The organism is Microbulbifer jejuensis (assembly GCF_047289955.1).
Taxonomy (GTDB): domain Bacteria; phylum Pseudomonadota; class Gammaproteobacteria; order Pseudomonadales; family Cellvibrionaceae; genus Microbulbifer.
Map to the genome: position 1 here is coordinate 1 of NZ_JBLBUB010000004.1, position 57,671 is coordinate 57,671.

Below are 57,671 nucleotides of genomic sequence, written 5' to 3' on the forward strand. Positions count from 1 at the left end.
CAGTTCTGGATCGGGTGCGTCCAGCGCTCGGAGGCTTTCAGTATACCGGCGTAAAGCAGCTTGAGTAAGCTGTTCTCATTGGCAAAGCCGCCCTTGGTTTTAGTCAGCTTGCGGAACTGGCGGTGTACAGCCTCAACGGCGTTGGTGGTGTAAATCGGCGTACGCACGTATTCCGGATACTTGAAGTACGTCGACAGGGTGGGCCACTTGGCTCGCCAGGACTTGATCACCACCGGATATTTGTCTCCCCACTTGGCCTCTAACTCGTCCAGCGCGTTCTCGGCAGCATTGAGTGTTGCCGCTTTGTAGACGCACTTGAGGTCGGCCATAAAGGCCTTCTGGTTCTTCAAGGCCACGTACTTCATCGAGTTGCGAATCTGGTGGATGATGCAGTGCTGAATCTCGGTCTTGGGGTAGATGCTCTCATGGCCTCAGGAAAGCCCTGCAGGCCGTCTATACAGGCAATCAGGATGTCTTTGATTCCACGATTGTAGAGATCGGTCAGAACGCTCAGCCAGTGGTGCGCGCCCTCCTGGTCAGACAGGTAGAGGCCCAACAACTCTTTCTTGCCTTCGATGTTCAGGCCAAGAATGGTGTAAATGGCCTTGCTGGTATAACGGCCATTTTCCTTGATTTTGTAGTGGATAGCATCAAGCCAGACGATAGGATAAACCGCCTCCAGATCGCGCTCACGCCACGCCTGAAGTTCAGGCAGCAGCTTGTCTGTAACGGTGTTGATGGTACCGTTGGAGAGTTCCATACCGTAGATTTCGGCAATGTGTGTGCGGATGTCCTGATAGCTGTTGCCCAGGGCGAACAGGGCGATGATCTTGCGTTCCAACTCGTCGGTAAGCTGGGTTTGATGCTTCTTGACGATCTGTGGCTCGAAGGTGCCGGCGCGGTCCCGTGGTGTCTGCAGCTCGAAGCTGCCCGTCGGGCTTTTCATGGTCTTGGATGTATGGCCATTTTTGCGGTTGGGTTTATCCTCGCCGGCGAGGTGCTCCTCCAGCTCCGCGCTCATAGCTGCTTCGGTAAGCTGCTTGATCAGAGGCGTCAGGATGCCATCTTTGCCGCTGAGGTCTTTGCCCTCACGCAGCGCCTTGACAGCAGCATCCATATTGAAAGTAGGTTTGGTCATGGGTCATCTCTTTTTTGCTAATGATAAAGAAATGACACAGAATTCTGAACACTACCGTTTAATGCCAAGACCAAGAGGTGTTGAGGCGACCCTGGCTGTATGTTCGGCATATATCAACTCTTGATCGGTCCTCCTCATCGATTGTCTGCTGAGCGTCCAATGCATAAGCGGTATTTGATTTTAGGTTGGTGATGCTGATCATGGAGACTTCAATGCCTCGCTGTGATGTACCGGCGCAGCCATTGCAGTACCAGCCAAGGCCCTCTGTTTTACGCCCCGATTTACTGATAAAGCTGGCATCTATGGCGCCTACAGATTCAGGATTACCTGGAAACGCTTGCACAAATAATTCAGTATTGAAATTGAAAAATCGAACTTTCGGCAAAACCAGCGACGAAACCGCTTTTCGCTCGCGCAACTGTATCGCTCCATATTCTGGAATATCGCTTTGCCTTGAAAAACTGTCAGCACGACGAGCAGCGTGAGCATAAACTTCTTTTGTAGCTGTTTAATGTTAGACACCCTGGCAAAAATAGCTTTTACTAAGTCTTTCATGGGCCAGTGTTGCGCCAATTGGATTTGAAAATCTTATTTTCTCAGCTTCTGCCCGTGGTGCCTACCCATTTCTTCCTGAAAACTGCGAAGTGTTGGGTGGATAATAAGTGGAGCAGAAGTACCAACTTGCTCTCCGATTTACGTATAAAGCTGATGCAACCTACTGAAAACTGTCCGAAGTGTTGCGCCAGAATAAAATCATATAAAAGTCATAAAGACGTCAGGTGTTTTAAGTTTTCTTTGCTAAGGTGAGTACTTGTTCAATCAAGTTTAGGAACTTTATCAATGAAAACGACTTCAATATTGAAGTTAAATAATGTTTTGATTTCAAATTAAGGATAAATTATGAATCGTATTTGTATTTCAATTGTTCTACTACTTTCTATTATAGCCATGAGTGGCAATAGTTATAGTCAAGATAAATTTCCAGTTTTAGAAGGTCGCTATTTAGGGCAAAAACCACCAGGCATAATGCCTGTATTGTTTGCTCCTGGTATTGTTTCTACAGAGGAGCATCTTGAAAGTGAAGTATTGTTTTTGCCGGATATGAAGGAGCTCTCTTTCACCAGGTCTGGAGGAAAATATAAATAACCTACATTGTTTGTTATGCAATACAAAAATAAAAAGTGGAGTAGGAAAACTATTTCGCCAACCGATATCAATAAATATAAGGAGAAATTCAGCCCTAGCGTATCAGAAATGAAAAGCCTTGAACCTTTCAAAGACATTCCCATCGTAGGTTTCTCGGCCTCATCTAAAGGAACATATTATTTTTATGTTTTAGATCTTGAGGATGGCAGTGGGCATATGAGTTATTCACGCCTTATAGATGGCAAATATGAAAAACCTCAAAAAATGAGCAAAGCGATTAGCAGAGGGAAATATATTGCCCATCCTTTCATTGCTCCGGATGAGTCCTATTTAATGTGGGATGCCGAGAAAGAAGGTGAAAATACGCCTGATATCTATATTAGTTTTCGAAAGAAAGATGGTTCATGGGGGGAAGCAATTAACATGGGGAATACGATAAACACAGCACTCTATGAGCAGCGCCCGAAAGTAACACCTGATGGAAAATATTTATTTTTTTGGAAGGGAGATGTAAAGGTTAGAGAAGATGGAAGTAGATATGTGGTAGGAAGCCCTTATTGGGTGGATGCGAAGATTATTGAAACACTCAGACCAAAACAATAAATCATATAACAAAGCCAAGCAAAATAGCCCGCTAAAAAATGCGGGCTGGACCGCGCTGTCACTTTGTCTTTGTTAGCGGCGTTATAGAGACTAGCTCAGTGCAAGCGGCAAAACTTACAATTTTCTCGGCTCTGTTCTTTGTGGGAATTTTCTCTGCGATATCTCTAATTTTTTATTTCAGGGATTGGGAGCGCTTAATCTGGGCGGCCTCGTTCGGTCTATTTGTGGGCGTTGTAGCAGCGCCGGAGCTCAATCGTAAAACATTCAAATATCCGACGCTGCTTCAGGCTATGTCGGGTGGTGTGGCTGGCTATATTCTCGCAGTAGCCCTGAGTTTATCTCCTGAGTCTATATTTGCGTGCGTTGGGCTGGGTTTTATGCTGGGAGCAAGTGCAAATATATGGGTAAAATATGTCCAGATCCCTTAGACCCTATAACCAATAAGGATATGTTGCGCTTGCCACAACATATCTGGTTGTTGAACGAGCTCGGCTAGCTCTACTTATGTAAATAAATCGAAGGGGAATTAAGCCCTGAAAGGTTGACGTTATTCTCGGGTCTTTTTACGGGTGAGCAATAGCCTCGCCGGATGGGCAATAAGAAAATTGTTGTCATATAGTGAGTTGGCTCCTTTGCTTAAGGCCCATTAATCCTCGTGGTGGTGGCTTCCGTGTGCTAGCCGCTTTTATCCGGGCTGTGGGTTTTGTGAGGATGAAAACCGGTCACTCGAATGACTCCACGGCAGTGAGGGCAGAGCAGGCTCGCGGCTTTTTTCGTTGGTGGCGTTGACCTTCGTACCTTTAACACCCACTGTAGGAGTTGCACAGAGAGCAGTCGAGACAAAAAAGGCGCAACTCGGTGCTGGCAGCAGGATCAATCACCCCGCCTATGTGGGCGATGCCATCGTGAGGGTGACAGTGAATGTTGGCGCCGGTGGAAGTGGGCAGAGGCGCCACTGTGGGCACGGGTTCTACGATCACCAACACAGCGAGCGCGGATGAGTTGGCCGTGGTGCGGGGCAGACAACGCAATATCATCGGTTGGCAGCACCCGGCCCAAAAGCACCGGCAGTGATAGCTTTCTCCAAAAATTTTCCGGTGGCGTATTAAATTCCGGCGGGTATTCTCTCTTCGCGCGGGTTCAGTTCTCCCTTTTGTCCGTTAAACTTGCGTTTCGGGAACAAAAAGGAATAGCCCGATGCACAAGCCCAGAATGCAGCCACTTGCCAGTTTCGACATCGCCTCGCTGCAGTATCTGGATGAGCGGGGGCAGACAACCCAGACACTGCCGGATTTCGCAACACCGGATGCCCTGGTTGCCCACTACCGGCAAATGACCCTGACCCGGATGGTGGATGGTCGCGCAGTGAAAATGCAGCGTACCGGGCAACTGGGCACCTATCCCTCGAGTCTCGGGCAGGAAGCGATAGGTGTGGGCGTGGGCGCCGCCATGGGCGGGGAGGATGTCTATTGTCCCAATTACCGGGAAACGGGCGCCCTTCTGGAGCGGGGTGTTGCTATTGAGGAGATATACGCCATATGGGGCGGGGATGAACGCGGCCAGAACTTTCGCCATGCCCGCGAGGACCTCCCCCTAAGCGTCCCCATCGCAACACAGATCCTGCATGGCGCGGGCGTTGCCTTTGCCCTCAAATATAAAAATGCACACCTGAACGAACCCGCGCGCGTAGCCGTTGCCAGTGGTGGTGACGGGGCCACCTCCCGGGGGGATTTCTACGAAGCGATCAACCTGGCTGGAGAGTGGAAACTGCCGCTGGTGGTCGTTATTAACAACAACCAGTGGGCCATATCCCTGCCCCGCTCCGAGCAGACCGCCTGTAAAACACTCGCACAAAAAGCCATTGCCGCGGGCATTCCCGGCTTGCAGGTGGATGGCAACGATGTGATCGCGGTGCGCCAGGCGGTGGCAGAAGCGGTCGGGCTGGCACGCAATGGTGGCGGCCCTTCGTTGATTGAGGCGGTCAGCTACCGGCTCTGCGATCACACCACCGCCGACGATGCCAGCCGCTACCAGTCCAAAGAGACTTTGCGCGACGCCTGGTCGCGGGAGCCGCTGGTACGTCTGCGAACCTATTTGGACAGTGCGGGCCTCTGGGGAGATAACCAGGAGGAGGAGCTGCAACGGGAGCTGACCCAGACACTGGAGAAGGGGGTACGCAACTATAAGGAAACCCCGAAAGATGCCGCAACGGCGATGTTCGACCATCTTTATGCGGCCCTGCCCGAGGCCTTCCTGGAGCAGTACCAGCAACTGCAGGGGGGTGGCTGATCATGGCGGAGATTACCTTGGTACAGGCGGTGACCCAGGCCCTTGCCCACGAGATGCAGGCCGATCCGAGGGTGATTGTCTACGGCGAGGATGTCGGGATTAATGGTGGCGTGTTTCGCGCTACTGAAGGCTTGCAGGAGAGGTTTGGCGGCGCCCGTGTGATAGACACACCGCTGGCGGAGACCATGATTGCCGGGATTGCTGTGGGTATGGCTGCGCAGGGGCTGCGCCCGGTGGCGGAGTTCCAGTTTATGGGATTTATCTACCCCGCACTGGACCATATCCTCAGCCACGCGAGCCGCTTTCGCAACCGCACCCGCGGGCGGCTGTCCTGCCCTATCGTTTACCGCGCGCCCTACGGTGGCGGTATTCACGCACCGGAGCACCACTCGGAAAGCACCGAAGCCCTGTTTGCCCATATTCCCGGCCTGCGCTTGGTGGTGCCCTCCTCCCCCGCCCGTGCCTATGGACTGCTGCTGGCGGCGATCCGGGACCCGGACCCAGTGATTTTTCTGGAACCCAAACGCATTTACCGGGCGGTGCGTCAGGAGGTGCCCGACTCCGGCCAGGCACTGCCGCTGGATCGCGCTTTCGTGCTGCGCGAGGGGGGAGATATCACCCTGATTGCCTGGGGCGCAGCCCTCAAGGAAACCCTGGAGGCAGCGGAGCAGCTGGCAGCAGAAGGTATCCAGGCTGAGGTAATAGACCCGGCTACCCTCAAACCCCTGGATATACACACCGTTATCGACTCTCTGGAAAAGACGCACTGCTGCGTTGTGGTACACGAAGCGGCGCGTTTTTGCGGTCTGGGCGCCGAAGTGGTTGCGCAGGTCAATGAGTATGCTTTCGATTTGCTGAAGGCACCGGTACAGCGGGTCACCGGCTACGACACAGTGATGCCCTACTACCAGTTGGAGGACAAGTATCTGCCGGGTGTGACGCGTATTATGACGGCTGTGAAGGAAGTGCGAGACTACGCCAAAGGAAGGGGATTATGAAGATATTCACCCTGCCCGATTTGGGCGAAGGACTGCCCGATGCCGTGGTGCGGGAATGGCACGTAAGCGAGGGAAGCAGCATTGCCGCACACGAGAGTCTGGTGACAGTAGAGACCGCCAAGGCACTGGTAGAGGTGCCCGCGCCCTGGGGCGGCAGGGTGGAAAAACTGTTTGCTGAAGTGGATGAAACCGTCAATGTCGGCGATCCACTGGTGGGGTTTACCGGCACCGACGAAGGGGAAGCGGAAGCGCAGCCGGGCCCCGGCGACAGTGAAGCGGTGCCAGAGCCTGTGCAAGCCGCCGCAGGGGAGGGTGCCCGCGGGGACAGCGGAACCGTGGTGGGCAGCCTGGAACGGGGTGAGGCGGTACTCGAAGCCGAGCCACAACAGGCGCAGGGTCCCCGGCGGCTTGCCACGCCCTCGGTGCGCACCCTGGCCCGGCGTCTGGGAGTGGATTTACAGCGGCTTTCCAAAGATGGTGCAAGGGTGACTGCGGCACAGGTGTGTGATGCCGCCGGCTCCCAGCCCCAGGCACCCGCAGAAACCGCCGTGAAACCAGCCGCGGCGACTGCCGGCGAGTCAGCGACAGCCATGTCCCCGGCGCGGCGCGCCATGGGATTGTCTATGAGCCGCGCACGGGATCAGGTGGCACAGATAACCTTGTGTGATGACGCGGATATCTCCAACTGGTGGGGGAGCGCCCCTGCCCTGTTGCGCCTGATTCGGGCCCTGCAGGCGGCCTGTATCGCCGAGCCGAACCTCAATGCCCTCTACCGGGACGATCAGCTGATCCCCCAAGAGACTATCAATATCGGTTTGGCGGTGGATTCACCAAGAGGGCTGTTTGTCCCTGTGCTCAGGGATGTCGCCGCGCGCTCGGATGACGCGCTGTTGCAACAGGTGGCAGACTTCAAGCACCAGGCCAGGGAAACCGGCATCGCCCAGAGCGATTTACAGGGAGGCTCCATACTGTTGTCCAATTTCGGCGCTATCGCCGGGCGCTACGCGACCCCGCTGGTATTGCCACCGACCGTTGCAATTGTCGGGGCCGGGCGGGTCTGCCAGGGCGTGGTGGTGGTAGACCGCTGGCCCGCCATGCGCCCACTGCTCCCTCTTTCTATCAGTGCCGATCACCGCGCCGTGACCGGGGGTGAGCTGGCGCGTTTTCTCCAGGCTATGTTGCAGGCGCTATCCGGCTGAACCACGCTTTCAGCCCCACGGATCAGTCGCAATATCGCTTACTCACCCTGAAACCTGGCCTTGAAGAAAATTAAGCTGGGAACATATCTTTCGTTTTGCTATCTTTAAGTTTCGAAACGAAATTTATCCAAGCATGTCCAAGCGTAATACACAGCAGCGTCGCCACGGCATTTTGAACCTTCTCAACGAGATGGGAGAGGCCAGTGTTGAACTGCTGGCACGACATTTCGAAACCTCCGAGGTTACGATCCGAAAGGATCTGACCGCGATGGAAAACCACGGACTGCTATTGCGCCGCCGTGGCGGTGCAATCCCGCTGCCTCGGGAACTGGTGGTAGAGGGGGCGCCCTCTGAGGTTAAACGCGCCATTGGCCGCGCAGCAGCGGCACTCATTCCCGACCACCACCGCATAGTGATCGATTACGGTCGCACCACCGCGGCAATGATTCCCGAGCTGGAATGCAAACGCGGCCTGGTGGTGATGACCAACTCCCTGCATGTGGCCAATGCGTTGCGTGAATTGGAAAACGAACCCACCTTGCTCATGACCGGGGGCACCTGGGACCCCCACTTCGAGGCGTTCCAGGGCAGGGTGGCGGAACAGGTGCTGCGGGATTACGACTTTGACCGCGCCTTTATTGGTGCTGATGGAATAGATCTGGAACGTGGCACCTGCACATTCAATGAGCAGATTGGACTGTCGCGTGTGATGGCTGAAGTTGCTCGGGAAGTGGTGGTATTGGCGGAGTCCAGCAAGGTGGGCAGGCGCATTCCGAATCTGGAACTGCCCTGGGAACGGGTGGATACCCTGGTCACTGATGCAGGCTTGAATGACAGTGCCCAGCAACAACTTGAGGTGCTGGGGGTGCAGGTCATTCGTGCAGAGACGACCGGCGGAGCCTAGTCTGGCTTAGCCAAAGAACTGAACATGAGAAAGTGTTTTTTGAGGAGATCAACATGTGTGGAATTGTTGGCGCCCTTGCGCAACGCAATGTCACTGAAATTCTGCTGGAGGGATTGCGGCGCCTAGAATACCGGGGTTACGACTCGGCGGGTGTTTGCCTGCGCAATGGTGATGGCCGGCTGCAATTGCGCAAGAGCCTGGGTAAGGTTGCCGATCTGGAGGCCAAACTGCAGGAGGAGCCTGCCGAGGGCCATCAGGGCATTGCGCACACCCGCTGGGCCACCCACGGGGTTCCCTCCGATGAAAATGCCCATCCGCATATGTCCGGGCCTATCGCCCTGGTGCACAACGGTATTATTGAAAACCATCAGGCATTGCGCTCCGGGCTACAGGAGAAGGGGTATCAATTTGCCTCAGATACCGATACCGAGGTGGTGGCGCACTTGATTCACTCACTGAGCAAAGAGGGGCTCAGCCTGGTGGACGCCGTAGGTAAGGCAACACAGATGCTGGAGGGCGCTTATGCCCTTGCCGTTATCAGCAGTGAGGACCCAGAGGTCCTGGCCTGTGCCCGCTACGGCAGTCCCCTGGTTTTGGGTGCCGGCATTGAGGAAAACTTTATTGCTTCGGACCCCATGGCTCTGCGCCAGGTGACCGATCGCTTTCTTTTCCTCGAAGAGGGCGATGTCGCGGAGGTACGTCGCAGCGGTATCTCTGTGCGCGACAAGCGGGGTGACGCGGTCAGCCGCCCGGTGCACAAACTGGATGGTGGCCATGATGTAGCCGACAAGGGCCATTATCGCCACTATATGCAGAAGGAAATTTTCGAACAGCCACAAGTGGTGGCGGCGACCCTGGCAGGGCGTATTGGTGAACACTCGGTGTTGTCCCAGGCGCTGGGGACCCGCGCCCGGGAGATTCTGCCGCAAGTGGAGCAGGTGCAGATTGTCGCCTGTGGTACCAGCTACCATGCGGGTATGGTGGCCCGCTACTGGCTGGAGGATTGGGCCGGGGTGCCCTGTTCGGTGGAAGTGGCCAGCGAGCTGCGCTATCGCAAAACTGTAGTACGCCCCGGAACCCTGTTTGTCACCATCTCCCAGTCTGGGGAAACGGCGGATACCCTGGCAGCCCTGCGCCAGGCCAAGGCACTCGGCTATCTGGCCTCCATGACCATTTGCAACGTACCCAATAGTTCCCTGGTGCGTGAATCAGAATTATCCCTGATGACTGAGGCCGGCCCGGAAATTGGAGTGGCCTCCACCAAGGCCTTCACCACCCAGCTGGTGGCCCTGCAACTGTTCTGTATCGCGCTGGCCAGGGCCAATGGGCTTTCCAGCGAGCGCGAGGCCGAGCTGGTGGGTGCCCTGCACCAGCTACCGAAGCTGATGGCAGCATTCACCGGCCTGGACAAAATTGTGCGGCACACCAGTGAGGCTTTTGCGGAGAAAAACCATGCGCTCTTCCTAGGACGCGGGGTAGAGTTCCCCATCGCTCTGGAGGGGGCATTGAAGCTCAAGGAAATTTCCTATATCCACGCCGAGGCCTACCCGGCCGGTGAACTCAAACACGGCCCCCTGGCCCTGGTGGATGCGGATATGCCGGTGATTGTTGTGGCACCCAATAATGAGTTATTGGAAAAGCTCAAGTCCAATCTGCAGGAAGTGCGCGCCCGGGGCGGGCAGCTGTTTGTCTTTGCGAGCCCCAAGGCCGGATTTGCCAGTGAGGAAGGGCTTACCCTGATCGAAGTGCCGGATGCCCCCGAGAGCCTGGCGCCAATTCTTTACACGGTGCCCCTGCAATTGCTCAGCTACCATGTGGCGTTACTGAAGGGGACCGATGTGGACCAGCCGAGGAATCTGGCCAAATCGGTTACTGTGGAATGAATCAGGCACTGCCTGTTTACCAGTTGTTGAATTACAAGGAAGCGTAATACTTTCAGCGTTTCTGAGCTTTGCTAGACACTTCCTAACAGAGCTCAGACGCTGATAATGAAAGATTTTCTTTGCCCTATCTCGACCAGACCGCGAACTTCTAGCTCATCAAACTGAGAAAGCTGCCCGCTATGTCGTTTTTCTATCCCTAACAGGTTGTTGAAAAAGGCACCCTGCCTTTTTCAAAACACGAAAAGCGAAAAATGTGATTTTCACTCTTCTCCCAAAATCAACGACTTAGATTTCGCCGATTTTGCCGAAATATCCATATTTCGGTACCAGGCGTAGAAATTCTTCGAATTTCAACAGTCTGCTAATGGCTACCTTCCCCACAAAGGAGAGGGAATCAAAGGAGTATTTTCCAATCCAGAAATAGGCCTGAAGTAAACATGCAGGTTATTGAAGTGATTAAAGCCGGGGCATACTGCTGGGGGATATGGCTATAACAATAGAGCTTGCGAACGACCGAGCCATTTTTATTTTCCACTGACGCATTATCGTTGCTTTGGCGTGACCGCGATTTGGTGAATTCAACCCGCAACTTATCGAGCAGTTCGGCAACGGTGTAATTGATGTTTTCACTGCCATTGTCGGCATGAAAGCCCTGTATTGTAAAGGGAAAGGCAGCAAAGATTTGTTTGATCGCTGGCCAGCAACTGGTTTAGTGCAACCTGCATAGGCAGGCCGTACAGCACATACAACCACCGGGTACCTCTTGAATATATACCGTGCCTTTCCACCAGGACTCAAACAGTGCGCCGCCAGCCCCCACCTCACCAAACTCATGCCCTAACACGGCTCAGCGCTCATCAGCGGGCTTATTGTCGAGAAGATAACGAATTGCCGTTGTTTTACCGACACCGAGAAAAGTCGGTAATCACATTTGCCGGTACTCCGCGTATCGGTTCTTTATCTGCCACTAAGCTGCATTCTGGCCGCACTCATCGCAGACACATTCCAGTTCCAGCTGTGACGTTTGAAAGTGATACCCGGCACGCTCAACCGTATCGCGCAATGCGGCGATGACTTCGGGCCTGATACCTATTTCCCGCACTTTGCTACAGCGATTGCAGATCAAAAATTGCGGGGTTTGATGACTGTGATCACAGGTGATATGAGCACACGCCAAATATTTGTTTTCTGAATTAAGCTTGTGGACCAAGTTCTCTTCAGCCAAAAAATCCAGCATTCGATAAACCGACATAGCCGGGATTGAACTGTCATAATCCCGTTTGTACTGCTCTGCAATCTCATAAGCAGAGAGTGGAGTTTTTGACCGCAGTAATATGGTAAGAATATTCCTGCGTTTCTCAGTCAGACTGGCCCCTGAATTACGGCAAGTCTGCTCTGCCACGCTCAAGGACCGTTTTATTTGGGATGCTTTCATAGCCTATTACATCTGTGGTTCATTGTCTTTTGCAGTGAGCAGGCTGGTGCCCAGACCATTGGGGCAAAGCCACTGCGCTGCAATCTTATGGATACCGGGAAAACTCGTAAACAGCGCCACGATGACACTTTTTGAATTACGCCGGATTCTAACCTTCAAATTTATAACCAGCGTGGAAACCGGTATGCGCCGCCGTTGTATCCACTCTCCCTTTCAGTATGAGGCGCCTCAACATTGGCGCTTGGCAACCGGCTCCAGTGCCGACAAATTTCAGTAAGGAATCAGGTTCGACCACTTTACGTACAACCTGCTCCTGTAGCTGCCTCCGGGCAAAACTACGCGGTGGATGTTCGAACCCCACCAGGTGCGCTGCCAGCGACTTCAGCGCACTGTGGCTCTTTTCTGCCTCGGCCGCAACTTTTGTCATCGCCTTGCTGTGCATATAACCACCGATATTACCAGATACCGTCTCGGTATTGCGCAAAACGAGAAGTATATGCTCCCTCGGTTTCACTGCCTCCCACCTAGTCAGCCGGTGCCATTCGTAGTATCAAGCGCCGGTTTATCCAGTGGGCCATGATCAACAGACCGGCCCCCACGATACTGACCAGTATCTCCCAGATACCCGTAAGGTAAAGCGCAACTATCAGCAACAGCGCCCCGGAAAACCCGACAACCATTATCGCATGACGCTGATGATGCCGGCAGGAGGTGGGGAAACTGGCCAGTGCCAGGATTAATGCCGGCACCAGCAGTGCCAGGTGGAGCAACCCTTCTTCCAAGAACCTGCCCAAAAACCCGAGGCCACCCAGGGCTGGCAACACTGGCGTCAACACACAGTGCACTAGGCATAGGCCAGAAGCGAAGATTCCTACAATATCTCTCACAACAATTCTTCTAATCCTTTCGCGCTCAACCCAGAAAGGCGCTTTATTCAACAGTATAAAGTAATGATACATCATATCATAAACTAGCTTGCCAGAGTAACCCAGGGCAGGGTACTGGGGATCTTGCCTCGTAAACGGGCACACTCGGGCCTCGTACATTGTTTGCTACCTGAATTATTGCAGCAGGCATATGTCGCAATATTTACCGATACTAGGGCCTTTCTAACAACCTGGGTTCGGCCTTGAACTGCTGAACCGAACTCGTATTCACGCGTGCATTCGACAGACGGCTAGATATTGAGCGTCGAACAGGTAAGGACATCAGTAGCAGCAATCCCGCGCAAATACCCGGCAGACCCTCATAAATGGCAGAATGCCACCCCAGATATCGCCAGAAAAGTGCTACTGCCAGGCCGAAAACAACAGCAAGTATGCTCAACCGCTGACTGGGCTGATAACCGAGGCACAGAACAATGAGTAAGGGTGCAAACGCGCTGGCCAACGCCGACCAGGCCATAATCACCAGGCTGAAAACGCTTTGACTGTTGATAAGTGCCAAACCCAGAGCCCCGAGAGTAATCACTACAGTCACCAGTTTAACCAGCACGGTGCGTTTGATCCTGTGGGGGAACAGATCGTGGGTAATGGCTGCCGAACAGCTCAACACCAGAGAGTCGGCAGTGGACATGGTGGCGGCAAATATACCGGCCAAAATCAAGCCGACCAGTGCTGGTGGCAGCAGCTCTAGCGCCATTGTGGGTAAGGCCAACTCCGCATCGAAGCTACCCGTATCGGCCAGGTAAATGCGCGAAAGCATCCCGACACCAGTGGCCATGGAATAAAATGCCAAGAACCACAGGTAATACCAGATCCGCGCCCGACGCATTTTCGTATTGTCGTCTAACGCCATAAACCGGATCATAATGTGTGGCTGGCCTATGACGGAGAGCCCGGCAAACATCCAGCTGATCGCAAACAGCACGCCACCGGCCAGCCCCGGCAAGGCCAGATCCCGGGGAAACCAATCGAGTAAACCGGGCACCATTTGCATCTGAACAAGGGCACTATCCATCCCACCCAACGCCCCCACAGCCACGGCCAACAATAGCCCCATGGCGAAGATCATGATGATGGATTGCGCCGCATCCGTCCAGATTGATGCGCGAATGCCGCCGGCAAAGCAGTAGAGGGTCACCAGCACAGTGCCCATCGCTGCGCCCGCCCAAGCGGGCCAGTCAAAGAGCACATGCAGGGCTTTGCTCCCTGCAACCAGCTGCGCACTGGCGTAAGCCAACAGAAAAACAAGCGAAATAATCCCAATCAGGCGCTGTAGAGCACCATTATTGCCACCGTACCAATTGCTCAGCACTCCCGCATAACTGAATTCATCAGACCTCGATGTGGCGGCACGCAAGCGTGCGTGAACAAATGTGGAAGCCAGAAAATCGCCGCTGATCCAACCAAACATAAGTCAAATCGATGCCAACCCAGTAACATAGGTGTAACCGATAACGCCGATAAACATATAACCGCTGTTGTTGGTCGCAACCGCGGATAAACCCACAAGCCAAGGCTTGATCGCACCGCTGGCAATATAATAATCGTGGCGGGTACCGCGGCTTTTCCACATAGACGATAATCCAATCAGGGTAAACGCCAACAAAAAGCCTATAAAGGAAACGATCATGTTTGCATCCTTAGATGGAGTACCTGCTCGATAATTCTGATCGGAAAAACGTTTTAAAAGCGGTACAAATTCCTGTGTAATTTTCGATGAAAGCAGATATCCACACCGATCAACCTATTAAGCGTGGCCAAATCCTGCTCACAGCGTTCGGCAAGGCCGCCGTGACTTTCGAACCAAACCGCTTTCGTGCAGTAACGAGAGCTAAACCTCAGTTTCACTCCAGTTCTATCACATGCAAGTTTTCAGACAACGCCAAAAGCGATAAATTTTGGATCAACAGGTAGCTTGACAACCCCCAAACTCTAGGTGCAAAACTGCTTCAACGGCCCATGTAGTGAGATCTTACTGCTCGCACCACGTTCCATCATGGTTCTTTCCATGGGCCTTTCCAAATGCGAAATCAGAAGGTACTAGGAGGCCAGAGATATTGCTCTGCCGTGATCATGCACTTCCACCAGACATCTGTGTAAACTCTTTATCGCCAATGGATAATCATCCTCATTAATAATAAATTGTATATCGACTTGACGCATGGACTGGTGGATAGCCAGTACGCTGATTGCCTGATTGGCAAGCGCGGATACGGCTTTGGCCAGAATACCGGTAATTTGCATATCGCTGCCAATGGCAGAAACGACCGCGACCTTTTGCAGGTTGATATCCGCTTCCGGAAAGCGCTCCTCAAGGACGCGGCGAATTCGCTTGATTGTTTTCAGATTAGTCGACAAATAGTGCGTAATGGTATTGGCATTGATATCTTTGGCAACGACACTCGCCCTAAACCGACCAATGACACCAAGAATCTCCCCGTCATAGCCAGACATATTGCCCGCCATATCCTGATCAAACAGCTCCAGCGCATAAACGCCCTTGCACCCGGCGATAATCTCGACCTGCGGGGTGTCGCTGATGTAATCAACCGAAATCAAGGTGCCCGAATGTTCCGGTTCGAAGGTATTTTTCACGCGCAGGGGGATATTGCTTTGACGCAAACCCTTGGCTGCTTTGGGATGTATGGCCTCCATCCCCAGGTTGGCCAGTTGATCAGCAACATCATAATTGGTTCGGCCTATGGGAACCGCATTTTGCTCGCCGACCATGCGGGGGTCGGCGCTACTCAAATGGAACTCCTTGTGAATAATCACTTCCCTGGCTTGGGTTAATACCGCAATACGGCTAAAGGTCATCTCACTGTAACCGCGATCAAAGGTCGACATCAGACCATCTTCGCTATGTGCATAGCCGGTGACAATGGGCAACTGATGCTTGAGGTCAAGATGCTCAAAAGCAGATTCAAGGCGTTGATCCAACGGGATATGGTCCCCGCACTGCCAGCCAGTCAGATCCACAAAGTGAGCATTAACATCATCGCGCTTTAGCAGCATTGTCGTATTCCAGGCGCTGTGTGCCTCACCGATGCTGGCCAACATCTCCCGCACCGTTGCCAGATGCGAACCCAACGCAAAATGTCCGTGCTGACACAGCCGCTGCAGATCACTCAGGCATCGCTCGGCGTCATCGAGTCGTTTTCCTATGAATCGGTTGGCCTGCTCCAGCAGGTACCCTTCGCCAAACAGGCTTTCATTGATAGCGAAGATCTCAGCTTTTAAGTCTGCCAATGCCGATTGCCAGCTACTATCATTGACGCTGCTGGCGAATAGGGCATAAATGCCCGGCTGGCCATTTTTTTTGTGCTCCAGCAGGCGATTAGTAATACCAGCGTAGGCAGAGACCACCAGTATCCGCTGATACAGAGCCTCACCTCCTGCCAGCTTAAAGATAATATTGTCGCGAACGGCGGCATACGCACTCATGGAAGTGCCACCTATCTTTTCTACGGTGTGTAGTGTCATAAGCGTTCTCGTCGTCTTCCTCTGCGCAATTGACGCATCGACGTACAACTAGCCGGTCCTGGGAAATATCACAGCACAGACCTAACAGCAACTGGCATTCTCACTGTCAAGCCATATCCGGTTCGGTATCGACTATTTGAGTTCATTCCGAGCGATCTGAACCAACCGCTCTTCAACTCCCAGGGAAATGGTCAAATCCAGGCTCACTGATTAAGCATCCGCTTGTTTTGGTTTGGCTGCCGGCTTCGACGTTCCGGGGATGCATTCCAGTTCTTTGATCTGTCTGTGAATTATATTGTTAACAGAGATAACTTTTCTGTCATTCATTCAGTTTCTCTGGTTTCAGAGGGGTGATGGGCTCAATACATGCTCTACTACAAATATATTCAGGGCGCGGCGGCTTGTCACAAAAGGGAGCCCCCACCCGATTGCTCAGCGCGTTATAGACAATAAACACATTGGAGCGGGGATAGGGTGAAATATTGCCATTGGAACCGTGCAGGATATTGCAGTCGAATATGATCATGCTGCCCGGTTTTCCTTTTGCCACCACAATGCCTCCCGCCTTCGCCATCTGGCTGAGACAGTCATCACTGGGTACGCCGTACTCCTGCTTTTTCAGCGACGCTTTAAAGTGGTTTTCAGGGGTCTCACCCTCGCAAACCACATAATGCTTGTGTGACCTGGGGATCAGCATCAGCGGGCCGTTGTTGTCTGTGTTTTCTGTAAGTATGATCGACATGCTCAGCGCCCGCATCCGCGGCATTCCATCCTCCACATGCCAGGTTTCAAAATCCGAATGCCAGTAAAACTCCTTGCCGCGAAAGCCGGATTTGTAGTTAAGTCGCGATTGGTGAATATAGACTTGGTCGCCCAACAGGTATTGCGCCATACCGGCCATACGGGTGTCACTTGCCAGTTTGGAGAATACAGGACTGATTGCGTGTACCTTGAACACCGAACGCACATCCCCACTACCAAGCTCTGTAATCGTTTCGCCGGAGGCCTGAATACCCGGATCACGCCTTAAACGATCTGACTCTGCCTGAAAAGCCGTGACTTCTTCGGCACTGAATACACCTTTCAGCAACAAAAAGCCCAGCTTTTTATATCGCCGCACAAGAGTAGGCGCTATGGGACTATCCTCGTCCTTTTTCGCGTAAACCACTGGATCCTGACGCTCTCGGATAGCGGCACTGCGACCTCCGCGGGACGGATAGCGATCCTCGGTGCGATCAGAAGTAGAGGTATAGGCCGTTCTCACCCTAATGTTTCCCTTTCTCAACCCGTCACTGGTTCAGCTTCCAGTTCGTAAGCACCGTCGGTATTGTGTACCTCCTTACCGTTCAGGGGCGGATTAAATACACATGCCATCTTCATCTGTTTAAATGCGCGCAATACGTGTTCGTCATGCTTGTCTAGGATGTAGACGGTACCCGGTTTTATGGGATAGCGTTTGCCATCAACCAGTGTTTCCACTTCCCCTTCGCCCGACATGCAGAACACGGATTCCAGATGATTTTGGTAATGCATCTGGAAGTCCGCCCCTTCATAAATGGTGGTAATGTGGAAGGAGAATCCCATATTGTCATCCTTGAGCAGCAAGCGGGTGCTTTCCCAGTTGCCGTCAGGTGAAACGATTCTGCGATTTGTTTTTTCCGCTTCCGCCAAATCTCTAACAATCATTAATTGCTTTTCTGCTCTTTGATAAATTTCATTGCAATCGCCCTATTGAACGATCCACGGACCGTGCTATTTCTCCGCCCGAGACGCACAATTTAAGGTCTTTTTTGAGCAACAAGTGATTGGAGTGGGACATAATCCACAAATCACCGCACCCACTGAGACAGTGAATCAACTCCCGGGATGGCCCCTTAAACGTCATACTTGTAGTGAGCAACCTGTGTCCCTCCATCAAATACACGGCAGCATGGCTTTTCGCCCGCTGCCTACTGCGCGGCTAGCTTGCCAGACGGCCAAGCTCGAAGTAATTGATCTCTTCAGGGATGGAGCTTTCTTTAGCACACACTTCCATGATAGCCTGCTCAACGATATCGATCCCTTTATTCAGATTGTCGTCACTGATAATCAGCGGACACAGAAACTTGACTACGTGATCGTCGGCACCACTGGTTTCAATAATAAGTCCCAATTGAAACGCCCTTCGGGTGATTTTCCCGGCGATTTCTCCATTGACACAGTTTATTCCCTGGAACATGCCGCGACCACGGGTGGTAAATTGGCCCTCACCATACTTCGCCACAATGGCGCTCAGGCGTTGGGAGATATACTCGCCTTTGCGCTTGATTTCATTGGAAAAGGTATCGTCCGACCAATAGTGATCCAATGCGGCTTTAGCCGTTACGAACGCAAAATTATTACCACGAAAAGTGCCGTTATGTTCGCCGGGCTTCCACTGATCCAATTCGGGTTTGAACAGCACTACGGCAAAGGGCAGTCCATAACCGCCTAGCGATTTAGACAGTGTGACAATATCCGGCTTGATGCCAGCCTCTTCAAAGCTGAAATAAGCGCCTGTGCGACCACAGCCCGCCTGGATATCATCCACGATCAGCAATATGCCATGTCTTCTGCAAACCATCTCAAGGTTTTTCAGCCACTCAACACTGGCAACGTTGATACCGCCCTCGCCTTGAACCGTCTCGATGATCACAGCTGCCGGCTTGTCCACGCCACTGCTGGAGTCCGACAGCACCTTATCCAGATAAGCACTGGTATCAATCTCTTCGCCCAGATAGCCATCGTAGGGCATACGAACAGTACCGTTGAGACTGACTCCCGCCGCACCGCGATGGTGGGAGTTACCGGTCGCCGCAAGCGCACCCAGTGTCACTCCGTGAAAACCGTTGGTAAAAGCAATAATAGTTTCTCGACCCGTTACGTTGCGCGCCAGCTTGATAGCGGCCTCAACAGCGTTGGTACCTGTGGGGCCGGTAAATTGCATCACATAGTCCAGTCCACGTGGCTTCAAAATTTTTTCGTTGAAAGCCTCGAGAAACTCCCCCTTGGCCTTGGTGTGCAAATCCAGGCCATGGGTAATACCGTCACTGACAATGTATTCAAGCAGTTTTTCCTTGAAAAGCGCATTATTGTGACCATAGTTAAGTGTGCCGGCACCCGCCAGGAAATCCAGGTACTCATTTCCTTCTTCGTCGTAGATAAATTCGCCCTTGGCCCGGTTAAACACGCGCGGGAAAGCACGTGCATAACTCTGCACCTCCGACTCTATTTCCTCAAAAATTTTCATTGTGATATTTCCTAATTTATATCAAGCGGAAGCCGAATTTAGTAATTCGGCTTCCGCTATTGGACCTATTCGAACCAGCATTTCTGTTTCATGCTCCCCGGCGAAATGACGGTCCCGGTCAAATTCCACGACTGACTCTATGCCTGCCTGTAGCCTGCCGGCCAAACCGGTAAACAGGGCCCAGGAAGCGGCATTGGCTTCGGTAATGGTGGTTTCAAGGTAGGTAATCTTGCGACATTGCGGACGATTTAAAATATGCATGAGCATCCGGGTTGCCAGCCCCTGGCCGCGTGCCTGCTCACTCGCAGCAACCTGCCAGATAAATAGGGTATCGACCCTCTCCGGCGGCATATAGCCGGAGATAAACCCAACTAGCTCGCCTCCTGAACTGGCGGCTACTGAAGTGCCGGCAAAGTGGCCACATTGCAGCAAATTGCAATAAATGGAGTTGGTATCTAGAGGCGGGCATTGTTGAATCAATTTGAAAACCGACATGCCATCTTCAGCAACCGGGCGACGTAACTCGATCTTTTTTATCAGGGTTTCAGGCATTTTTACATTCAATACTTTAATTTAGATCTCTATATATAAAATACACTATAAGCTACTTAAGTATTGAATTTAAAGATTTTTTAATGAGACTAATTGACTTTTCCAGGTAAAATTCTAGTTTTTTCTGAAATATTATTTAGACCTGTAAGTATCGTACACTAAACATACAAGATAAACAAGTCCGGTTTTTTTGGGATAGTTATTGGAATACTTCAGAATTAACAGCGCAAAACCGGATCTATTTTGCTTAATAGATGAACAGTCTGTTCAATCCGGGGGGCTGGTGAGAGAGATCATTTATTACTCGGCTCTGGCCCCTGTACCGGACTCTACGGAAGCATTTGAAGCCGCCCTGAAGTTCGCATTGAGGTTTTGGCGGTCGCCTCCGACCGGCGGCTGATTCTACTGGTATCGACGATCCCCAGCAAAGACTGGTGGATTATCACCCTGGAAGCTGAAATGAGGCCCTTTGGGCTGACGGTGGATCGGATTGTAGAAATAAAGTGTTTTCGGGCTTCTGATATTGACACCCTGGCACACAAACAGGAGAGTATTCTCATCAGGAGAATCATCCACCACCAGAAGAGCCTGTTAATTTGATACTGGTGGACTTCGCTGCCTGGCTGATTTCCCTGACTTTGGAGGAATACCCCTATCGGCGCAAGGCGCTTTCTGGAATATAATCCTCCCCCTGTTCAACCTCAAAAGAAAGAGTCTAATTTGAATCGCATAGAAGAAGTACTGGTCGCACTGCGACGCGTCATCAGAGCTACCGACCTGCACTCAAAATTCCTGGCCAAAACCTGTGGTTTGACTGCCCCGCAGATTTTGTTATTACAGACGATCAGAGACAAAAATGAGGTCACGATCGGCAAACTGGCCAATGAGGTCAGCCTGAGCCAGGCAACAGTTACCACTATTCTCGATCGACTGGAAAAACGTAATCTGGTTTACCGTGAGCGTTCAGCCCAAGACAAACGAAAAGTTCACGCCCATCTGACGGATGATGCTCTGGAAGTACTAAAGAACGCCCCAATCCCCTTGCAGGAACATTTCACCCGACAATTTTCTGATCTGCAAGAGTGGGAACAAACAATGATCATCGCAGCGTTGCAACGTGTAGCGCATATGATGGACGCGCAACATATTGATGCTTCTCCGGTACTTGATGTTGGTACAATTGACAGGTTAACACCTTCGATAGAAAAAACAGGTGCCTACCCGGAATCAGCGAAGGAATCGGAATAAGCAACAGCTAAGGCCGTAGGTTATATCAACTTGCAAGCAATTTTTGGAGCAGCCTTTTCCTGCAGCTAAAAAATATTTTATAGCTGCGGTGAACTTAAAGAACAAATGTTACTGCGTGACCAACAAAGCTGTGAAGCATAGAAAGAGCACCTCTAAAAATTAAATTTTCTCCGCTTTAATGGGCTAAAAGACCCGGACTATGGTGGAATTTAGCATTCAAAAAGTAATTTTTAGAGATGCCTTTATATCCAACCATTATCTAGTGCTTGCTTAAGAGCCTCCATTCGGCTATTAGCGTTTAATTTCCCCAACGCAATTGATAGGTAGTTTCTTACGGTACCAGTAGAAAGATGTAGCTCATTTGCAATATCTTTATTATTTAAACCAAAAGATATAAGTCGTAATATATCCTTTTCACGCTCGGTTAACGGGTTAGGATTAAGCTGTACTCCTAAATTTAAATTTTTTGAAATAATTGTTTTTCCTTGATATATTGCAATCATTGATTCAATTAATTTATTGATTGGCATGTCTTTGGTTAGATAGCCGTTAACTCCAATATCGAGAGCTTTTTCCAAATAACCAATTTTGGCAAATGTAGTCAACATGATTATTTTTGTTTCAGGTTTAATTTTTGTTATTTCTTCAGCCATTTCTAATCCTGAAAAATTCGGTATTTCTACATCAGAAAGCACCATGTCAACAGTGTGCTCTTTAATCCAGTTTAATGCTTTGTGTGCGTCAGTAAATGTTGCTATTACTTCGAATTCTTGTACGGCATCTAACAATAGCTCGAAAGCATCAAGTATTGTTCTTTGATCCTCAATAATTATTATTTTTATAGTCATGCTTAAGAGGAAACGTGGTTGATATGTTAAAACCATCATCATTGGTAATGGTATAATTACCAGACAAATTTTCAACTCTAGATTTGATATTATTCAATCCATTCGATTTATTCCAATCAATTAGTGAATATCCATTATTTTTTATGATTAATCTAGCCTCATTATTTTCTTTAGTAAATTGGATTTCACATTCATTTGCATTGGAATGCTTAATGATATTGGCTGTGGATTCATTGATAATATACAACACCTGTTGTTTTTGGCTTTCATTTAATTGTATTTCAGCGTCAATGGTAATGTTAGTTTTGATTTGAGCCAGGTTTAAGGTTTCTTGAATCTCAGCTATTTGCTTTGAAAAGTCACAAGTATGAGAGTTAGTGATTACACGCCGAATGCTTTCTAGGGATTGCCTCATTAAAATTTCAAGTTGTTCAAATTTTTGTTTAGAATCCAAGGTTAATTTTTTGTCTTTATAGGCTGCAACTTGCGCGAGTAAAACTCCTTTTGATAATAAAATTCCCAATGAGTCGTGTAAGTCCTGGCTTAGTCGCTCACGTTCTTTATAAGTAGCATACCAAATTTTTTGATATGACAATGTTTTATTTTTTTCATCTCTATATTTTTCTATTCTTTTATTGACAACAACAATAACAGAAACCAAGCCAGCTACTAACCAAAAGTAAGCGGGTAAAGAAAATATGATGGTGATGGATACTATAGAAATAGCAATAGCCGATAACCATAAAACAGCAGTTTTATCGCTTTTAAAACTCTCGGCGGCAACACTACAAAATATAAATAATACACTGGCACTATAATTATAAATTGAAGTAATTATAGAGATAACCAATATTAAAGCTAAGTAAAAATTTTTTGCTTTTTCATATTTAAAACTATTTAAAAATAGGTAGGCAAAGGACGTCAAGATAAATAGATCTAAAATAAACTCTGACAAGATAAATGGTTTGAAGCCATATTTTAAGAAATAGACAGACAGGTAGAGCAAAAAAATATAATTATTATTTTTTAGTGCGTTTATTTTAATTGAATTAAATGTCATGTAGTACATCATATATTGTTAGTTGGCGATCCGAGCTTTAATCCATAAATGCAATAAGCGCCGATGCAGCATACTAGTGTAGAAGCAACTACCGTGGCTAACCAAAAGTACTCTATCGGAAATATATTTTCTAATCTAGGCCATATCGAAGGTAATCTAGTGCCTACTTCAGAAAACGCCGCAGCAACTAAGCCAATATATGACCAAAGCATATACTGATAGTGATTATTTAACCACTTCTTTTTTGGCTTCTTCATTATAACAGGAATAAATCCGGACAATAATGAAAAAGACCCTACAAGCGCAGCCCAATGAAATATGCCCCATGAGCCGAATAGATCATAAATTGAAAAAGCAGATGCCAGGGTAAATACCATGGAAACAATGTAAGTGTAGCCAAGTATTTTGTGATGTGAACTACCTTTCTTTTTAAATAGTATCACGGTACCTGAGAGTAAAGCGGCTAAGGCAGCTAAGGTATGTGCAAAGCCTAATGAGTGATAGAAAATCATGCTAATAGCCCCTTTATGCCGAGAATTTCACAAGGAGTTCTTTAGCCCATGAAAAATTTTCATTATATCTAAGTGCTTGTTTAAGATCATTAATTGCCTCTTCTGTCTGTTTGTTTTTCTTATGTAGTATGCCTCGCCAAACTAGAGTTTCTTCAAGTCCCCAGTAAATACTTCTATCTATATCATGAGAGTATAAGGAAATAGCTTTGCTAAAAAACTGCATTGCTTTTTTATTACTGCCACCGAATATTTTTGGTGTGTGGTGCGCATTAAGTCCTTTTACTAACCAAATTTGCGGATTATTACTGTCAATATTTTGAGCCTTTCTAATAGCGTCTGTTGATTTTTTACCATTAATAGCACCACTAAACGCGTTTAAACCAGCTTTAAGTGCATACACTGAAGCTAGTAAACTATAATTAAGAGAGCTGCTCTCTATCGATTGATTAGTGAGAATGGATTCTGCTTCATCTAACAATAGTTCAGCGTCATCTTTTTTGTCATTAAACATCAATAACAGTCCTAATCGATAATTCATATAAGCCATTTCATAAGATGAAGCGGAGGTTAATTGTGCTTTTATTGTATTCAGTGCCACTAAGTTTCTAGTTAAGTAAGCGTCAGTTATGTCACTAACTTTATTGTTTGTTGCACTTACTGGTATGGTAATAAAAATGGCATATAATAGGCTAATTTTTACCAGTCTTTTTAGTGTTGATTCCATATAAATAACCAAGTTAACTGAAATTCACTATATCATCTAATAAGTTATCGTTTGAAGTAAGTGACAAATGTCATGAATAAATGAAGCCCAAATTCAACTTCTAACTAAGTGCATATCTTGAGCAGTAGAAAAAGCGGTCAGTTGCCAGTAGGCTTCGCACTTTTTCTCCGCAAAGAGATAAACGATATAGCACTACAGGCAACTGACTCAGTGAATAGACACCGGCGAAGCCGGTGGCTTTAAACGTGAAACGTTCAAGGCGGTCTGTACGGAACTAACGTTCCTTGAGCCCCCAAAGGGGGCTGCCTATCTACGATACTTTTGTGATAAAAGTTATATGGTACTTACACTCCCATTTCGTGTGACTTAAACTGTCCACTTGTCTCATGTAGACTCCTTTGTGTGTTGCTTGGCGGCTCACACACTGGAGTTACTGTGCCTCCCCGGCAAAGCCAGGGGTCTCTCTTTTGGACTAGTTCAAGATAATGACACTATTTTCCGGGACCACAAAATGGGGTAGAAAGGGGCAAATCTGTCATGTCACGCCAAAAATGCAAAGCGGTTGTGCTTAGCCGCTTACTACTACCTACAAATTGGTAAATAAGTATCTAGACATTGGCATAATATTCAAGGATTTTCCAAAGGTCCAAATCTATCTCATATCACAGCTTAGCCCACACCCTGTCTGGATACTTTTGATCTTATTAGTACGCTGGTCGATGCGGGGTGTATTGAGGATGAACGCTACCGGCGCGGTGAGACTTTTTGCCAGCAGTTGGCGGTGGCAAACAAGTCTGACTTTTATGACCTTCAAGTTTTGGGAAATCTATGCTGTTTTCTCTCATTTTTGGACAACGATAAAGATAAGTTGCCTCAAATGATAGAACAGGGCCGCATCGGGGTCGATTGACTTCCAGATTACCTCTGGTCACCAGCATGAACAGCCAGCTCTGCCGCGCCGGTGAATGAACAGAAGCCTCTGCCGGAATGTGGTTATATCCGCTTGGAGAACAGTGGCGAGGGTTATCACAGCTGCAGTTGGCGCTTTGCTTCAAGGTATGTGTTTGATTATGAGCGGCTTTTTCTCTGATCCGTGGTGCTGAAGTTGGAAGAAGGAAGGGCATTTTTATCAGCGAGCAGGGTGAATTTGGGTTTAACGAGGCGGACAAGGTCTTGACCGTTCTGGCACTTGATGACACGATGGAAAGCCGGATAGAGATAATAGATTGGAAGAAGCGGGAATGGGATGGAGTCTTCCTGGATCGATGCACTGGGGGGGTGGCTGATAGAGCAGGCCCTATGCTTTTTGCCAACAAGCTGAAAAGCAACAAAGTTTAAAATGTTGGCGGGTTAGAAGCATCACTATTTGGTCTCCTGAGACGGAATCACCTGCGGTAAATTTGACAATAACTTTCTCAAAGATAGTGCATACCTAAACTGCGCTTAGTTGCAACCTGAAGTAAATCAATGAACAGACATCTACTCGGCCGCCTGGGAGCGGCACTACTTGTCATGTCCGGCATTGCCGAGAGCTTTGCCGCGGACCCCCTGAATATCACCGGAGACAAGTTTCGTCAGCTGGAAGCGCTTTTGCCCACGCCAAATGCCTATCGAGCAGCTTCGGGTGCACCAGGGCACGCCTATTGGCAGCAGCAGGCGGATTACGATATCAAGGTTTCCCTGGATGATGATAAGCAACTGATCATCGCTTCTGAGACAGTGACTTACACCAATAATTCTCCGGATACCCTGCGCTATTTGTGGCTGCAGCTGGACCAAAACCGCTTCAAACCGGATTCTGCCGGTAATTTGGCGGCAGCGGTGAATCTGGAATCCATTGCGCCAGATACTATCCCTTTCGGAAGCTTTCGCCGGGCAGTCGTATCTAGTGAGTTTCCTGGAGGATACCAGATTACCAAGGTGGCTGATAATAGGGGCCGCGACCTTCCCTACACAATTGTCGATACAGGTATGCGAATTGACCTGCCGCAACCACTGGCTTCGGGCGCTAATGTGCGCTTTCAGGTTGACTGGGCGTACAACGTGATTGAGCAGAAAGCACTTGGGGGCCGTTCTGGCTATGAGTACTTTGAGCGCGATGATAATTACCTGTACGAAATAGCCCAGTGGTTCCCCCGTATGGCCGCCTATAACGATGTAAGTGGCTGGCAGAATAAGCAGTTTCTCGGACGCGGGGAGTTCGCTTTGGAGTTCGGTAATTATCGCGTAGCCATCGACGTACCGAACGATCACATTGTTGCTGCCACTGGCGTTCTGCAGAATCCAAAGGATGTGCTCACCACGCAACAACGTGAACGCCTGAGGAAGGCGCGCACCGCTTCGAAGCCGGTGATGATCGTCACTAAGGAAGAGGCGCTGGAGAACGAAAAGCGCCGTTCTAGCAAGCGTAAGACCTGGGTTTTTGAGGCAGAAAATGTCCGCGACTTTTCCTGGGCGTCCTCGCGCAAATTCTTGTGGGATGCGCAAGGTTACAAGAAGGGTGGCACCGACACCATAGCGATGTCTTTTTATCCCGAAGAGGGCACGCCGCTGTGGGACAAGTATTCCACCGAGTCCATTATACATACAATCGATGTGTACAATCGCTACAGCTTTGACTATCCCTATCCGGTATCTATTTCAGTCAATGGTCCTGTGGGTGGGATGGAATACCCGATGATCACCTTCAATGGTCCGCGCCCGGAAATCGATGAGGAGGATCGCAGCAAGCGCACCTATTCCCGCCGCACAAAGTATGGACTTATCTCGGTCATCATTCACGAGGTGGGACACAACTACTATCCGATGATCATCAACTCGGATGAGCGCCAGTGGACCTGGATGGATGAAGGGCTCAACACCTTCGTGCAATTTTTGGCTGAGCAGGAATGGGAAGAGAAATATCCGTCCCGTCGTGGTGATGCGAGAAAAATTGTTGAATATATGAAAAGCGAGAATCAGGTTCCGATTATGACCAATTCGGAATCGATTCTTCAATTTGGCAATAACGCCTACGGCAAGCCCGCAACGGCACTGAATATTTTGCGTGAATCCATCATGGGGCGCAAGCTGTTCGATTTTGCATTCCGTGAATATGCCCAGCGCTGGAAATTCAAGCGACCAATGCCAGCAGATTTCTTTCGCACCATGGAGGATGCCTCGGGTATGGATCTGGACTGGTTCTGGCGCGGCTGGTTTTATACCACTGACAATGTGGATATCAGCCTCGACGCGGTGCACCACTACACCGTAGGCACCAAGAATCCTGAAGTAGAAGGACCGTGGAAGCGGGCTCAGCGTGAACGTGAGCCGAAGACAGTGACGGCTATTGAAAACCGTGCGAGAAAATTACCTCGTATTGTTGACGCCAAACCCGAGCTCGAAGACTTCTATAACAAGCACGACGAATTTGATGTTTCCAATGCCGACCGCAATAGTTATCAGGGCAAGCTCGAAGGGTTGGAGGACTGGGAAAAGGACTTACTTAAGGTAGAGAGTAATGTCTATGTGCTGGATTTCAGCAATATCGGTGGCTTGGTGATGCCCTTATTCTTACGCCTGGAGTACGAAGATGGGAGTGTTGAAGACCTGCGCATACCAGCCGAGATCTGGGCGCGCAATGCTAAAAAGACTTCCAAGCTGCTGGTACGCGACAAAAGCAAGAGGCTCAAGCAGGTGATACTGGACCCCTACTGGGAAACCGCGGATGTCAACGTGGAGAATAATTTTTACCCGCGCCGTATTATCAAGTCGCGCCTGGAACTGTTTAAGGATGAAAAGAAGCGCAACCTGATGAAAGACTGGAATGTCGAGTTAAAAGAGGCGGGCTAAGCCCATTAAGAGGGGCGCAGTTTGCCACTATTTTGTGTCGACCCGCCCCCTTTTGACTTTCAAATTCGGATTGGCCACAGTCTACCAAACCCCGGTGATTAACATGAAAAACCCTTTATCCCTGATATTGATTATGGGGATGCTGATGTTTGCGCTGCACACAAAAGCCCACCGCTATCACTTCGGCTTGACTGAAATTTCACTGAATGAACGTGCGCAAACATTAGAGATTTCCCATCGTTTTTTTGTTGCCGATATCGAGAAGGCGCTGTCGCTCAGTGCCAGTAAAACGTTAAAGGATGCAGAAAAACAGATGGAGGGCTATGTAAATGCCCGTTTTCAGGTTAGCGATGGCAATGGTGATGTGCTGCACCCACAGTGGGTGGGTATGGAAGCGGATGTACATGATATCTGGATTTATCAGGAAGTGCCCCTGACCGGTGTCCGCCCTGGAAAATTCGAGTTACGGCAATCCATGCTAATGGAAATAGAGCAGGATCAAATCAATACGATTAATGTAAACTACAATGGAAAAATGCAAAGCTATACCTTAAAGCCGGGGAGTAGCTGGGTTGAAATAACTTTATAAGCAAATCAATTCTTCCTGGGATATGTGCTTATTCCTGATTTACTTGTGGCAGATGATTACTAATCCAATATTGCCGAAGTGGGATTGTTCAATTGACCGGGCGCCGGAAGGGGCTGCAGGTGAATCATAAGAAGGCCTGCCTCCTATACAATGAGGTGACCCGGGATTTGCAGGCGGCGTTGTCACGAGGGTATGCTGGTCGAGTGCCAGCTTCTGATGCCGCCAGAGGCCCAGAGCCACAATTATCCACAGGCTTCCATAGAATAGGTAGCTCTTGTGTCGGCTGAGATGGCTTATAGGCTTAATGTCAATTATGACAGGTTGGCTGACCCTGTTTATCCCTGGCAGCTTTTGCACCAGGTAGTCAGGTTGGAAGTGGCACTGATTCCGCTCCGCTTCTGCTGCTTGTCGCATTAATCTTTCCGGTTATCGATGCATGTTTCTCCTTCAGAGGATCTATCCGGCGGGCGAGGGTACAATGGCATTTTGATACAACGTATCCTAATGCTGTTTTAGCGGATGGCCTGCGGAAATATTGAGTAAGCTCTCAGTCTAAGTCTCCCTTATTTAGGAATTTTAGAGTAATTATGAAAATAAAAACTTCTATCGTTTTCAGCGTCATGACCACTGCATTGCTTGCCGGTGCCAGCCATGCCAATGCTGCCGGGCCGGAAGACAGTATTTCCACCGAGGGTATGTGGCAACCACACCAGTTGCCGGAGTTGTCGCAGGAACTTCGCGGCCATGGTCTCAAGTTAAATCCGGACAGTATGACCAAACTCACCGAGTTCCCAATGAATGCGGTCATCAGCTTGGGAGGGTGTTCTGCCTCCTTTGTTTCTCCTACGGGGCTTGTGATTACAAATCATCACTGTGCCTATGGTTCAATTTCGTATAACTCTACCGAATCCCGGGATTTGCTGGCGGAAGGTTTCCTTGCCAAGGATCTGGCCGAAGAGTTGCCTGCCGCGCCCGGGTCACGCGTCTATGTAACCGTATCAATGAACGAAGTCACTGATAAGGTAAATGCGCGTCTGGACGATAAGATGGATGGCGCTGCACGTTTTGCCGCGATTGAAGAAGCGGAGAAGTCGCTGGTTTCTGAATGTGAGGAAGATCCGGGGCATCGTTGTGAAGTATACAGCTATTACGGTGGGCTTAACTACTACCTGATAAAACAACTGGAAATTCGTGATGTGCGCCTGGTTCATGCGCCTGCGTCCTCAATTGGCAAGTTCGGTGGTGATATCGACAACTGGATGTGGCCGCGTCACACCGGGGATTACGCTTTTTACCGCGCCTATGTTGGTAAAGATGGCAAGCCCGCCGATTACTCTAAGGACAACGTGCCCTACAAGCCCAAGCACTTCCTGCCTGTGGCGGCGAAGGGGCCTATGGAGGGTGAATTTGTGATGGTAGCCGGATATCCCGGACGTACCAATCGCTATCGAACCGCACAGGAGGTACAGAGTAATTTCAGCTGGTACTATCCGACTATGCAGCGGATATTGGCGGAGTGGTCGGAAACTATTGCCGAGGCCACAGCCGAGAATAAAGATGCTGAGTTGAAGTATGCCAGCCGCGTGGCGGGACTGAATAATTATTCTAAAAACTTCACCGGCATGATGGAGGGATACCAGCGCAGTGACCTTTTGCAGCGGAAACACAAGCTGGAAAAAGCGTTACAGGCTTGGGTGGAGTCAGACGAGGCCCGCCAGAAAAAATACCAGTCTACGCTCGATGATCTGAAGGCATTGGTCGTTGAAAAACAATCAGCCCGTGAACAAGACCTGGCTCTCAATTCTATGGGCCGCTCCGCTATGCTGGGTGCAGCGGGACAACTGTACCGTTTGGCAAAAGAAGGGGAAAAGCCTGATGCTGAGCGCAAACCAGGCTATCAGGAACGGGACCTGACACGGTTTACTGAGCGTATGCGGCGTATCGAGCGCAGTTACGACGCATCTGTAGACAAGCAGGTCTGGCTCTATTTTCTGCAGCGCTATCAGGCGCTTCCGAAAGAGCAGCGTATTGCCAGCTTTGATCAGTTCCTGAAGATTGGTACTGGAAGTGGTGACTTGAGCGCGACACTCGATAAAATGTACAAGGATACAAAACTGTCTGACGTACAGGCGCGCGAGGCCTGGATCGGCAAAAAGCCAGGGGATTTCGCTGATAGCAAAGACCCGTTTATCCAGTTGGCAGTGGCGATGTACGATGACATGCTTGCCCGGGAGAGGCAGGAGGAGGCCATGGAGGGGCGTTTCGCGCAATTGCGCCCCCAGTATATGGCGTTACTGATCGATTATTACCATTCCCTAGGTAAGCCGGTTTACCCCGATGCCAATAGTTCTCTGCGTGTAACTTATGGTCTGGTTAAAGGATACCAGCCTCCCGCTGGTACCATCGAAAAGGCTGCGGACGGTAATGATGGAAAGCAGGGATTTGTGCCCTTTACAACATTGCGTGGGATCAAAGCGAAGTACACCGGCGAGACTCCATTTGATGCTCCAAAAGCCTTAATGGAAGCTATCGACGATAAAAAATTCGGCCGTTACTACAAAAAGCAGCTTGACTCAGTCCCGGTCAATTTCCTCAGTACTGTGGATATTACCGGCGGAAATTCCGGATCTCCTACCATGAATGGGCGCGGAGAGTTGGTGGGTGTGGTGTTCGATGGGACCTACGACAGCATCAATGGAGACTGGGATTTTACCGATAACACCCGGGCTATTCATGTGGATATCGCTTATATACTGTGGGTGATGGAGAATATTGATGGTGCTGGTTACCTGGTGCGAGAGATGGGCCAATAATCTTGAGTAGTTAGTCCGTAACACTGCCAGGGAAGGCGAAAAGACGGTAATGGCTTGTAAAGCAGCGCGATATACTGCCGGATCGGAAGGAAAGAATACCCCTCCCCCAGGATGCGCTGTGAATACACCCCTGTACGCTCGTAATCGGCATCTATGCCTCATAAGATTTTTGAAGAGGGGTATGCTCCCCTCTTGCCTTAAAGGTGCCAGAACGAGGCAGAACAACCATTTCGGGGCACATTTCACAGTCCCTCAATACGTCGTCCTATTTAAGAAGTGTAATTTCTGAACCTGCGCCCAGAACTATCGAACTCAAGAATATCGCAATCAGCAACGATAGTATTCTCGAATTACTCCCCAAGAATGACTTGCCACACCTCTAGCGTATTTGTGACCAGGCAGAAAGAGAGGGTTGAAGCCGCTCCAAAAACCTATATCAACTGTAAATTTCAACCCATCTAATCTACAAAATCTATTCTTCGATACGCTGATAATATGAAGTTGCACTCGGCACTGTCAGTGACATTTCTTTGGTTTGACGCCTTGCATTTCGATGAAATGTGAGTTCGACCATGCCGATCCGCTGCGCAAAGGCAGGGAACATAAAGCGGTTTGGCCCTGTCGGGATAAGCTGCTGCCAGCGATCGCTGCCCCGACGGCTAATTTGAAGACCGCCGTCTTTCAAGGCGATCTGAACTGTTGCATCGAAGAACCTGCCAACCATTTGCTCTCGCATCGAAAGAGGAAAACTATCACTTGGCCTGTATGCGCCCTCGAAACTGGCCAATTGTTCCGCACCAATATCAAGCCTTGAGATATATACTGGCCGATTATGCGACCAATCAAGCACATCTGCTGCTGAATTTCTGATTTCAATAATTAGATCATTACCCCGCGCACCATTGGTTAAAACGACTAGTCCATCACCAGTTGCCAGATTGCCTTCAATCCATGCCCTATAGCTATTATTTGCACCGCCGTGATGAAAGATCAGGTCTTGTGAGCTACCATCAATCATTGGCCCCATTCCATGTTTGCTAGGCGTAACCTTAGTCATCATGTCTACAGCCAGGTCTCGCGGTAGAAAACCATGCTTTGTGCGAAAGCTATTGATCAGGGCCGCGGTTAATGTCCCTAAATCATGTGCACTGGTCCATAGGCCTGATGCCGCCATTTCGGGCATCGCTTCATATCCACGTGGCAGGGCCACAGGATTACCGTCCCTATTATGCGCTTTAGCCACATTTTGGGTGTCCATGGGCAGCGGGTTGGTGAAATTGCTCCGGGTCATACCCATTGGAGTAAATAGCATTTTCTTCGCGGTAGCCGGATAGCTTTCACCGGTAATATCTGTCGCGACCAATTGCGCTAACGTATACCCGCCGCCAGAATATTTATACCGATTACCAGGTCTATACAAAAACTCTAGGGGGCCATGTTGGGCAGGGCTAACCCCGTTCAGTGTTTCTATTACCGTTGGCAGTTCTTCACCTGGAAGGAAATCAGCAAAACCATGAATATTAAATCCCGCAGTATGGGACAAGATCATGCGCAGCGATACGCCATCATCGGTCAGTCTATCTGACTTTGGTAGCTGCCATGACTTCAGGTACTGGGTAATATTCCCGTCAATATCAAGCAACCCGGCCGCATCCATTTTCAGCAATATCGTTGCCGTTGCAATCTTGCTAACTGAGCCGGCGGAGAAAAGCGTATGGCCGTCTATCTTTTCCCCTGAACCACGTTGCAGAACACCAAATCCTTCTGCGTGAATAAGCTTGCCATCTTTGATAATACCGATAGCCACGCCCGGTACGCCATAATACTCCATACGGTCCGCCAGCGTATAACGTGGCATAACATCACCAACCACATAGCGTGGGCGCAAATTGTCGATTAAGCCATTTAAGGTATTATGACTATCTGCTGCATGTAAAGGCATAGCCAAAAAGGTTGCCATGGCACCTATGATGCCCACCCATTGTTTTAAAATCTCGAGCGTGTAGTGCATTGTAATTCTCTTTCAAAGATTGCCGTGCATGGCGCCCATTAATGGGAAATTCCACTTTTTTGATTGCGACGCTTTCGTATGGCAACCAGCTCTTATTGATTGACCTGGTTAGCTAAACCTCGGGAAAAGGTGTTTAGTCTTCGTGATCCAGAATGCTCTTGGCACCATTTTTTTTCAAAAGTGCGACCATTGCACGCCCGCCTTTCAGTTCTGCCTGGCCGAGAGGAGACCGGTACTGCGCAAGTGGTTCAGGGTTATCTGTTTTAACTTTCAGATTAACGTCAGCACCACGATCAATAAGATACTGCGCGACTGCAAGCTTTCCATTGCGCGCAGCACCGATCAGGGGCGTTTCATCACCGAGGACAAATCCATCGACTTCTGCACCAGCCTCGACCAGCATCCTGACCATCGTCAGATCACCGTTGCGTGCAGCCATAATCAATGGATTTCCATCTCCTGGTGCAGGTTGATTTACGTTGGCACCATGATTAATCAGGTAGCGGGCAAGCTGTGTATGTCCACGACGTGCAGCAACCACAAGCGGCGAACCGTCACCACGGACATAGCTATTGATGTTGGCGCCATGACGAACGAGCAGATTGACCATAGCTAGATCATTTTTCTGAGCAGCGATGATCAGTGGATTACGAACTCCACGCACAGGTTTATTGACATCGGCCCCGGCATCCAAAAGCGCCTTGGCTATCGTGACATTGTTTCTGTAAGCAGCGGCAACCAGCGGGGTTCCGTCTCCACGGAGCACATAATTGACGTCTGTCCCTGCTTTAATATAAGTGTGAGCCACATCATCCTGGCGTCTTAGGATTGCATTTACCAGTGCCCGGCCTTTTTCCTCTTCGGGTAAGGAAGCAATAACGTTTTGGTTCTGTTCAACTACTTCTGAATCCTCTCGGTCAATTGTGACTACATGGCTGGAAAGAGAAGCCCATGCAACAGTCCCAGAGGTTGCGGCAACAGCAATGACTGCAATTACTCCCAAGGTACGACGCGTGGCTGACATTTCTCTACCTGCAAGGCTGGCAATGCGTTGTTTCAGAGGGTGAATACTGTGAAGCATCCATGTGCATCCAAGGGGTGCGGATTGCGACATCAATTGGGATTTTAGAAGTGTTTCTGCATAGGTTTGACGGTGACGGCCATGCCTGCGCATAACCCGTTCATCACATGCAAGTTCCTGGTCAACCCGCATCAAGGCAAAAGCAATATGAGCAAATGGATTAAACCAGTTAAGCGACTTCAGCATCAATGCGAAGGCGTTAATGCGCATGTCTCCGGCTTGAATATGGGACTGTTCATGCGCCAAAATAAGCTGTTGTTCGAGCGCAGAATATCGTTGATCGAAGTTTGAGGGCACAATAATACGGGGCGTAAAAAAGCCGATCACAGCAGGGCCAACATATTCATGTTCTGCCACAAAAACATCACCATCACCCTTGCGGGACAGCTTGTTGTCTTTCACATAGCGGAAATGCCGGTAAACGAGGACGCCTGCATTAAAAGCAAAGCCCAAAATCCACATGGGCAAAATCAGCGATGTCAAAAATGCCGGGATTGAGGACCCAGCCTCTACAGTAAAACCTTTAATAGTTGTCGGAAAGGCCTGCTTATCCTGAACGGGTGTAACAAGTGTCTCATTGGCAGCTTGCTTAATCTCAGTTGAGGGCACCAAGTTCAGTGCAGTAGGAACCTCGATTTGGATACCTGCCGGTATCAGGCAAGCAAACATGGCAATAGGAACGATTGTCCAAAAAGCATAAGCAACGCGCGCACCAAAAAGCGTTCTTAGCTTCTTACGAAAAGCCATCACGATTAATATTGCGCCGGTGCTGCCCGCCACCATTTGCAGGAGAAGCGCCAGGCCATCAAAGGCCAAAAGATCAATTGTCATTTTCAAGCTCCCTAATCGCCTTTTTCAAATCCGCAATATCCTCAGCGCACAAATTTTCATGTTTGGAAAAATGGGCAAACAACGAGGACACCCGACCTTCAAACAAGCGATCCAACACCCCTCGGCCCTCTGCGCTCATGTAATCTTCACGGGTAAGGTTTGGACTATACAGATACTTACGACCATGCTTTTCTGCGGATATTGCCTCTTTGGACATTAGCCTGTTCAAAAGTGATTTGATCGTACCAACGCTCCAGCTTTGCTCTTCGGCAATTTCCGCTGTTATGTCCTCGGCGCTTAAGGGCTGGGTGCGCCATAGCGCCTCCATTACCTTGCTTTCAGCTACGCTGATAGTTTTTTTCTCGTCTGTCATGATCCTTATGTTTACATCCGTAATCACATAAAGCAAGCGTTTTGTTTACATCTGTAATCTTTATGTATCAGTTGCGGTAATTAAGGCAAACGCTCAACAAAAGGGCCGCCGACGGCAGCCCTTTTTACAAGGTCCATTGCGAGCAGCGGCAGAAAGTGGCGAGGGGCAGAGTGCGCGCTCGCATCCTTAGGTTTCCTATACTGGCTGTACTTATTGGCCTGGGTAGGCTCTTGCGCTACAAGCCATGCCAAGCGGCTGGCCAGTATTTCAAGAGCGGCAGTCTAATAAGGCTACGGAGAACTGTTGATGGCTGGGTAACAGCCGCTGCACAGTGGTCTCCCATAGGGATTATGAGTAAGTAATGCACGATCTTGTTCTGGCACTGGTGCTGTTGCTGGTTGTGGCTCTCAGCCTGATTGTTGCGCGCATATTGCCCCTGCCGATTCCCCTGCCCCTGGTCCAGATTGCGGGTGGGTTTCTACTCGGCGCCGTATTCGGTGTAAAAATACCTTTAGACCCGGAACTTTTTTTCCTGCTCTTTATTCCGCCGCTGTTATTTCTGGCGGGTTGGCGCATTCCCAAGGGTGCCTTTTTCAGGGATCTGGGCCCGATCGTCACCCTGGCTGTAGGGCTGGTGGTATTCACGGTGGTGGGAGTGGGGTTTTTTCTCTCCTGGCTGGTGCCCGTCATGCCCGTCGCCATAGCGTTTGCAGTGGCGGCGATCCTCGCGCCCACCGACCCGGTGGCGGTATCGGCGGTACATGGCGGCAGTGCCATGCCACCGCGGCTGGAGCATATTCTCGCCGGGGAATCCCTGTTTAACGACGCCTCGGGGTTGGATATTTTCCGCTTTGCAGTGGCGGCGGTGATGACCGGCAGCTTTTCCTTTTCACAGGCGCTGAGCGGTTTTTTCTGGGTTGCCGTGGGCGGGATTGGGATTGGCGTTGGAGTTGCCTTTGTGTGCGGCTATCTGTTGCGCTGGCTGGTGCGCCTGGGGGGGGAGGATTCGGCAATACAGATACTGGTGAGTTTGTTGGTGCCCTTCGCTGCCTATATGGTGGGGCAGAGCCTGCAGGTGTCAGGTATCCTGGCGGCGGCGACCGCGGGTATCGCCACCCATTACACCAATCTGCACGGATCGGAAATGTCCACCACGCGCATGGACCGTCGCGCGGTGTGGAATACGGTACAGACAGTTCTGGATGGCGTCATCTTTGTATTGCTGGGCGAACAGCTGGTGCGTCTGGCGGGGGCGGATTTGGCCGGTGCGCGTTTTGCTGGTGCCTGGATGATCCCGCTGTATATCCTGGTGATATCCCTGGCCCTGCTGCTTTTGCGCTTTGCCTGGGTTTGGGTGTCTCTGTACCTGTCGCGCTTTCGTCGCAGTATTCACAGCCTCTCTGCGCATTTTATCTTGGTGAGTGTATTGACTGTGGCGGGCGTGCGCGGTGCCATTACCCTGGCCGGGGCCTTTTCTTTGCCTTTGTTGCTGCCGAACGGTGCCCCGCTGCCGGGCCGGGATCTGGCCCTGGTAATCGCCATGGGTGTGATTCTGGTATCGCTGTTGCTGGCCGGTTTTGCCTTGCCCCCCCTGCTGAGACGGCTGCCTTATACGCCGCAGCTGGCTGCGATTGGGGATGAAAAAGACGCAAGACTGTCCGCTGCCAATGCCGCTGTACAACGGCTGGCCGCCCTGCGACAGGAGGTGGATGGAGACTGGGAGGATAAGGATATCGCCTATGAGGCCATCGACCACCTGTTGGCCCTCTACCGCCGCCGGATGACCACCCGTGACGACGAAAGCGAGGAGAGTGTATGGATACGCGCTCGGGTGGAGCGCAACTTCCGTCTGGCTGCGCTTGCTGCGGAGCGCGAACAGCTCTTTGAGCTGCGCCTGCGCAAAGAAATCGACGATGAGTTGCACCGCAAGCTGGTGCTGGAGGTCGACTTGGTCGAGGCCAGCCTGATATCAAAGGGCTCGTCTGCGGGTTCCTTATAGCGTTGCAGGTTACAGGGTGGCCCGCAAAGCCAAACCATTGCAATGTTGTATTGCGTCTTTGAGGGAAGGCTACTGCTTTTTCTCCTGGGGTTGCGCCTCCTCCCAGTAGTGGTCCAGGTGCAGGTCTTTGTCGCGTCTGTCCTCCTGTAGTGCTTGCAGTAGCTGCTCCCGGTAGATGCGGGTCTGGGCGATATGCTGGGACTCATCTCGCCAGTAGGGAAACAGGGATTCCAGCATACGCTGGTCGTGCTGTTTGAACCTGCGTGCGGCGCGGCGCGCGCGCAGGGGGCTGAGGCCGAGTAGCTCCAGGGCTTTTTGGCCGATGGACAGGGCCGAGTCCACAGTCTCGCGAAAAATATACTGTACCCCGGCCTCCATCAGCGCATATTGGTGCATGCGGTTGCGCGCCCTGGCGAGAATCGTCAGGTGGGGGAAATATTTCTGCAGCTGTGCGACGATTTCCAGGGAGGCGGCCTGATCACTGAGGGTGAGTATCACCAGGCGCGCATTCCCGGCCCCGGCAGCGCGCAGCAGGTCCTCCCGCGAGGCGTCCCCGTAATAGGCTTCAATGCCGTAGCGGCGCACCAAATCCAGTTGTTCGGCGTTGCGCTCCAACAGCGTGGTGCCAAATCCGCAGGCGTTGAGCAGGCGCCCCACAATCTGGCCGAAGCGGCCGTAGCCGATGATGATCACGGGTGAGCCCGAGTCCACCGGGGCACCGTGGTCTGTTACCAGCGGGCTGTCCGGACCACCGATAAAGCGCGGTTGGATATATTGTTCGTAAATAAGCAGCAGTATCGGCGTCAGCGCCATGGTCAGGGCGATCAGTGCCACCAGCAGACTGCCTGCTGCGGCGTCGAGTACCTGAATTTGGGTGGAAAAGGAGACCAGCACAAAACCGAATTCACCCGCTTGGGCCAAAGACAGGGCAAACAGCCAGTCCTCCCCTTTCGACATGCGCAGAACACGGGCCAGGGCGAACAAAACTCCGAACTTTACCAACACCAAACCCATCACCAGCCCCAGCAATAGCAGCGGGTACTCGGCGATCAGGGCGAAGTTCAGGCTCGCGCCCACAGCGATAAAAAAGAGCCCCAGCAGCAGTCCTTTGAAAGGCTGTATATCGGCTTCCAGCTCGTGCCGGAACTCGCTCTCGGCGAGCAGAACCCCCGCGAGGAAGGTGCCCAACGCGGGGGATAAATCCAGCCAGCTCATGACCGCGGCGGCGGCAAATACGATCAAAAGCGCAGTGACGGTAAACATCTCGCGCACCTGGCTGCCCGCAATCAGGCGCAACAGCGGGCCGAGCAGGTAACGCCCCGCTATGGCGAAGGCGGCAATGGTACCGATCACCGCAACGCCATAGCGCCAACCACTCAGGCCCCCTTCCTGGGCCTCTGCCGGGATACCCGCAAGCAATGGCAGTAGGGCGAGTATGGGGATAACAGCGATATCCTGGAAAAGCAATACTCCAAAGGCGCTGCGCCCACCCTGGGTTTTGAGTAGGCCCTTTTCACTCAAAGATTGCAGCACAATGGCCGTGGAGGAAAGGGCGAGAATCAGGCCGATGGCGATGGCCGAGCGCCAGCCTGGCTCAAACAAAGCCAGCACCAGGCCGGCTATCGCTGCGGCAGACAAAAGCAGTTGGGCGCTGCCCGTGCCGAAGATGGCCCCGCGCAGTTGCCAGAGCTTTCTGGGCTGCAGTTCCAGGCCGATCAGGAACAGCATCAGCGCCACGCCGAACTCGGCCACGTGCATTTCGTCGCTGGCATCGCCCACCAACCCCAACGCACTCGGGCCTATGGCCACGCCCGCGAGTAGATAGCCCAGTACAGACCCCAATCCCAGGCGGGTGGCGATGGGGACCGCGATAACCGCGGCGCCCAAAAAGATGACTGCGTGTGCAAGGAAACTGGTGTTTTCCATCGATTGTCTGTCGCTGTCTGGCGGTTTGCCGTCAGGAGGGTTTCACGGTGCTTTCCGGCTCGGCAAACTCCCGGCTGCGGCGTATCAAGGGGGCTATGGTAGAGCCCTGTACCACGATAGAAAAGAGTACCACGCCGTAGGTCATCACCACCCACAGATAGCGCAGGTCCTGTCCCTGCACAAAGGCACTGCCGGCCGGCAGGGACATGGCCAGCGCCAGTGCCAGGCCCCCGCGCAGTCCGCCCCAGATCAGTATCCGGCCGGTATAGGGGTGGTAGTTGCGCCGGCTTTTCAGGTAGAGGAACGGGACCCCCACTGCCAACACCCGTGCCAGTAGCACGATAATGATTCCCGCTGCCATCAACAGATAATCCAATGGGCGCAGGTTGATTGTGATCAGGAACAGTCCTACCAGCAGGAACAGTAAACCGTTGAGAAAATCCTCGGTGATATTCCAGAAGTTATCCAGTTCGTGCTGACTTACCCGGGAGAAGCCCCGTTCGCGGGTGAAATTGCCGATGATAATACCGCTGACCACCATCGCCAGGGCGCCGGAGACACCGAGTATATTGGCCAGGGAGAATCCCGCCGAAGGGATTGCCAGGGTGAGTAGCAATTCCAGGCTGTGGTCGTCAGTGCTGCAGATCAGCCAGTGGAAGATACCGCCGATGATCAGACCCAGCAGGATCCCGCCCAAGGCTTCGGTGGCAAACAGCTCCGCGACAGCTGATACCGTGGGCTGGCTGCCTTCAAAAGCCAGTGCGTAGATGACGGTGAATAGCACAATACCAAAGCCGTCGTTAAATAGGGACTCCCCTTCCACCTGGATGGATACCTGCTCCGGCGCTTTCAGGTTTTTCATAATCGCCAGTACCGCAATGGGGTCGGTAGGGGAGATCAATGCGCCGAACAACAGGCAGTAAACGAAGGCTACCGGCATATTGATGAGCAGCAGGAGCCAGTACAGGAGCGCGCCCACGACAAAGGTGGAGATCAGGGTACCGACGATGACCAGCAGGCTGATTTCCAGTCTCTGGTTGCGCAGTTCCAGCAAATCGATATGCAAACTGCCGGCGAAAAGCAGGAAGCCCAGCATCCCCTTCAAAAGGATATCCTGCAGGTTGAGCAGCGGCAGCAACTGGTCCACCCAGGTGCGCAGCTCCACCAATCCCAGTTTCCCCAGGCCGGTAACAACAAGTGACAGCGCCAGGGCACCGGTAGTAATGGCAATGGTGGTCTGCGCGCGCAACACCCGCTGGTTCAGAAAAGCGAGAAAAACCGACACAGCGCCGAGAAAACAAAAGGTGTAATAAACTTCCATGCCGTGCCTGGACTCCGGGGCGGGGCCACTTAGGGGTCTCCCCAACTCTCAATGGGGCAGCGGCGCCTGCCCGCTCGACGGACAAATTAATCAGTGTGTAAGGGTGCCGTTATTGTAGTCGTGCAGGGGGTGGCCGATTTTTCGCGAGCGCGGTAGGGGGTACTGCCGTGCAATGGCCCCGCCCTGCGGGTACAGCTGGGCTGCACCCCGATGCAATAGGGCGCGCAATTGTAACCGCTCATCGGGTAGACACAACCCATTTACCCTCTTAACACCCGACAGGAAGCGGGGGTTTGGATTGGACATGCCCCGATGATGATTGCCCCAGGGAAACCCTATGCCTTTACAGTCTTCCCCCAGCTGCCGCATTTCCGCTGTTCCGGGCTACACTGTTGGCATCCCTTTATCGATTGGCGTGCAACCGCGAGAGAGAAAGCCATGGCTAACCATCCTGTGCTGTGCGATACCTCCAAATTGATTGGCCGGGTTTTGTTGTCCCTGCTGTTTATTATTGCCGGCTGGGGCAAGCTGGGCGAGTATGCGATGACAGAGGAATTTATGGTATCGATGGGATTGCCGGCTTTGTTATTGCCGCTGGTGATTCTGGTGGAGCTGGCCGGAGGGTTATCGGTGCTGCTCGGTTTCTTTACCCGCTTTTCTGCAATCCTTCTCTTCCTGTTTTGCCTGGTCAGTGCCGGCATGGTGCATTTTGTTCCCGATGATTCCGGTGAGATGACCAGCTTTATGAAGAACCTCTCTATTGCTGGCGGTTTTCTGCTACTCGCCTGTGCTGGCGCGGGCCGCTTCAGCTTGGATCACTGGGTAAGAGGCAAGTAGCGCCGCACCCCGGCGAAAACGGGAGGCCGTCAATAACCGGCGGCCTGAGGAGAAGGCGATGGGTCAGCTTGTCGATGGCCGCTGGCGGAACCAAAGGCGCGACACGGGAAAAACCGGTGGCGAATACGTGCGGGAAGCGGCGCAATTGCGCAACTGGATCACCGCCGACGGCAGTCCCGGAATCAGTGGTGAGGGTGGCTTTGATGCCGAGGCCGGCCGCTATCACCTGTATGTCTCCCTGGCCTGCCCCTGGGCCCACCGCACCCTGATATTGCGCAAATTAAAAGGGCTGGAGCCCTATATCGACGTGTCAGTGGTCAGCCCTTTTATGCGCGAGCACGGCTGGTCTTTCAATACGGAGGAGGGCAGTAGTGGCGATCCGCTCTATCATTCGGATTATCTGTACCAATTATATCTGCGCAACCGCGACGATTATACTGGCCATGTCAGCGTGCCCCTACTCTGGGACAAGCGGCGGGCGTGTGTGGTCAATAATGAATCGTCGGAAATTGTCCGTATGTTCAACAGTGCTTTCGATCACCTCACCGGCAATCCGGAGGATTTCTATCCAGAAGACCTGCGCGGCGACATCGACGCCACCAATGCGGTGGTGTATGAAACGGTGAACAACGGTGTGTACCGCGCCGGCTTTGCCACCGTTCAGAAAGCCTACGAGCAGGCCTACGAAGCGTTATTTCGCACGCTCGACCAGTTGGAGCAGCGCTTACACAATAACCGCTATCTGACGGGCGACAGAATTACCGAGGCGGACTGGCGCCTGTTTACCACGCTGATCCGATTCGATGCGGTCTACCACGGCCACTTCAAATGTAACAAACAGCGCCTGGCGGATTACAAAAATCTGTGGGGGTTTACCCGTGAACTGTATCAGCAGCCGGGTGTAGCGGAGACGGTGAATTTTTTCCATATCAAGCACCACTACTACGATAGTCACCGCAATATCAACCCCACCGGCATAGTCCCCAAGGGACCCGAACTTGATTACGCAGCGCCCCACGGCCGGGGATAGTATGGGGCGTGGAAAAATACACCGGTATTAAAGACATCCCGGAAAGCGCTTCTATACTGCTGCTAGCAACACAACTGCCAACCGAGGAATACCCGTGAAGCTCTTCTACTCACCCGGTGCATGCTCCCTGTCCCCACATATTGTCGCCCGCGAAGCGGATATCGATCTGGACTTGTGTAAAGTGGATTTGGAAACCCACACCCTGGAAAACGGCGATGACTTCAGAAAGATCAACCCCAAGGGCTATGTTCCGGCACTGCAGCTGGATGGGGGGGAGATACTCACTGAGGGCGCTGCCATTGTGCAGTTTTTGGCCGAACAAAAGCCCGATGCCAATCTGGTGCCACCGGTGGGCACCCTCGCCCACTACCGCTTGCTCGAGTGGCTCAATTTCCTCAGTGCGGAAGTGCATGAATTGTTTAAACCTCTGTTCGCGAACGGTCCCGAGGAGGAACAGCAGCATGCGCGCGAAAACCTGATCCGGCGTTTTGACTATATCGAAAGGCACCTGGAAAAGGGTTACCTGATGGGGGAGGATTTTACCGTGCCGGATGCCTACCTGTATGTCTTGTCCACCTGGTTGGAGTCCATGCAGTTCGATATGTCACGCTGGCCACGATTGCAGGCTTTCAAAAAGTGCATGGCGGAGCGGCCGGAGGTGCAGCGGGCCCTTGAGGAGGAAAACGGCAAAAGTGCCTGACGGGCCACCTCAGCGCGGTGTGAGTCGCTGGGTTGGCTCAATGGGTTTGCGCGCTTTGGCGACAACAACGGCACTGAACAATGCCACCAGTGCCGAGGCAAACATCGACCCGGCGATAGGGGTCAGTGTGCCGGTGTGCAGGCTGCTCACCAGCCCGCCCAGCACACCGCCGGTAATAAAGATCGCAGCGCCGTAAAGGGCATTGGCGCTGCCGCTCATCTTCGGGAAAAACTCCAGGTAACAGGCGGTGGCGTTTGGCGCGATGATGCCGATACAGCTTATCACCAGTACCAAAGGTACCATCCACAGGATTAATTCCCGGATACCGGTCAGGGTGCACAGCAGCAGCAGGCCGCAGCCGAGCAGCTGAAGTGTAATGCCCGCCAGCAATATCATGCGCGGCTGAAACAGGTTGAGCAGGCGGATGTTCACCTGCACCATCAAGATCAACCCAAGGATGCAGGCGCCGAAAAACAGCGGAAACTGGCTGGCGCTAACGCCGAAATACTGCATAAAAACGAAGGGCGCTGTGGTGATGTAAATAAACATCGAGCCACTGACACAGGCCTGGGCGGCGAGAAACCCAAGGGCGCGGCGGTTGCGCAGAACCACGGCATAGCTGGCTATCAGGGAGCCCAGGGGCATCCGCTGGCGCCGGGCCCGGGTGAAGCGCGGCACGGTTTCCGGCAGTAGCCGATACACCAGCAGCAGCATGGCCATCGCGTACAGCAGCAGAAAAACAAAAATACTCTGCCAGCCGCCAATTTCCAGTAATAGTGAGCCGATCAAAGGCGCGATCAAAGGCGCGGTCAACATCATGGTGCTGATGATTGAGATAATCTTGGCGGCCTCGCGACCGCTGTGCAGATCGCGCACGATGGCGGCACAGATCACCGTGGCAAAACCACCGCCGATAGCCTGCAGAAAGCGCAGGAAAATCAGTTGGTCCACATGGTCTGCAAACAGTACCAGCAGCGATGTGACGATATACACGATGAGGCCGATGGTGCCCACCAGTCGCCGCCCCCAGCGGTCCGACAGCGGTCCGCCACACAGTTGCCCCAGGGCAAAGCCGAGCAAAAAACTGGAAACCGAGTACTGGACCCGCGCCACTTCGGACTCCAGTGCCGCGGCCATGGCAGGAATTGCCGGCAGGTAGCTGTCGATGGAGAAAGGGGTCAGTGAAACGAGCGCTGCCAGCCACACCACCAGCCAGCGTGGGGCTTTTTGTTCAGCGGTTGATGGGGTGGTCATTGATTGTGCTCTGGTACGGCTTGGTGTGGATAGTTCCCAACAGGGGCAATCCTGGGTGCAAGTTGCCTTAAACACGGTCGCGGGGCGCATGTCAGGAGGTGTGCGCCTATTATCCCCTGCGAAGGCGCGGCAATACACTCAAAATCAGTGTTTGTCTTCGCGCAGGGTGTAAAGGCCCTGCTTCAGTTTCAAAAGGTGGTTTTGCAACTGCGGCCCCTTGCGCTGCGCCACGCCGATGGCGAGTACATCGATCACCACCAGATGGGCAATGCGCGAGGACAGCGGCGTGTAGATCTCGATATCCTCTTCCACATCCACTTCCAGCGGGATATTGGCCTCTTGCACTACCGGTGAGCCGCTGGGTGCCAGACCCACGACCAGGGCCCCCTGTTTTTTCGCCATACCCATGGAGCGCAGCAGCGCCTTGGTGCGACCGCTCTGGGAGATCGCCACCACCACATCGCCGGGCTCCATGGACATGGCCGACATATTCTGGATATGGTGGTCAGAATGTGCGGCCGTGGCCAGTTGCAGGCGAAAGAATTTGTGCTGGGCATCGGCGGCGACGGCGCCGGAGGCTCCAAAGCCAAAAAATTCAACCCGCCTGGTTGCGGCCATGGCGGTTACCGCGGCTTCCAGCGCGCGGTTGTCTATTTTGTCCCGAACCATAAGCAGTGTATCCACGGTGGAGTCGAACACTTTGCGCTTGTATTCGGCAATGGTGTCCGTCTCGGTCACCGCGATCTGGCCAAAGCTGGGACTGGAGGCCAGCTGCTGGGCCAGGTTCAGCTTGAATTCCTGAAAGCCCGAGCAGCCCACCGCGCGGCAGAAGCGCACCACGGTGGGCTCACTGACCTGCGCCTCGGTGGCCAGGTCGACAATACGCATATGGATAATTTCGCCGGGATTGGCGAGAATATACTCCGCGACCTTGCGCTCGGATTTGCGCATGGAGGAGAGCTGTTCGCTGATTTTTTGCGTGACTTCCGCCGGTTTCACAGGACTTCCTTCGCAATCTCAGATGGCGCAGTGTAGCCCCTGCGCGCATCGCTGGCGAGCGGCTTTGTGTGGTCAGTCTGGGCAAGATCCTGTGTATTTACACAGGCCTTGCACACAAGCTCTGGTACAATTTTCGCCTATGGACGTATCTCAGATTCTAGACCCCCTCAACGACGCACAGCGTGAGGCGGTATCCGCAGCACCGGGCAATCAATTGGTCCTGGCCGGGGCCGGCTCGGGCAAAACCCGTGTATTGGTACACCGCATCGCCTGGCTGATGCGGGTGGAGGGTGCTTCGCCCTATGCCATTATGGCGGTGACGTTCACCAATAAAGCGGCTAAGGAGATGCGTGCGCGTATTGAAACGCTGCTGGGGGTGAATACCTTCGGTATGTGGGTGGGCACTTTCCACGGTCTTGCCCACCGCCTTCTCAAGGCGCACTGGCAGGAGGCCAAGCTGCCGCAAAACTTCCAAATACTCGACGCCGACGACCAGCTGCGTCTGCTCAAGCGGGTGCAGGCGGATCTGGGCCTGGACGAGAAAAAGTGGCCGGCGCGCGAAACCCAGTGGTGGATCGGCGCGCAAAAGGACGAGGGGCTGCGCCCTCAATATATCAATGCCGGTGCCGACCCCTGGCTGCAGACCATGGTGCGCATTTATGCTGCCTACGAGGTGGCCTGCCAACGTGGCGGCCTGGTGGACTTTGGCGAATTGCTGCTGCGCGCCCACGAATTGTGGCTCAACAACGACAGTGTCCTCGCCCACTACCGCCAGCGCTTCCCCTTTATCCTGGTGGACGAGTTTCAGGATACCAACGCGATTCAATACGCCTGGCTGCGTCTGCTAGCCGGTGAAGAGAGCCATATCACCGCGGTTGGCGACGACGACCAGTCCATCTATGGTTGGCGCGGCGCCAGGATCGAGAATATCCAACACTTTTCCACAGACCTGCGCGGTGTGCAGACAGTGCGCCTGGAGCAGAATTACCGTTCCACCTCCCGCATCCTCGATGCCGCCAACGCAGTCATCACCCACAACCGCGGCCGCCTCGGCAAGGCGCTGTGGACCAAGGGCGAGGAAGGCGAGCCCATTTCTGTCTACGCCGCCTACAACGAGCAGGATGAGGCGCGTTTTATTGTCGAGCGCATCAAAGATTGGGTCGGCAACGACAGCCGGCGGGACAGTATTGCCATTTTGTACCGCTCCAACGCCCAGTCGCGGGTGCTTGAAGAAGGACTCCTGCGCGAACAGGTCCCCTATCGTATCTACGGCGGTCAGCGTTTCTACGAACGCCTGGAAATCAAAAATGCGTTGTCTTACCTGCGCCTGATTGCCAACCGCAACGACGATACCGCCTTCGAGCGGGTGGTGAACACACCCACCCGCGGTATCGGTGCGCGCACGGTGGAAATGGTGCGTTCCTATGCCCGCGAGCAGGGCTGCTCCCTGTGGCAGGCGGCCAAGATGATGCTGCAACAGCGGGTGCTCGCCGCCCGTGCGGGCAATGCCCTGCAGGGGTTTCTGGATTTAATCAACCGGCTGGCCGCCAATGCCGAAGACAAAGAGCTGGAGGCAATCGCCGGAGATGTGATTGAAACCAGTGGCCTGCTGGCATTCCACGGCAAGGAAAAAGGCGAGAAAGGCCAGACCCGGGTGGAGAACCTGCAGGAACTGGTCAGCGCTTGTCGCGCTTTTACCGGCGTGGACCTGCCGGAGGGCGGGGATCAGGAGGGGGCGATTCCGCTGCTCAACCAATTCCTCGACAGTGCTGCACTGGATGCCGGCGAAGGGCAGGCAGATGAGTTTGAGGACGCGGTGCAGCTGATGACCCTGCACTCCGCCAAGGGCCTGGAGTTCCCCTTGGTGTTTATGGCCGGTGTGGAAGAAAATCTGTTTCCCCACAAAATGTCCGCCCAGGAGCCGGGCCGTATGGAGGAGGAGCGCCGCCTTTGCTATGTGGGTATTACCCGCGCGATGCGCAAGCTGTATATCACCTATGCGGAAAACCGCCGCCTGTTTGGCAGCGAAACCTACAACAGTCCCTCCCGCTTTATCGGTGAAATACCGGCCAGCCTGGTGCAGGAGGTGCGGCTGAAAACCGAGATATCGCGACCGCTGTACCAAGCCGATTATGGCAGGGTGGGAGAGTTTTCCGACCCGCCGCCGGATTTCGACGACCTGCCACCACTGGCTTTGGGGGGGCGCGTCGATCACCCCAAATTCGGCGAGGGCACCGTACTGCAGTTTGAAGGCAGTGGCCCCCGCGCCCGTGTGCAGGTCAACTTTGACGATGCCGGTAGCAAGTGGTTGGTGGTGGCTATGGCAAAGTTACAGCCCATGTAGCGGTGATTCCCGCGCAAGCCGGAATGTGTGAACAAAATGGGAACCGACCACTGGCCTTTGTCAGCGTGAGAAAACGAAGACGGCTTGCACCGAGCCAAAGAAAGAAAACGATCAATGGTAGCGATGAAGAAAATTAACTGGTACCCCGCCGTTATCCTCGGTCTCCTGGCTTTGCTCGTGATTACCTTTGCTGTATTGGTGGTATCCCGTGCATCGCTGGGGCCGAAACAACAATACACTGAGGCGGGTGCTCAAGAGCGGTATCACTGGAAGCTGGTTACCACCTGGCCGAAGAACTTTCCCGGCCTCGGTCGCGCGCCGGAGCATTTTGCCAAGGAGGTGGCGGTTATGTCGGGCGGGCGCCTGAAGATCAAGGTTTACGGCGCCGGCGAACTGGTGCCCGCGCTGGGGGTTTTCAGTGCGGTTTCCGAGGGCGCCGCGCAAATGGGGCACGGTGCCGCCTATTACTGGAAGGGAAAGATACCGGCGGCCCAGTTTTTCACCGCCGTGCCCTTCGGCCTGAATGCCCAGGAAATGAATGGCTGGCTGCATCACGGCGGTGGTCTGGAGCTCTGGCAGGCACTCTACGAGCCGTTTAACCTGATTCCCCTGGCCGGGGGCTCCACGGGTGTGCAGATGGCCGGCTGGTTCAACAAATCCATCCATTCCGTTGAGGATTTAAAGGGACTGAAGATGCGTATTCCCGGTATCGGCGGAGAGGTACTTAGCCGGGCGGGCGGAACGGCAGTTACCATCCCCGGCGGCGAGCTGTATACCGCATTGCAGACCGGTGTGATCGATGCCACCGAATGGGTCGGCCCCTACAATGATCTGGCTTTTGGTTTCCACCGGGTGGCCGAGTACTATTATTACCCCGGCTGGCATGAACCCGGCTCCATGATGGAATTTATCATCAACAAGAAGGCCTTCGAGCAACTGCCGAAAGATCTGCAGGAAATCGTGCGTGTCGCGGCCCGCGCAGCCAACCAGGATATGCTGGACGAGTACACTGCGCGCAATAACCGTGCCTTGAAAGAGCTGGTGGAAGAGCACGGCGTGAAGGTCAGGCGCCTGCCGGATGAGGTACTGTCCCACCTGAAGACAATTAATGCGGAAATCCTGCGGGAGACTGCAGCGCAGGATCCGGAATTTGACCGCGTTTACCAGGCATTCAAGGCGTTCGAGCAGGATGTGAAAGCCTATCATCAAATCAGTGAAGAAGCTTATTATCAGGCGCGTGAATTGAAGGAAGATAAATAGTCTATTCAACAAACCTGATTGAGCCAAAAAATCGCTCGGTGTCTATTCTATTCAGTAGCAGAGAAGCTTGAAAGTACAGGGGAATTGCACCAGATCATCGTATAGTGACATGTTTTCGGCGAAGATTACCCTATAAAGTTATAAAAAATGATCTGATAAGCGATTCTTCTCATTGGGTCGTTTGGATAACGATAACGCAGTTCAAGGCATTCGTGGAGTCAATACGGGATCGGGGCCGCTATTACAGCTTGAAAATCGTAGTGCAACTGCCCTGCAAGAAAGTAACCGGCTTAGAGCATTCTATATGGTTTGCAGTTAACCCCGAATACGCAGTTCTGATTGGCCGGTTTTTACCAGTAACTACTTGAATGGAAGAGCGTTTCGCAAAGTTAATCCAACTTCTCAGAGTTGTTGGCGGAGATGAGGTGAAGAAATTACAGAATACAGGTTTTCGCGGCTGGTGGAGTACAACATTGAAGAAATTCCAGACGCCGAATGGTGAATTTATGTTTAAAAGCGCATAAAGAGCAAGAAAATAGATATTTTTAAATTAAAGCAAAGGGTTGAACTGGGTATTCGGTGGTAAAAAACGGCCATTGGATGGCCAATGCATCCTAAACTCTAGTTCTAAAGGTATACTGCCAAAATTCTCAAAGTGACAAAGCGATAAGAATAATGATGGTTTTGACTCGATGGATTCTCCTGTTTAGTTTGTTAACGTCACCATTACTGATGGCGAAAGAAACACAGTTCTCCATTTTGCATACGAATGACTGGCAATCCCGCCTGTTAGGATTTGGGCCAAATTCTGAATATACACCGAATTCGATCAACGATGATCAGACCATTGGCGGCGTAGCTCGCCTGGCGACACTGATTGATGATCGTCGAAAGGCACTTGGGGAACAGCCGATTCTATTGCTGGACGGAGGTGATATCAGTCAGGGCACGCTATTCCATACCCTGTACCGGAAACATGCCCCAGAGCTGAGATTGATGAAAAATCTGGGCTATGACGCTGTTACTCTGGGCAACCATGAATTTGATTTTCGTTCAGACGGTCTTTCAAAAATGCTGGAAGCCGCTAAAGAGCACCTTCAGGATTTGCCCCCCATTATTACTTCCAACCTGAAGCTGCCTCCAGCGCAACAGCATCTGCAGAAAGACGGTACGATCCTGAAGTGGAAAGTGATTGAGAAAAGCAATATCCGCTTTGGATTGTTCGGTTTGATCGGTAATGAAGCCGCCGAAGTTCTTGCGCCCGATGATAACCCTGCGGTTTTTGCAGATCAGGTGGCCACAGCAAAAACCATGGTTAAGCTGTTAAGAGAAGAACAAAATGCAGATGTCGTTATTTTGATATCTCACAGTGGTGTCAGGATAATGGACGATGGCAGCTGGGGTGGTGAGGAAGTTAAGTATGCCCGACAGGTTCCCGGTATTGATGTGATTGTTGGCGGTCATAGCCATACGCTTCTGATGGAGCCGATTATGGTTGGAGAGACCGCCATTGTTCAGGCCGGCTCGGACACGCGCTATCTTGGGGAGTTGAACCTTGGCATTGATGATTCTGGAAAGGTCCGTGTTAAACACTATCAGCTGCACAGAATTGATGACCGCACTCTGGGTAAGTCAGACGTTACTCTACAAGTGGAAAATTTTAAGACCCTGATCAATAAGGAAGTGATGACCGACGACTTTTCTTTTTATCAACCTCTGGTACAAACACCGAAAACCTTAACCAGAGAATACTCGGACAATGCCCTAGGGAATCTGGTGGCCGATGGGATTCGCTTCGCCAGCGGCAGTGACATCGCCCTGACCACGAACAGCCTGATCCGGGATGATTTAATAGCCGGTGAATCCGGTGTTCAGTCTGTATCGGATATATTCCGGTTGCAGCCACTGGGGATAGGGCCTGATGATCAGCCCGGCTATCCATTACTGAAAATCTGGATGACGGCAAAGGAGATCAGGGGCCTGATGGAAGTGATGTCGTTTGCCTACATCATTAAAGGAAATGACTATTATCCGCGCTTTTCGGGCCTGCGCTTCAGCTATAACACACTGCGCCCACCACTGGATCGAATTACCTCTATTGAACTGGGCTCCGACGAGCTGGGATATGTCCCACTGGATCTATCAGACGACAGCAAACTATACAGCTTTTCCGCATCCAGTTATGTCGGTGGCTTTGCCAGGACTATCTCCGAACTGAGTTATGGGCTGGTCAGTATAGTCCCTAAAGATCGCCATGGTCAGCCAGTAACCGATCTGAATGACAGTATCATTGACAGAGACCCAGAAATACCGGGAATTCAAGAGTATAAAAACTGGCAGGCGCAAATAAACTATTTTGCACAGTTGCCGGATATGGATGGTAATGGGATCGGGGATATTGTGCTTGATAAGCATATTACATCTCCAAGAATGCAGGCTATCAGCAGTTTGAAGTCATCAGATTTGGTTGCCAATGCAACGCTAATTGTATGGGCATGTGGGTTGGTATTGCTCTTGCTTGCCGTCTTGCTGATCATGTTGATGATCCGCATCACTAAACGGTTTCGCAATGCTGTATAAGCGCTAAAGCCCTGGAAGTTAATTAGGGCTTAGAAAGCGCTTCATGTTCTTTTTACCCCCTGCTCTAACCTGTTTTCGTCAGCCAAAAAGTGGTGGCCTGCAGGGGGCGCAGTTTCCTCAATAACATCCTCATCGGCAGATGTACCTGTATATGCCGGGATAACCTCTATGCCTGGTGCTTCCACTATTTCTCCTTCTTGAAGTCCCCTAAATCAGAACCACTTATATTTGCCAGACGCTTTGCCATAGATGTGGCTGATTCTTCAACGCTTTTTTCTGCCGAACCGGAAAATCGAGCTATACCATGTTTCAACTCGGATGTACCACGCTGGGCATATTCGCAGAACTCAACCATCTGCTCGAACAGGTCGGCTGGTACTGCGTAAAACTGTACTCGGTTGTGTGCCGCAACTGCCACAGGCTTCCCATTCGCTTCTTGCTTAGCCGCATTAGGATTAGACTTGAATTGACTGTTCGGTGCTGTGTAGTCACGCATTACCTTCTGAAGCATGACAAACCTCATTGCTTTTTCATGTCGAATGGGGGCTAATTATGGCTCATTTTTTCGAACCAATTCTATCAGAAAGGTTCACATGCGTTCTTCTCTATCCTCTAAATAAAATCACTGATTGTATATACAGATGCAGTAGAGGGTAACTGTGTCTACCTGTAGAGACCGCAAGGTGTAAAACACTAATTGTATATACAGTAATTACCTCTGAAAGTTAATTTAACCTATTGATATTATTGAATTTAAAATAAAATGGGCTATCCTGTTGTTAACTATTAATCCCATAAAGTGTGGCAGCACTGGAACCCATCTTGAGGAATCTTTTCGATAGTTTTTGTCGCTCGAGAAGAGCGCGATGCATTACCGGAGTGGTTGGTCTGATGATCGCTGTGCCGTTCCTGCTTTGGGGGATGTTCGGTGCTATGGGCATTGTTCCGTCACTTTATGAGGTTTTTGGGGTATTGGGGCTGCGTATTCCTGCGGCAATCACAATTTTCGGTTTGCTGATCGCCGCCGTTGGCTTCTGGGAGTATGATGACGATTAACTGGGAGATACCTGTGTTCAAGCTTTCGGATGTTTTTATTTTGTTGGCGGTTGCCATATCTTTTATCCTGTCTGGTTATTTGTGGTTTAGTGGATATAAGGCGCAGGGGATTTTTACTGCGCTTTGGGTGCCGAGCATACTGGCTTTTGGCATCTACTTTAAGGTATCGGCATTAATCGCGCGTAGGGACTGACAGTGTCTGACTTATACATTCTTGTGATCGCAGCCAGTGTATTTATTTGTATGTTGGTTGGTATCATTATGACGGTGTATGAATTTCACAGGGCGGGCTCGGAACCTGTTCACCCCGGAGCAGACAGGGAAATGAAAGCGGGCGTTCCTAAGTGGCGTGGAACACGCAGATAAATGCGCAAAGCCCGGGGCGGAGGTTGTGGCAAAAACCCTCCGCATGGATCAATGTGCAGCCGTAAAAAAGGGCGGCAAAGCGCCGCCCTTTTTAAGGACTGTTCACTCCATATTAAAACGTGTAAGTCATTTTCCCATAGATAAAACGGCCGCGCGGATCATGCTGGGATTGTACATAGCCATACAGATCAGAGTCGCCATCACCAATCGCAAAGGGGGGCGCTTCATCGAAAACATTATCTGCGCCCAAGCTCAAGATCATATTCGTAAAACCGGTGTACCGCGCCTGCAGGTTTGTGGTCAGGAATGAGTCCACAGTGCGGGAAGTATTGGTGTCGTAATCTAAAGTGCCGTCAAAATCTATATCTGGAGTATCTTCAAACTCTCCTATATAGTTAAGCCCCATCCTGAATTCAAAATTGTCAAAGCTCCAGTCGGCACTTGCTGACCATCGATGCTCAGGATATTCATACTCTCCCGCTAGATTTCTACTATTCAATGCAGAACTGGTAGAAAGTTGTTCAACCCGTTCGAATTCATTGAGATAGGTATAGTCCAACCGAAGACCCAAGTCTCCTCCCGCTAAAGGAATGCCAAAATAAACAAAGGTAAGATCAATACCTGACGCAGATTGCTCGCCAACATTAATTATCTCACCGGTAATAGACTGCAAGTTTCCAAGCGTATCCTCGCCAAGAGGAGTGTCCCTTCGACAAATGCTACTTTCTTGATCATTACAGTGTTGGCTATATAGGTGGCCAAAAACCTTATCAATCTTATCCTCTTGGGTAATACTCCAGTAGTCGAGAGACAATTGCATGTCCTCTAGAGGCTCGAGCACAATGCCAAAGTTATAAGACTCAGATTTTTCCGCATCTAAATTCGGGTTGCCAGAAAATACAATCGTATAGTCTGTTTGATTACAGTAGGTTTCATTGATCTCGCAGCCATAGGTATCTACGAAAAACAGAGATTCCTGGGATTCGCCAAGTCCTATTTGTGCCAGGGAGGGGGCCCGGAATCCGGTGCCCCAGGAAGCACGCAGGGACAGTCTGTCATTGACGGTCCACAACAAGTTGGCCATGGGGTTGGTCGTGCTGCCAAAGTCACTGTAGTCGTCATAGCGACCAGCCAGGGTCAGGTCGAAATTGGCGGGGAGGGGAATGGCGAATTCAATAAAAGCGGAAGTGATATCCCGGCTGGCCTTGGCGGATACGGATTCGGTGCCAAAGATCAGGCCGCGCTGGAACTGGTCATCGGGGTTATCGGAAGCTTTTTCCTCGCGGTACTCAAGCCCCGTCGCCATTGCGATCATACCGCTGGTGGTATCGAGCAGATCGCCATTGATGGTGAGGTCATAACTGGTAAGCTCGGATTTTCCCTGGCGCACCAGGCTGGTGGTAATGGCGTCAATCACAGCGTCCGGATTCTGTACGCCACCGAAGGGGTTGTAGTGCCCCGCATTGATTTCCTCCTGCAGCAGATCCGTGCGAACCCAGCCTTGGGAGCGATTGCCGGTCTGTGTGGACTCGCTGCGGGAGCGTTGTACCGAGGCTTCCCAGTTCCAATCGGAAATACCGCCGCGCAGCCCGAAGACACCGCGCAGATTATCGGTTTCTATATCCCACTGGCGTGCGCCTGCATCCACTGTGCGATAGCGGAAGATATTCACACGTTCACCGAAGGGGTTGTTGGGATGATCTGCGTCCACGTAGAGTTCAGCATCTCCGTCCAGCGGGGTAGGGGCGCCCTGGGCCACAGAGGTATTGTGCTGCACAGCAATTTCGCTGAAGAATTCAATATTCTCGGTCAGATCTGTGTGGCCGAGCATCAACAGGCCAGTGCGCTCCGCCTCCGGGGTAATCAGAGTCCAGGGGCCGTAGTCGTAGACACAGACCGTTCCGGTATCGCGCTCTTCCGGACAGTTCGGGTCGGGGACCGTCACCCCGCTGGGTAGTGTAAAACTGCCTGGGTAGCCCCGCGACGAGCGGAAGTCCTCTCCACCCCGGCCGGACTGATTAGCTGTGCCCAGGCCGCTGCGCTCGGTACTGGCCAGGCGGCTGTTTTTATGGTGGTCAAGGATCACTGTGAGGTTGGAGTCTTCGCCGTTGATGCCCCAGACTGCGGAGAGGGACTGCTCGTCATAACCGTCGGCACCGCCGTAATCCATGGAGATCTCCGCGCCTTCGAAATCCTTGCGCAGCACCAGATTGACCACACCGGCCACCGCATCGGACCCATAAATGGCGGAGGCGCCGTCCTTCAGGACTTCCACCCGCTCAACAGCGGCCAGAGGAATACTGTTGATGTCGACAAAGTTGGTGGTGATGCCCTCGGCAAAGGCGCTGATAGCCACACGCCGACCATTGACCAATACCAGGGTGGCGTCCGAGCCCATACCGCGCAGGCTCACAGCGGCGGCGCCATTGGCGGTAGAATCCTGATTGTTGCCGCGGGTGGAAAAGGTGCCGTTACCGGCGGCCGGGTTCTTTTCGAATAACTGTTGCAGATTGGTGTAACCGGATTTTTCGATGGATTCGCGATCCAAAACCTGCACCGGTGTGGCATTCTCAAATTCGCTGTTGCGGTTGATGCGCGACCCTACAACAGTGATCTCTTCGATGGCGCCTTCCTCGGCGGCGAGGAGGGTTTGTGGTGTTGTTGCGGCGGCAGCGGCGAGGATGGCGCTGGCCAGTAAGGTGCGGCGGGGAGTGAAATTTTCCATGATCCTTGCTCTTCCTTTTGTCGTCATTATCCGTGACTGGCCCAAAATGGCTGGTCGTCGGGCAACACTAGCAATGGCGGAATACCGAAACAATTGGCTGTCGGCCGGGCAGCGGTTTATTGGAGAAATGGGTGATATAAATCCCATTATTGAGAGAATCAACGCGCCAAACTGCAGCAGTAACGGTTTACCCTAAGTACTTGAACCCTGGGGAACGCCAGACCGGTTTGCGCAGCGCCTTTCTAGGGCGGCAATCAAATACACCATGGGGCCTTAGTGCCTTGCCAGAGACATTGTACAAAGGGTACCCAGTGGCTATCTGGTTCCGGTTGGCCACAACTGACAGATCAGGAAGAGTAGCGCGGCCGCCAGCACGATGGCGGGACCTGCAGGGGTATTCCACAGAATCGAGGCCAGCAGACCGAGTACGACGGCGAGGCATCCGATCAGCGACGCCATCATGGCCATGAACTCCGGTGTACGGGAGAGCTTATGCGCAGCCGCAGCGGGAATGATCAACAGCGCGGTAATCAGCAATACACCCACGACCTTCATGGCGATGGCGATCAGCAGTGCCAGCATCAACATCAGTGCCAGGCGCACCCGCTCTACGGGTATCCCCTCAACAGAAGCGAGCTCCTCGTGCAGAGTAAAGGCCAGAAGTTTCTCCCAGAGAAAAAAGAGCAGCAAAAGAATCCCCATCGCAGTGGCAGACATCAGCAGCAGGTCCTGGCCATTGACTGCGAGCAGATCGCCGAGCAAAAGTGAGAGTAAATCCGCTTTAATCCCGAACAGGCCTATGGTGACGATGCCTAGGGCGAGCATTGAGTGGGAAAGAATCCCAAGCAGGGTGTCCACGGCGAGTTTCTGGCGGCGCTGCAGGTACACGAGCAGTATTGCCAGCAGGCAACAGGTACCGCCTATCGCCAGTATCGGCAGAATATGCAAAACATAACCCAGGGTGATGCCGAGCAGGGCGGAGTGCGCCAGGGTATCGCCAAAATAGGCCATGCGTCGCCAAACGGCGAAACACCCCAAAGGGCCGCTGACCAAAGCGACCAGCAGACCGGCGCCCAGGGCGTACCAGAGGAATTGGCTGTGCAGTAATTCGCCGGGCTCAATCACTGATGTTCACTCTTTGTCTTTGGCTGCAGGTGTTGGGTCGGAGTACTCGCGCGGGCAATCGGCTGCATTCGCGATATCGCCGCTGAGGTGATGTTGGTGGTTGTGCTGATGGGTGTATGGGGCCACCTTGTCGCCGAACAGCTCCAGATAGGCCGGGTCCCGGCTGACCTGTTCCGGGAGGCCGTGACAACAGATATGTTGATTGAGACACAGTACCCGGTCCGTGGCCGCCATGACCAGGCGCAGATCGTGGGAAACCAGCAGAACGCCACAACCGAGTTCGTCCCGAAGCGTGGCGATCAACTGGTACAATTCACCCTGGCCACCCACATCCACACCCTGGGTGGGCTCATCCAGAACCAGTAGGTGTGGTTTGCGGGATGCCG

Annotated in this window: 50 protein-coding genes and 3 pseudogenes (1 of these 53 running past the window's edge); 24 read left to right on the forward strand and 29 right to left on the reverse strand. The window is 51.9% G+C overall.

What is annotated here, in order from left to right; genetic code table 11:
• A pseudogene (locus tag ACL7TT_RS03375) lies at nucleotides 1–1,138 on the reverse strand (IS256 family transposase); the annotation flags it as partial.
• Between the two features lie 58 nt (nucleotides 1,139–1,196).
• Nucleotides 1,197–1,556 (reverse strand): hypothetical protein, encoded by a 360-nt coding sequence (locus ACL7TT_RS03380; RefSeq protein ID WP_413393177.1) that lies wholly within the window; start codon nucleotides 1,554–1,556, stop codon nucleotides 1,197–1,199.
• Nucleotides 1,557–2,038: 482 nt separating this feature from the next.
• On the opposite strand from ACL7TT_RS03380, the gene ACL7TT_RS03385 reads away from it, so the two are divergent.
• The 9 genes from ACL7TT_RS03385 (at nucleotide 2,039) to glmS (ending at nucleotide 10,160) form a co-directional block, all read left to right on the forward strand.
• Nucleotides 2,039–2,284 (forward strand): hypothetical protein, encoded by a 246-nt coding sequence (locus ACL7TT_RS03385; RefSeq protein WP_413393178.1) that lies wholly within the window; start codon nucleotides 2,039–2,041, stop codon nucleotides 2,282–2,284.
• 15 nt (nucleotides 2,285–2,299) lie between these two features.
• Nucleotides 2,300–2,887 (forward strand): TolB-like translocation protein, encoded by a 588-nt coding sequence (locus ACL7TT_RS03390; RefSeq protein ID WP_413393180.1) that lies wholly within the window; start codon nucleotides 2,300–2,302, stop codon nucleotides 2,885–2,887.
• A 98-nt stretch (nucleotides 2,888–2,985) separates the two neighbouring features.
• Entirely contained in the window at nucleotides 2,986–3,315 is a 330-nt protein-coding gene (locus tag ACL7TT_RS03395; RefSeq protein WP_413393182.1) for a hypothetical protein, read from the forward strand.
• A gap of 493 nt (nucleotides 3,316–3,808) precedes the next feature.
• On the forward strand, nucleotides 3,809–3,961 hold the full coding sequence (locus ACL7TT_RS03400; protein WP_413393184.1) for a hypothetical protein: 153 nt from the start codon (nucleotides 3,809–3,811) through the stop codon (nucleotides 3,959–3,961).
• A 123-nt stretch (nucleotides 3,962–4,084) separates the two neighbouring features.
• The gene (gene pdhA / locus ACL7TT_RS03405; protein ID WP_299945534.1) at nucleotides 4,085–5,176 is read left to right on the forward strand and encodes a pyruvate dehydrogenase (acetyl-transferring) E1 component subunit alpha; all 1,092 of its coding nucleotides are present in this window, start codon (nucleotides 4,085–4,087) and stop codon (nucleotides 5,174–5,176) included.
• 2 nt (nucleotides 5,177–5,178) lie between these two features.
• Entirely contained in the window at nucleotides 5,179–6,174 is a 996-nt protein-coding gene (locus ACL7TT_RS03410) for an alpha-ketoacid dehydrogenase subunit beta (RefSeq protein WP_413393186.1), read from the forward strand.
• On the forward strand, nucleotides 6,171–7,373 hold the full coding sequence (locus ACL7TT_RS03415) for a dihydrolipoamide acetyltransferase family protein (RefSeq protein WP_413393188.1): 1,203 nt from the start codon (nucleotides 6,171–6,173) through the stop codon (nucleotides 7,371–7,373). Before ACL7TT_RS03410 ends, ACL7TT_RS03415 begins: the two co-directional genes overlap by 4 nt.
• A 133-nt stretch (nucleotides 7,374–7,506) precedes the next feature.
• Entirely contained in the window at nucleotides 7,507–8,277 is a 771-nt protein-coding gene (locus ACL7TT_RS03420; protein WP_413393189.1) for a DeoR/GlpR family DNA-binding transcription regulator, read from the forward strand.
• 53 nt (nucleotides 8,278–8,330) lie between these two features.
• A complete protein-coding gene (gene glmS / locus ACL7TT_RS03425; RefSeq protein WP_413393191.1) occupies nucleotides 8,331–10,160 on the forward strand; it encodes a glutamine--fructose-6-phosphate transaminase (isomerizing) in 1,830 nt (609 codons plus the stop codon).
• A gap of 698 nt (nucleotides 10,161–10,858) precedes the next feature.
• Here the strand turns inward: glmS and ACL7TT_RS03430 are convergent.
• The 11 genes and pseudogenes from ACL7TT_RS03430 to ectA all read right to left on the reverse strand — a co-directional run.
• Nucleotides 10,859–11,149 (reverse strand): annotated as a pseudogene (locus ACL7TT_RS03430) (GTP-binding protein); the annotation flags it as partial.
• The gene (locus tag ACL7TT_RS03435) at nucleotides 11,128–11,595 is read right to left on the reverse strand and encodes a Fur family transcriptional regulator (protein ID WP_299945523.1); all 468 of its coding nucleotides are present in this window, start codon (nucleotides 11,593–11,595) and stop codon (nucleotides 11,128–11,130) included. The gene ACL7TT_RS03435 and the pseudogene ACL7TT_RS03430, both read right to left, overlap by 22 nt.
• 6 nt (nucleotides 11,596–11,601) lie before the next feature.
• A complete protein-coding gene (locus tag ACL7TT_RS03440) occupies nucleotides 11,602–11,754 on the reverse strand; it encodes a hypothetical protein (RefSeq protein WP_413393193.1) in 153 nt (50 codons plus the stop codon).
• A complete protein-coding gene (locus tag ACL7TT_RS03445; protein WP_299945519.1) occupies nucleotides 11,744–12,109 on the reverse strand; it encodes a ZrgA family zinc uptake protein in 366 nt (121 codons plus the stop codon). The genes ACL7TT_RS03440 and ACL7TT_RS03445 overlap by 11 nt, the downstream gene beginning before the upstream one ends.
• 10 nt (nucleotides 12,110–12,119) lie before the next feature.
• Nucleotides 12,120–12,482, reverse strand: a complete 363-nt coding sequence (locus ACL7TT_RS03450; RefSeq protein WP_299945516.1) for a MerC domain-containing protein — start codon at nucleotides 12,480–12,482, stop codon at nucleotides 12,120–12,122.
• A gap of 211 nt (nucleotides 12,483–12,693) precedes the next feature.
• A pseudogene (locus ACL7TT_RS03455) lies at nucleotides 12,694–14,169 on the reverse strand (sodium/proline symporter).
• 410 nt (nucleotides 14,170–14,579) lie between these two features.
• Entirely contained in the window at nucleotides 14,580–16,022 is a 1,443-nt protein-coding gene (locus ACL7TT_RS03460; RefSeq protein ID WP_413393195.1) for an aspartate kinase, read from the reverse strand.
• Nucleotides 16,023–16,341: 319 nt separating this feature from the next.
• Nucleotides 16,342–17,286, reverse strand: coding sequence for an ectoine hydroxylase (gene thpD, locus ACL7TT_RS03465; RefSeq protein WP_413393197.1), 945 nt, complete (start codon nucleotides 17,284–17,286; stop codon nucleotides 16,342–16,344).
• A 17-nt stretch (nucleotides 17,287–17,303) separates the two neighbouring features.
• Nucleotides 17,304–17,708, reverse strand: a complete 405-nt coding sequence (locus ACL7TT_RS03470; RefSeq protein ID WP_299945505.1) for an ectoine synthase — start codon at nucleotides 17,706–17,708, stop codon at nucleotides 17,304–17,306.
• Nucleotides 17,709–17,982: 274 nt separating this feature from the next.
• Nucleotides 17,983–19,290 carry a diaminobutyrate--2-oxoglutarate transaminase gene (gene ectB, locus ACL7TT_RS03475; protein ID WP_413393199.1) on the reverse strand — a complete coding sequence of 436 codons (1,308 nt, stop codon included), beginning with the start codon at nucleotides 19,288–19,290 and terminating at the stop codon, nucleotides 17,983–17,985.
• Nucleotides 19,291–19,311: 21 nt separating this feature from the next.
• Entirely contained in the window at nucleotides 19,312–19,842 is a 531-nt protein-coding gene (gene ectA / locus ACL7TT_RS03480; protein WP_299945499.1) for a diaminobutyrate acetyltransferase, read from the reverse strand.
• A 720-nt stretch (nucleotides 19,843–20,562) separates the two neighbouring features.
• On the opposite strand from ectA, the gene ACL7TT_RS03485 reads away from it, so the two are divergent.
• Entirely contained in the window at nucleotides 20,563–21,090 is a 528-nt protein-coding gene (locus tag ACL7TT_RS03485; RefSeq protein WP_299945496.1) for a MarR family winged helix-turn-helix transcriptional regulator, read from the forward strand.
• 242 nt (nucleotides 21,091–21,332) lie between these two features.
• On the opposite strand, the gene ACL7TT_RS03490 is transcribed toward ACL7TT_RS03485, so the two are convergent.
• The 4 genes from ACL7TT_RS03490 to ACL7TT_RS03505 are packed head-to-tail and all read right to left on the reverse strand — an operon-like array spanning nucleotide 21,333 to nucleotide 24,234.
• Nucleotides 21,333–21,938: a response regulator transcription factor gene (locus ACL7TT_RS03490; protein WP_413393201.1), complete on the reverse strand. Its 606-nt coding sequence runs from the start codon at nucleotides 21,936–21,938 to the stop codon at nucleotides 21,333–21,335.
• Nucleotides 21,913–22,998: a sensor histidine kinase gene (locus tag ACL7TT_RS03495; RefSeq protein WP_413393203.1), complete on the reverse strand. Its 1,086-nt coding sequence runs from the start codon at nucleotides 22,996–22,998 to the stop codon at nucleotides 21,913–21,915. Before ACL7TT_RS03495 ends, ACL7TT_RS03490 begins: the two co-directional genes overlap by 26 nt.
• An 8-nt stretch (nucleotides 22,999–23,006) precedes the next feature.
• Complete coding sequence (locus ACL7TT_RS03500) at nucleotides 23,007–23,510, reverse strand: DUF2306 domain-containing protein (RefSeq protein ID WP_299945487.1); 504 nt, start codon at nucleotides 23,508–23,510, stop codon at nucleotides 23,007–23,009.
• Between the two features lie 13 nt (nucleotides 23,511–23,523).
• Complete coding sequence (locus tag ACL7TT_RS03505) at nucleotides 23,524–24,234, reverse strand: hypothetical protein (protein WP_413393205.1); 711 nt, start codon at nucleotides 24,232–24,234, stop codon at nucleotides 23,524–23,526.
• Nucleotides 24,235–25,701: 1,467 nt separating this feature from the next.
• Between ACL7TT_RS03505 and ACL7TT_RS03510 the strand changes: the two genes are divergently transcribed.
• The 3 genes from ACL7TT_RS03510 (at nucleotide 25,702) to ACL7TT_RS03520 (ending at nucleotide 31,467) form a co-directional block, all read left to right on the forward strand.
• The gene (locus ACL7TT_RS03510) at nucleotides 25,702–28,065 is read left to right on the forward strand and encodes a M1 family metallopeptidase (RefSeq protein WP_413393207.1); all 2,364 of its coding nucleotides are present in this window, start codon (nucleotides 25,702–25,704) and stop codon (nucleotides 28,063–28,065) included.
• A gap of 103 nt (nucleotides 28,066–28,168) precedes the next feature.
• Nucleotides 28,169–28,654, forward strand: coding sequence for a DUF6702 family protein (locus tag ACL7TT_RS03515; RefSeq protein ID WP_413393209.1), 486 nt, complete (start codon nucleotides 28,169–28,171; stop codon nucleotides 28,652–28,654).
• Between the two features lie 587 nt (nucleotides 28,655–29,241).
• Complete coding sequence (locus ACL7TT_RS03520; protein WP_413393211.1) at nucleotides 29,242–31,467, forward strand: S46 family peptidase; 2,226 nt, start codon at nucleotides 29,242–29,244, stop codon at nucleotides 31,465–31,467.
• 472 nt (nucleotides 31,468–31,939) lie between these two features.
• Here ACL7TT_RS03520 and ACL7TT_RS03525 read toward each other — a convergent pair whose 3' ends face one another.
• From ACL7TT_RS03525 to ACL7TT_RS03535, 3 genes are all read right to left on the reverse strand, one after another.
• On the reverse strand, nucleotides 31,940–33,478 hold the full coding sequence (locus tag ACL7TT_RS03525; RefSeq protein ID WP_413393213.1) for a serine hydrolase domain-containing protein: 1,539 nt from the start codon (nucleotides 33,476–33,478) through the stop codon (nucleotides 31,940–31,942).
• A gap of 133 nt (nucleotides 33,479–33,611) precedes the next feature.
• On the reverse strand, nucleotides 33,612–35,390 hold the full coding sequence (locus ACL7TT_RS03530) for a M56 family metallopeptidase (protein ID WP_413393215.1): 1,779 nt from the start codon (nucleotides 35,388–35,390) through the stop codon (nucleotides 33,612–33,614).
• Nucleotides 35,380–35,763 carry a BlaI/MecI/CopY family transcriptional regulator gene (locus ACL7TT_RS03535; RefSeq protein WP_299945464.1) on the reverse strand — a complete coding sequence of 128 codons (384 nt, stop codon included), beginning with the start codon at nucleotides 35,761–35,763 and terminating at the stop codon, nucleotides 35,380–35,382. Before ACL7TT_RS03535 ends, ACL7TT_RS03530 begins: the two co-directional genes overlap by 11 nt.
• A gap of 361 nt (nucleotides 35,764–36,124) precedes the next feature.
• Between ACL7TT_RS03535 and ACL7TT_RS03540 the strand changes: the two genes are divergently transcribed.
• Nucleotides 36,125–37,762, forward strand: coding sequence for a Na+/H+ antiporter (locus ACL7TT_RS03540; RefSeq protein ID WP_413393217.1), 1,638 nt, complete (start codon nucleotides 36,125–36,127; stop codon nucleotides 37,760–37,762).
• A 69-nt stretch (nucleotides 37,763–37,831) separates the two neighbouring features.
• Here ACL7TT_RS03540 and ACL7TT_RS03545 read toward each other — a convergent pair whose 3' ends face one another.
• From ACL7TT_RS03545 to ACL7TT_RS03555, 3 genes are all read right to left on the reverse strand, one after another.
• Complete coding sequence (locus ACL7TT_RS03545) at nucleotides 37,832–39,688, reverse strand: monovalent cation:proton antiporter-2 (CPA2) family protein (RefSeq protein WP_413393218.1); 1,857 nt, start codon at nucleotides 39,686–39,688, stop codon at nucleotides 37,832–37,834.
• 31 nt (nucleotides 39,689–39,719) lie between these two features.
• The gene (locus tag ACL7TT_RS03550; RefSeq protein ID WP_299945459.1) at nucleotides 39,720–41,009 is read right to left on the reverse strand and encodes a cation:proton antiporter; all 1,290 of its coding nucleotides are present in this window, start codon (nucleotides 41,007–41,009) and stop codon (nucleotides 39,720–39,722) included.
• Between the two features lie 90 nt (nucleotides 41,010–41,099).
• Nucleotides 41,100–41,378: a hypothetical protein gene (locus ACL7TT_RS03555; protein WP_413393219.1), complete on the reverse strand. Its 279-nt coding sequence runs from the start codon at nucleotides 41,376–41,378 to the stop codon at nucleotides 41,100–41,102.
• A gap of 69 nt (nucleotides 41,379–41,447) precedes the next feature.
• On the opposite strand from ACL7TT_RS03555, the gene ACL7TT_RS03560 reads away from it, so the two are divergent.
• From ACL7TT_RS03560 to gstA, 3 genes are all read left to right on the forward strand, one after another.
• Nucleotides 41,448–41,846, forward strand: a complete 399-nt coding sequence (locus tag ACL7TT_RS03560; protein ID WP_413393220.1) for a DoxX family protein — start codon at nucleotides 41,448–41,450, stop codon at nucleotides 41,844–41,846.
• A 58-nt stretch (nucleotides 41,847–41,904) separates the two neighbouring features.
• Entirely contained in the window at nucleotides 41,905–42,876 is a 972-nt protein-coding gene (locus ACL7TT_RS03565) for a glutathione S-transferase family protein (protein ID WP_299945454.1), read from the forward strand.
• A gap of 94 nt (nucleotides 42,877–42,970) precedes the next feature.
• On the forward strand, nucleotides 42,971–43,576 hold the full coding sequence (gene gstA / locus ACL7TT_RS03570) for a glutathione transferase GstA (protein ID WP_413393222.1): 606 nt from the start codon (nucleotides 42,971–42,973) through the stop codon (nucleotides 43,574–43,576).
• 9 nt (nucleotides 43,577–43,585) lie between these two features.
• On the opposite strand, the gene ACL7TT_RS03575 is transcribed toward gstA, so the two are convergent.
• Both ACL7TT_RS03575 and hexR read right to left on the reverse strand, forming a co-directional pair.
• A complete protein-coding gene (locus ACL7TT_RS03575) occupies nucleotides 43,586–44,830 on the reverse strand; it encodes a multidrug effflux MFS transporter (protein WP_413393224.1) in 1,245 nt (414 codons plus the stop codon).
• 144 nt (nucleotides 44,831–44,974) lie between these two features.
• Nucleotides 44,975–45,829, reverse strand: a complete 855-nt coding sequence (gene hexR / locus ACL7TT_RS03580; protein WP_413393226.1) for a transcriptional regulator HexR — start codon at nucleotides 45,827–45,829, stop codon at nucleotides 44,975–44,977.
• Between the two features lie 139 nt (nucleotides 45,830–45,968).
• On the opposite strand from hexR, the gene uvrD reads away from it, so the two are divergent.
• The 4 genes from uvrD to ACL7TT_RS03600 all read left to right on the forward strand — a co-directional run bounded on the left by uvrD (nucleotide 45,969) and on the right by ACL7TT_RS03600 (nucleotide 52,013).
• Nucleotides 45,969–48,173: a DNA helicase II gene (uvrD, locus tag ACL7TT_RS03585; protein ID WP_299945446.1), complete on the forward strand. Its 2,205-nt coding sequence runs from the start codon at nucleotides 45,969–45,971 to the stop codon at nucleotides 48,171–48,173.
• Between the two features lie 123 nt (nucleotides 48,174–48,296).
• Nucleotides 48,297–49,433, forward strand: coding sequence for a TRAP transporter substrate-binding protein (locus ACL7TT_RS03590; RefSeq protein ID WP_413393455.1), 1,137 nt, complete (start codon nucleotides 48,297–48,299; stop codon nucleotides 49,431–49,433).
• Nucleotides 49,434–49,801: 368 nt separating this feature from the next.
• A complete protein-coding gene (locus ACL7TT_RS03595) occupies nucleotides 49,802–49,957 on the forward strand; it encodes a hypothetical protein (protein ID WP_413393228.1) in 156 nt (51 codons plus the stop codon).
• Nucleotides 49,958–50,108: 151 nt separating this feature from the next.
• A complete protein-coding gene (locus tag ACL7TT_RS03600; RefSeq protein WP_413393229.1) occupies nucleotides 50,109–52,013 on the forward strand; it encodes a bifunctional metallophosphatase/5'-nucleotidase in 1,905 nt (634 codons plus the stop codon).
• A gap of 184 nt (nucleotides 52,014–52,197) precedes the next feature.
• Here ACL7TT_RS03600 and ACL7TT_RS03605 read toward each other — a convergent pair whose 3' ends face one another.
• Nucleotides 52,198–52,524: a type II toxin-antitoxin system Phd/YefM family antitoxin gene (locus ACL7TT_RS03605; RefSeq protein ID WP_413393230.1), complete on the reverse strand. Its 327-nt coding sequence runs from the start codon at nucleotides 52,522–52,524 to the stop codon at nucleotides 52,198–52,200.
• A gap of 380 nt (nucleotides 52,525–52,904) precedes the next feature.
• Between ACL7TT_RS03605 and ACL7TT_RS03610 the strand changes: the two genes are divergently transcribed.
• Nucleotides 52,905–53,069 (forward strand): hypothetical protein, encoded by a 165-nt coding sequence (locus ACL7TT_RS03610; protein ID WP_413393231.1) that lies wholly within the window; start codon nucleotides 52,905–52,907, stop codon nucleotides 53,067–53,069.
• 13 nt (nucleotides 53,070–53,082) lie between these two features.
• Nucleotides 53,083–53,262, forward strand: a complete 180-nt coding sequence (locus ACL7TT_RS03615) for a hypothetical protein (RefSeq protein ID WP_299940223.1) — start codon at nucleotides 53,083–53,085, stop codon at nucleotides 53,260–53,262.
• 285 nt (nucleotides 53,263–53,547) lie between these two features.
• On the opposite strand, the gene ACL7TT_RS03620 is transcribed toward ACL7TT_RS03615, so the two are convergent.
• Entirely contained in the window at nucleotides 53,548–56,160 is a 2,613-nt protein-coding gene (locus tag ACL7TT_RS03620) for a TonB-dependent receptor (RefSeq protein WP_413393232.1), read from the reverse strand.
• On the opposite strand from ACL7TT_RS03620, the gene ACL7TT_RS03625 reads away from it, so the two are divergent.
• Nucleotides 56,159–56,356 carry a hypothetical protein gene (locus ACL7TT_RS03625; RefSeq protein WP_413393233.1) on the forward strand — a complete coding sequence of 66 codons (198 nt, stop codon included), beginning with the start codon at nucleotides 56,159–56,161 and terminating at the stop codon, nucleotides 56,354–56,356. The genes ACL7TT_RS03620 and ACL7TT_RS03625 overlap by 2 nt on opposite strands.
• Before the next feature lie 119 nt (nucleotides 56,357–56,475).
• Here ACL7TT_RS03625 and ACL7TT_RS03630 read toward each other — a convergent pair whose 3' ends face one another.
• Together ACL7TT_RS03630 and ACL7TT_RS03635 are read right to left on the reverse strand one after the other, a co-directional pair.
• The gene (locus ACL7TT_RS03630) at nucleotides 56,476–57,285 is read right to left on the reverse strand and encodes an iron chelate uptake ABC transporter family permease subunit (protein WP_413393235.1); all 810 of its coding nucleotides are present in this window, start codon (nucleotides 57,283–57,285) and stop codon (nucleotides 56,476–56,478) included.
• A 6-nt stretch (nucleotides 57,286–57,291) separates the two neighbouring features.
• A protein-coding gene (locus ACL7TT_RS03635) for an ATP-binding cassette domain-containing protein (RefSeq protein ID WP_413393236.1) crosses the window boundary here: on the reverse strand, nucleotides 57,292–57,671 show its 3' portion. 448 nt of this gene lie beyond the right edge of the window; 380 of the gene's 828 nt are visible here — the last part of the coding sequence; its start codon lies beyond the right edge, outside the window — the gene reads right to left on this strand; the stop codon is at nucleotides 57,292–57,294.

What these genes read in the sequence shown, in the direction of transcription:
- ACL7TT_RS03385 (WP_413393178.1), top strand. Translation starts at nt 2,039, where the DNA reads ATGAATCGTATTTGTATTTCAATTGTTCTACTACTTTCTATTATAGCC.
- ACL7TT_RS03390 (WP_413393180.1), top strand. Translation starts at nt 2,300, where the DNA reads ATGCAATACAAAAATAAAAAGTGGAGTAGGAAAACTATTTCGCCAACC.
- ACL7TT_RS03400 (WP_413393184.1), top strand. Translation starts at nt 3,809, where the DNA reads ATGTTGGCGCCGGTGGAAGTGGGCAGAGGCGCCACTGTGGGCACGGGT.
- pdhA (WP_299945534.1), top strand. Translation starts at nt 4,085, where the DNA reads ATGCACAAGCCCAGAATGCAGCCACTTGCCAGTTTCGACATCGCCTCG.
- ACL7TT_RS03410 (WP_413393186.1), top strand. Translation starts at nt 5,179, where the DNA reads ATGGCGGAGATTACCTTGGTACAGGCGGTGACCCAGGCCCTTGCCCAC.
- ACL7TT_RS03415 (WP_413393188.1), top strand. Translation starts at nt 6,171, where the DNA reads ATGAAGATATTCACCCTGCCCGATTTGGGCGAAGGACTGCCCGATGCC.
- ACL7TT_RS03420 (WP_413393189.1), top strand. Translation starts at nt 7,507, where the DNA reads ATGTCCAAGCGTAATACACAGCAGCGTCGCCACGGCATTTTGAACCTT.
- glmS (WP_413393191.1), top strand. Translation starts at nt 8,331, where the DNA reads ATGTGTGGAATTGTTGGCGCCCTTGCGCAACGCAATGTCACTGAAATT.
- ACL7TT_RS03435 (WP_299945523.1), bottom strand. Translation starts at nt 11,595, where the DNA reads ATGAAAGCATCCCAAATAAAACGGTCCTTGAGCGTGGCAGAGCAGACT.
- ACL7TT_RS03460 (WP_413393195.1), bottom strand. Translation starts at nt 16,022, where the DNA reads ATGACACTACACACCGTAGAAAAGATAGGTGGCACTTCCATGAGTGCG.
- ACL7TT_RS03470 (WP_299945505.1), bottom strand. Translation starts at nt 17,708, where the DNA reads ATGATTGTTAGAGATTTGGCGGAAGCGGAAAAAACAAATCGCAGAATC.
- ectB (WP_413393199.1), bottom strand. Translation starts at nt 19,290, where the DNA reads ATGAAAATTTTTGAGGAAATAGAGTCGGAGGTGCAGAGTTATGCACGT.
- ectA (WP_299945499.1), bottom strand. Translation starts at nt 19,842, where the DNA reads ATGCCTGAAACCCTGATAAAAAAGATCGAGTTACGTCGCCCGGTTGCT.
- ACL7TT_RS03490 (WP_413393201.1), bottom strand. Translation starts at nt 21,938, where the DNA reads ATGACTATAAAAATAATAATTATTGAGGATCAAAGAACAATACTTGAT.
- ACL7TT_RS03495 (WP_413393203.1), bottom strand. Translation starts at nt 22,998, where the DNA reads ATGACATTTAATTCAATTAAAATAAACGCACTAAAAAATAATAATTAT.
- ACL7TT_RS03500 (WP_299945487.1), bottom strand. Translation starts at nt 23,510, where the DNA reads ATGATTTTCTATCACTCATTAGGCTTTGCACATACCTTAGCTGCCTTA.
- ACL7TT_RS03505 (WP_413393205.1), bottom strand. Translation starts at nt 24,234, where the DNA reads ATGGAATCAACACTAAAAAGACTGGTAAAAATTAGCCTATTATATGCC.
- ACL7TT_RS03510 (WP_413393207.1), top strand. Translation starts at nt 25,702, where the DNA reads ATGAACAGACATCTACTCGGCCGCCTGGGAGCGGCACTACTTGTCATG.
- ACL7TT_RS03515 (WP_413393209.1), top strand. Translation starts at nt 28,169, where the DNA reads ATGAAAAACCCTTTATCCCTGATATTGATTATGGGGATGCTGATGTTT.
- ACL7TT_RS03520 (WP_413393211.1), top strand. Translation starts at nt 29,242, where the DNA reads ATGAAAATAAAAACTTCTATCGTTTTCAGCGTCATGACCACTGCATTG.
- ACL7TT_RS03525 (WP_413393213.1), bottom strand. Translation starts at nt 33,478, where the DNA reads ATGCACTACACGCTCGAGATTTTAAAACAATGGGTGGGCATCATAGGT.
- ACL7TT_RS03530 (WP_413393215.1), bottom strand. Translation starts at nt 35,390, where the DNA reads ATGACAATTGATCTTTTGGCCTTTGATGGCCTGGCGCTTCTCCTGCAA.
- ACL7TT_RS03535 (WP_299945464.1), bottom strand. Translation starts at nt 35,763, where the DNA reads ATGACAGACGAGAAAAAAACTATCAGCGTAGCTGAAAGCAAGGTAATG.
- ACL7TT_RS03540 (WP_413393217.1), top strand. Translation starts at nt 36,125, where the DNA reads ATGCACGATCTTGTTCTGGCACTGGTGCTGTTGCTGGTTGTGGCTCTC.
- ACL7TT_RS03545 (WP_413393218.1), bottom strand. Translation starts at nt 39,688, where the DNA reads ATGGAAAACACCAGTTTCCTTGCACACGCAGTCATCTTTTTGGGCGCC.
- ACL7TT_RS03550 (WP_299945459.1), bottom strand. Translation starts at nt 41,009, where the DNA reads ATGGAAGTTTATTACACCTTTTGTTTTCTCGGCGCTGTGTCGGTTTTT.
- ACL7TT_RS03555 (WP_413393219.1), bottom strand. Translation starts at nt 41,378, where the DNA reads ATGCGGCAGCTGGGGGAAGACTGTAAAGGCATAGGGTTTCCCTGGGGC.
- ACL7TT_RS03560 (WP_413393220.1), top strand. Translation starts at nt 41,448, where the DNA reads ATGGCTAACCATCCTGTGCTGTGCGATACCTCCAAATTGATTGGCCGG.
- ACL7TT_RS03565 (WP_299945454.1), top strand. Translation starts at nt 41,905, where the DNA reads ATGGGTCAGCTTGTCGATGGCCGCTGGCGGAACCAAAGGCGCGACACG.
- ACL7TT_RS03575 (WP_413393224.1), bottom strand. Translation starts at nt 44,830, where the DNA reads ATGACCACCCCATCAACCGCTGAACAAAAAGCCCCACGCTGGCTGGTG.
- uvrD (WP_299945446.1), top strand. Translation starts at nt 45,969, where the DNA reads ATGGACGTATCTCAGATTCTAGACCCCCTCAACGACGCACAGCGTGAG.
- ACL7TT_RS03590 (WP_413393455.1), top strand. Translation starts at nt 48,297, where the DNA reads ATGAAGAAAATTAACTGGTACCCCGCCGTTATCCTCGGTCTCCTGGCT.
- ACL7TT_RS03595 (WP_413393228.1), top strand. Translation starts at nt 49,802, where the DNA reads ATGGAAGAGCGTTTCGCAAAGTTAATCCAACTTCTCAGAGTTGTTGGC.
- ACL7TT_RS03600 (WP_413393229.1), top strand. Translation starts at nt 50,109, where the DNA reads ATGATGGTTTTGACTCGATGGATTCTCCTGTTTAGTTTGTTAACGTCA.
- ACL7TT_RS03605 (WP_413393230.1), bottom strand. Translation starts at nt 52,524, where the DNA reads ATGCTTCAGAAGGTAATGCGTGACTACACAGCACCGAACAGTCAATTC.
- ACL7TT_RS03610 (WP_413393231.1), top strand. Translation starts at nt 52,905, where the DNA reads ATGATCGCTGTGCCGTTCCTGCTTTGGGGGATGTTCGGTGCTATGGGC.
- ACL7TT_RS03625 (WP_413393233.1), top strand. Translation starts at nt 56,159, where the DNA reads ATGATCCTTGCTCTTCCTTTTGTCGTCATTATCCGTGACTGGCCCAAA.
- ACL7TT_RS03620 (WP_413393232.1), bottom strand. Translation starts at nt 56,160, where the DNA reads ATGGAAAATTTCACTCCCCGCCGCACCTTACTGGCCAGCGCCATCCTC.